60 protein-coding genes and 1 tRNA gene (1 of these 61 running past the window's edge) are annotated in these 55,454 nt (G+C 69.7%); 31 read left to right on the top strand and 30 right to left on the bottom strand.

All coding sequences use genetic code 11. From position 1 onward, the window contains the following. Positions 1–576, bottom strand: partial view of a S9 family peptidase gene (locus tag VM306_RS08615; RefSeq protein WP_325512780.1) — the beginning only. The gene continues 1,239 nt to the left of window position 1, outside the view; the window shows 576 of its 1,815 coding nt (coding positions 1–576); its start codon is at positions 574–576; its stop codon lies off the left edge, out of view. A 44-nt stretch (positions 577–620) separates the two neighbouring features. Between VM306_RS08615 and VM306_RS08610 the strand changes: the two genes are divergently transcribed. Next, entirely contained in the window at positions 621–1,094 is a 474-nt protein-coding gene (locus VM306_RS08610) for a DUF3291 domain-containing protein (RefSeq protein WP_325512778.1), read from the top strand. 73 nt (positions 1,095–1,167) lie between these two features. Continuing rightward, the gene (locus VM306_RS08605; protein ID WP_325512776.1) at positions 1,168–1,647 is read left to right on the top strand and encodes a GAF domain-containing protein; all 480 of its coding nucleotides are present in this window, start codon (positions 1,168–1,170) and stop codon (positions 1,645–1,647) included. Between the two features lie 17 nt (positions 1,648–1,664). Here the strand turns inward: VM306_RS08605 and VM306_RS08600 are convergent, their stop codons facing one another. Next, positions 1,665–1,892 carry a hypothetical protein gene (locus VM306_RS08600; RefSeq protein WP_325512774.1) on the bottom strand — a complete coding sequence of 76 codons (228 nt, stop codon included), beginning with the start codon at positions 1,890–1,892 and terminating at the stop codon, positions 1,665–1,667. Between the two features lie 465 nt (positions 1,893–2,357). On the opposite strand from VM306_RS08600, the gene VM306_RS08595 reads away from it, so the two are divergent. Continuing rightward, on the top strand, positions 2,358–3,257 hold the full coding sequence (locus VM306_RS08595) for an alpha/beta hydrolase (RefSeq protein WP_325512772.1): 900 nt from the start codon (positions 2,358–2,360) through the stop codon (positions 3,255–3,257). A gap of 64 nt (positions 3,258–3,321) precedes the next feature. Here VM306_RS08595 and VM306_RS08590 read toward each other — a convergent pair. Both VM306_RS08590 and VM306_RS08585 read right to left on the bottom strand, forming a co-directional pair. Further along, a tRNA-Pro gene (locus VM306_RS08590) sits at positions 3,322–3,395 on the bottom strand. Positions 3,396–3,414: 19 nt separating this feature from the next. Next, complete coding sequence (locus tag VM306_RS08585; protein ID WP_325512770.1) at positions 3,415–4,368, bottom strand: metallophosphoesterase; 954 nt, start codon at positions 4,366–4,368, stop codon at positions 3,415–3,417. A 68-nt stretch (positions 4,369–4,436) separates the two neighbouring features. Here VM306_RS08585 and VM306_RS08580 point away from each other — a divergent pair, with 68 nt between their 5' ends. Then, on the top strand, positions 4,437–4,907 hold the full coding sequence (locus VM306_RS08580) for a GatB/YqeY domain-containing protein (RefSeq protein ID WP_325512768.1): 471 nt from the start codon (positions 4,437–4,439) through the stop codon (positions 4,905–4,907). 46 nt (positions 4,908–4,953) lie between these two features. Here the strand turns inward: VM306_RS08580 and VM306_RS08575 are convergent, their stop codons facing one another. Beyond that, on the bottom strand, positions 4,954–5,670 hold the full coding sequence (locus VM306_RS08575; protein ID WP_325512766.1) for an HAD-IA family hydrolase: 717 nt from the start codon (positions 5,668–5,670) through the stop codon (positions 4,954–4,956). A gap of 53 nt (positions 5,671–5,723) precedes the next feature. Between VM306_RS08575 and VM306_RS08570 the strand changes: the two genes are divergently transcribed. After that, complete coding sequence (locus VM306_RS08570) at positions 5,724–6,371, top strand: GntR family transcriptional regulator (protein ID WP_325512764.1); 648 nt, start codon at positions 5,724–5,726, stop codon at positions 6,369–6,371. Between the two features lie 33 nt (positions 6,372–6,404). On the opposite strand, the gene VM306_RS08565 is transcribed toward VM306_RS08570, so the two are convergent. Next, on the bottom strand, positions 6,405–8,858 hold the full coding sequence (locus VM306_RS08565) for a transglycosylase domain-containing protein (protein WP_325512762.1): 2,454 nt from the start codon (positions 8,856–8,858) through the stop codon (positions 6,405–6,407). A 237-nt stretch (positions 8,859–9,095) separates the two neighbouring features. Here VM306_RS08565 and VM306_RS08560 point away from each other — a divergent pair, with 237 nt between their 5' ends. Beyond that, complete coding sequence (locus tag VM306_RS08560) at positions 9,096–9,386, top strand: WhiB family transcriptional regulator (RefSeq protein ID WP_325512760.1); 291 nt, start codon at positions 9,096–9,098, stop codon at positions 9,384–9,386. A 14-nt stretch (positions 9,387–9,400) separates the two neighbouring features. Here the strand turns inward: VM306_RS08560 and VM306_RS08555 are convergent, their stop codons facing one another. The 3 genes from VM306_RS08555 to VM306_RS08545 are packed head-to-tail and all read right to left on the bottom strand — an operon-like array spanning position 9,401 to position 11,810. Then, positions 9,401–10,525: an ArsA family ATPase gene (locus VM306_RS08555; protein ID WP_325512758.1), complete on the bottom strand. Its 1,125-nt coding sequence runs from the start codon at positions 10,523–10,525 to the stop codon at positions 9,401–9,403. Continuing rightward, a complete protein-coding gene (locus VM306_RS08550; protein WP_325512756.1) occupies positions 10,522–11,514 on the bottom strand; it encodes an ArsA-related P-loop ATPase in 993 nt (330 codons plus the stop codon). The genes VM306_RS08555 and VM306_RS08550 overlap by 4 nt, the downstream gene beginning before the upstream one ends. A 44-nt stretch (positions 11,515–11,558) precedes the next feature. After that, on the bottom strand, positions 11,559–11,810 hold the full coding sequence (locus VM306_RS08545; RefSeq protein ID WP_325512754.1) for a hypothetical protein: 252 nt from the start codon (positions 11,808–11,810) through the stop codon (positions 11,559–11,561). Positions 11,811–11,878: 68 nt separating this feature from the next. Between VM306_RS08545 and VM306_RS08540 the strand changes: the two genes are divergently transcribed. The 4 genes from VM306_RS08540 to VM306_RS08525 are packed head-to-tail and all read left to right on the top strand — an operon-like array spanning position 11,879 to position 14,226. Beyond that, positions 11,879–12,034: a DUF4177 domain-containing protein gene (locus VM306_RS08540; RefSeq protein WP_089950120.1), complete on the top strand. Its 156-nt coding sequence runs from the start codon at positions 11,879–11,881 to the stop codon at positions 12,032–12,034. Next, positions 12,031–12,486 (top strand): RidA family protein, encoded by a 456-nt coding sequence (locus VM306_RS08535; RefSeq protein ID WP_325512750.1) that lies wholly within the window; start codon positions 12,031–12,033, stop codon positions 12,484–12,486. The genes VM306_RS08540 and VM306_RS08535 overlap by 4 nt, the downstream gene beginning before the upstream one ends. Before the next feature lies 1 nt (position 12,487). Further along, a complete protein-coding gene (locus VM306_RS08530; protein ID WP_325512748.1) occupies positions 12,488–13,090 on the top strand; it encodes a hypothetical protein in 603 nt (200 codons plus the stop codon). An 11-nt stretch (positions 13,091–13,101) separates the two neighbouring features. Continuing rightward, the gene (locus VM306_RS08525; protein ID WP_325512746.1) at positions 13,102–14,226 is read left to right on the top strand and encodes a hypothetical protein; all 1,125 of its coding nucleotides are present in this window, start codon (positions 13,102–13,104) and stop codon (positions 14,224–14,226) included. Between the two features lie 26 nt (positions 14,227–14,252). Here VM306_RS08525 and VM306_RS08520 read toward each other — a convergent pair whose 3' ends face one another. Together VM306_RS08520 and VM306_RS08515 are read right to left on the bottom strand one after the other, a co-directional pair. Continuing rightward, positions 14,253–15,143 (bottom strand): Gfo/Idh/MocA family oxidoreductase, encoded by an 891-nt coding sequence (locus VM306_RS08520; RefSeq protein WP_325512744.1) that lies wholly within the window; start codon positions 15,141–15,143, stop codon positions 14,253–14,255. A gap of 14 nt (positions 15,144–15,157) precedes the next feature. Further along, the gene (locus VM306_RS08515; RefSeq protein WP_325512742.1) at positions 15,158–15,514 is read right to left on the bottom strand and encodes a hypothetical protein; all 357 of its coding nucleotides are present in this window, start codon (positions 15,512–15,514) and stop codon (positions 15,158–15,160) included. A gap of 39 nt (positions 15,515–15,553) precedes the next feature. Here VM306_RS08515 and VM306_RS08510 point away from each other — a divergent pair, with 39 nt between their 5' ends. The 3 genes from VM306_RS08510 to dnaN all read left to right on the top strand — a co-directional run bounded on the left by VM306_RS08510 (position 15,554) and on the right by dnaN (position 18,345). Next, a complete protein-coding gene (locus VM306_RS08510; protein ID WP_325512740.1) occupies positions 15,554–16,348 on the top strand; it encodes an NUDIX hydrolase in 795 nt (264 codons plus the stop codon). After that, positions 16,345–17,157: an MBL fold metallo-hydrolase gene (locus tag VM306_RS08505; protein ID WP_325512738.1), complete on the top strand. Its 813-nt coding sequence runs from the start codon at positions 16,345–16,347 to the stop codon at positions 17,155–17,157. Before VM306_RS08510 ends, VM306_RS08505 begins: the two co-directional genes overlap by 4 nt. Positions 17,158–17,253: 96 nt before the next feature. After that, positions 17,254–18,345 carry a DNA polymerase III subunit beta gene (dnaN, locus tag VM306_RS08500; RefSeq protein WP_325512736.1) on the top strand — a complete coding sequence of 364 codons (1,092 nt, stop codon included), beginning with the start codon at positions 17,254–17,256 and terminating at the stop codon, positions 18,343–18,345. A 140-nt stretch (positions 18,346–18,485) separates the two neighbouring features. Here the strand turns inward: dnaN and VM306_RS08495 are convergent, their stop codons facing one another. From VM306_RS08495 to VM306_RS08485, 3 genes are all read right to left on the bottom strand, one after another. Next, positions 18,486–19,736 (bottom strand): MFS transporter, encoded by a 1,251-nt coding sequence (locus VM306_RS08495; protein WP_325512734.1) that lies wholly within the window; start codon positions 19,734–19,736, stop codon positions 18,486–18,488. Between the two features lie 459 nt (positions 19,737–20,195). Further along, entirely contained in the window at positions 20,196–20,870 is a 675-nt protein-coding gene (locus VM306_RS08490; RefSeq protein ID WP_030469453.1) for a Crp/Fnr family transcriptional regulator, read from the bottom strand. 206 nt (positions 20,871–21,076) lie between these two features. Beyond that, positions 21,077–21,316: a hypothetical protein gene (locus VM306_RS08485; protein WP_325512731.1), complete on the bottom strand. Its 240-nt coding sequence runs from the start codon at positions 21,314–21,316 to the stop codon at positions 21,077–21,079. Between the two features lie 136 nt (positions 21,317–21,452). On the opposite strand from VM306_RS08485, the gene nth reads away from it, so the two are divergent. The 4 genes from nth (at position 21,453) to VM306_RS08465 (ending at position 24,754) form a co-directional block, all read left to right on the top strand. Further along, positions 21,453–22,160, top strand: coding sequence for an endonuclease III (gene nth / locus VM306_RS08480; protein WP_325512806.1), 708 nt, complete (start codon positions 21,453–21,455; stop codon positions 22,158–22,160). 174 nt (positions 22,161–22,334) lie between these two features. Continuing rightward, the gene (locus VM306_RS08475) at positions 22,335–22,895 is read left to right on the top strand and encodes a TlpA disulfide reductase family protein (RefSeq protein WP_325512729.1); all 561 of its coding nucleotides are present in this window, start codon (positions 22,335–22,337) and stop codon (positions 22,893–22,895) included. Next, positions 22,895–23,551 carry a CoA pyrophosphatase gene (locus tag VM306_RS08470; protein ID WP_325512727.1) on the top strand — a complete coding sequence of 219 codons (657 nt, stop codon included), beginning with the start codon at positions 22,895–22,897 and terminating at the stop codon, positions 23,549–23,551. Before VM306_RS08475 ends, VM306_RS08470 begins: the two co-directional genes overlap by 1 nt. Positions 23,552–23,566: 15 nt before the next feature. Continuing rightward, positions 23,567–24,754: a MarP family serine protease gene (locus tag VM306_RS08465; RefSeq protein WP_325512725.1), complete on the top strand. Its 1,188-nt coding sequence runs from the start codon at positions 23,567–23,569 to the stop codon at positions 24,752–24,754. Here the strand turns inward: VM306_RS08465 and VM306_RS08460 are convergent. Next, entirely contained in the window at positions 24,672–25,442 is a 771-nt protein-coding gene (locus VM306_RS08460; protein ID WP_325512723.1) for a TetR/AcrR family transcriptional regulator C-terminal domain-containing protein, read from the bottom strand. The two genes, VM306_RS08465 and VM306_RS08460, sit on opposite strands and share 83 nt — an antisense overlap. A gap of 73 nt (positions 25,443–25,515) precedes the next feature. On the opposite strand from VM306_RS08460, the gene VM306_RS08455 reads away from it, so the two are divergent. Further along, entirely contained in the window at positions 25,516–27,000 is a 1,485-nt protein-coding gene (locus VM306_RS08455; RefSeq protein WP_325512721.1) for an FAD-dependent oxidoreductase, read from the top strand. Here the strand turns inward: VM306_RS08455 and VM306_RS08450 are convergent. From VM306_RS08450 to acs, 4 genes are all read right to left on the bottom strand, one after another. Beyond that, positions 26,972–27,889, bottom strand: a complete 918-nt coding sequence (locus tag VM306_RS08450) for an alpha/beta hydrolase (RefSeq protein WP_325512805.1) — start codon at positions 27,887–27,889, stop codon at positions 26,972–26,974. The genes VM306_RS08455 and VM306_RS08450 overlap by 29 nt on opposite strands. Continuing rightward, positions 27,886–28,329 (bottom strand): phage holin family protein, encoded by a 444-nt coding sequence (locus VM306_RS08445; protein WP_325512719.1) that lies wholly within the window; start codon positions 28,327–28,329, stop codon positions 27,886–27,888. Before VM306_RS08445 ends, VM306_RS08450 begins: the two co-directional genes overlap by 4 nt. After that, positions 28,326–29,519: a Na+/H+ antiporter NhaA gene (nhaA, locus tag VM306_RS08440; protein WP_325512717.1), complete on the bottom strand. Its 1,194-nt coding sequence runs from the start codon at positions 29,517–29,519 to the stop codon at positions 28,326–28,328. The genes VM306_RS08445 and nhaA overlap by 4 nt, the downstream gene beginning before the upstream one ends. A 100-nt stretch (positions 29,520–29,619) precedes the next feature. After that, positions 29,620–31,602 carry an acetate--CoA ligase gene (acs, locus tag VM306_RS08435; RefSeq protein ID WP_325512715.1) on the bottom strand — a complete coding sequence of 661 codons (1,983 nt, stop codon included), beginning with the start codon at positions 31,600–31,602 and terminating at the stop codon, positions 29,620–29,622. Between the two features lie 259 nt (positions 31,603–31,861). Here acs and VM306_RS08430 point away from each other — a divergent pair, with 259 nt between their 5' ends. After that, the gene (locus tag VM306_RS08430) at positions 31,862–32,590 is read left to right on the top strand and encodes an oxidoreductase (protein WP_325512713.1); all 729 of its coding nucleotides are present in this window, start codon (positions 31,862–31,864) and stop codon (positions 32,588–32,590) included. Here VM306_RS08430 and kynU read toward each other — a convergent pair. Continuing rightward, the gene (gene kynU / locus VM306_RS08425; RefSeq protein WP_325512711.1) at positions 32,580–33,680 is read right to left on the bottom strand and encodes a kynureninase; all 1,101 of its coding nucleotides are present in this window, start codon (positions 33,678–33,680) and stop codon (positions 32,580–32,582) included. The genes VM306_RS08430 and kynU overlap by 11 nt on opposite strands. Next, positions 33,677–34,492, bottom strand: a complete 816-nt coding sequence (locus VM306_RS08420) for a tryptophan 2,3-dioxygenase (RefSeq protein WP_325512709.1) — start codon at positions 34,490–34,492, stop codon at positions 33,677–33,679. Before VM306_RS08420 ends, kynU begins: the two co-directional genes overlap by 4 nt. Positions 34,493–34,598: 106 nt before the next feature. On the opposite strand from VM306_RS08420, the gene VM306_RS08415 reads away from it, so the two are divergent. Genes VM306_RS08415 through VM306_RS08405 form a run of 3 tightly spaced genes read left to right on the top strand, consistent with a single transcriptional unit; the run spans position 34,599 to position 36,649 of the window. Continuing rightward, the gene (locus VM306_RS08415) at positions 34,599–35,039 is read left to right on the top strand and encodes an Lrp/AsnC family transcriptional regulator (protein ID WP_211257779.1); all 441 of its coding nucleotides are present in this window, start codon (positions 34,599–34,601) and stop codon (positions 35,037–35,039) included. Positions 35,040–35,078: 39 nt separating this feature from the next. Next, positions 35,079–35,513, top strand: a complete 435-nt coding sequence (locus VM306_RS08410) for an Rrf2 family transcriptional regulator (protein WP_325512704.1) — start codon at positions 35,079–35,081, stop codon at positions 35,511–35,513. Positions 35,514–35,524: 11 nt separating this feature from the next. Further along, the gene (locus tag VM306_RS08405) at positions 35,525–36,649 is read left to right on the top strand and encodes a globin domain-containing protein (RefSeq protein ID WP_325512702.1); all 1,125 of its coding nucleotides are present in this window, start codon (positions 35,525–35,527) and stop codon (positions 36,647–36,649) included. Here VM306_RS08405 and murQ read toward each other — a convergent pair. The 3 genes from murQ to VM306_RS08390 form a co-directional block, all read right to left on the bottom strand. Beyond that, positions 36,638–37,549, bottom strand: coding sequence for an N-acetylmuramic acid 6-phosphate etherase (gene murQ / locus VM306_RS08400; RefSeq protein WP_325512700.1), 912 nt, complete (start codon positions 37,547–37,549; stop codon positions 36,638–36,640). The two genes, VM306_RS08405 and murQ, sit on opposite strands and share 12 nt — an antisense overlap. Further along, positions 37,546–38,466, bottom strand: coding sequence for a MurR/RpiR family transcriptional regulator (locus VM306_RS08395; RefSeq protein WP_325512698.1), 921 nt, complete (start codon positions 38,464–38,466; stop codon positions 37,546–37,548). Before VM306_RS08395 ends, murQ begins: the two co-directional genes overlap by 4 nt. A 72-nt stretch (positions 38,467–38,538) precedes the next feature. Beyond that, entirely contained in the window at positions 38,539–38,985 is a 447-nt protein-coding gene (locus VM306_RS08390) for a carboxymuconolactone decarboxylase family protein (RefSeq protein ID WP_325512696.1), read from the bottom strand. Positions 38,986–39,034: 49 nt separating this feature from the next. Between VM306_RS08390 and VM306_RS08385 the strand changes: the two genes are divergently transcribed. After that, positions 39,035–40,372 carry a PLP-dependent aminotransferase family protein gene (locus tag VM306_RS08385; RefSeq protein ID WP_325512694.1) on the top strand — a complete coding sequence of 446 codons (1,338 nt, stop codon included), beginning with the start codon at positions 39,035–39,037 and terminating at the stop codon, positions 40,370–40,372. Here VM306_RS08385 and VM306_RS08380 read toward each other — a convergent pair. The 4 genes from VM306_RS08380 to VM306_RS08365 form a co-directional block, all read right to left on the bottom strand. Then, positions 40,355–41,878, bottom strand: a complete 1,524-nt coding sequence (locus VM306_RS08380) for a serine hydrolase domain-containing protein (protein ID WP_325512692.1) — start codon at positions 41,876–41,878, stop codon at positions 40,355–40,357. The two genes, VM306_RS08385 and VM306_RS08380, sit on opposite strands and share 18 nt — an antisense overlap. A gap of 7 nt (positions 41,879–41,885) precedes the next feature. Beyond that, positions 41,886–43,091, bottom strand: coding sequence for a DUF1343 domain-containing protein (locus VM306_RS08375; RefSeq protein WP_325512690.1), 1,206 nt, complete (start codon positions 43,089–43,091; stop codon positions 41,886–41,888). Next, positions 43,088–44,743, bottom strand: a complete 1,656-nt coding sequence (locus VM306_RS08370) for a glycoside hydrolase family 3 protein (protein WP_325512803.1) — start codon at positions 44,741–44,743, stop codon at positions 43,088–43,090. The genes VM306_RS08375 and VM306_RS08370 overlap by 4 nt, the downstream gene beginning before the upstream one ends. Before the next feature lie 628 nt (positions 44,744–45,371). After that, complete coding sequence (locus tag VM306_RS08365) at positions 45,372–46,166, bottom strand: HAD-IB family hydrolase (RefSeq protein WP_325512688.1); 795 nt, start codon at positions 46,164–46,166, stop codon at positions 45,372–45,374. 477 nt (positions 46,167–46,643) lie between these two features. Between VM306_RS08365 and ssd the strand changes: the two genes are divergently transcribed. From ssd to VM306_RS08325, 8 genes are all read left to right on the top strand, one after another. Beyond that, the gene (ssd, locus tag VM306_RS08360; RefSeq protein WP_325512686.1) at positions 46,644–47,678 is read left to right on the top strand and encodes a septum site-determining protein Ssd; all 1,035 of its coding nucleotides are present in this window, start codon (positions 46,644–46,646) and stop codon (positions 47,676–47,678) included. Between the two features lie 745 nt (positions 47,679–48,423). Continuing rightward, a complete protein-coding gene (locus VM306_RS08355) occupies positions 48,424–49,536 on the top strand; it encodes a TadA family conjugal transfer-associated ATPase (protein WP_325512684.1) in 1,113 nt (370 codons plus the stop codon). Next, positions 49,530–50,300 carry a type II secretion system F family protein gene (locus tag VM306_RS08350; protein ID WP_325512681.1) on the top strand — a complete coding sequence of 257 codons (771 nt, stop codon included), beginning with the start codon at positions 49,530–49,532 and terminating at the stop codon, positions 50,298–50,300. Before VM306_RS08355 ends, VM306_RS08350 begins: the two co-directional genes overlap by 7 nt. Further along, a complete protein-coding gene (locus VM306_RS08345) occupies positions 50,297–50,821 on the top strand; it encodes a type II secretion system F family protein (RefSeq protein WP_325512679.1) in 525 nt (174 codons plus the stop codon). The genes VM306_RS08350 and VM306_RS08345 overlap by 4 nt, the downstream gene beginning before the upstream one ends. 8 nt (positions 50,822–50,829) lie before the next feature. Beyond that, positions 50,830–50,991, top strand: coding sequence for a DUF4244 domain-containing protein (locus tag VM306_RS08340; protein WP_325512677.1), 162 nt, complete (start codon positions 50,830–50,832; stop codon positions 50,989–50,991). A gap of 10 nt (positions 50,992–51,001) precedes the next feature. Then, positions 51,002–51,301 carry a TadE family type IV pilus minor pilin gene (locus VM306_RS08335; RefSeq protein ID WP_325512675.1) on the top strand — a complete coding sequence of 100 codons (300 nt, stop codon included), beginning with the start codon at positions 51,002–51,004 and terminating at the stop codon, positions 51,299–51,301. Continuing rightward, entirely contained in the window at positions 51,298–51,723 is a 426-nt protein-coding gene (locus VM306_RS08330) for an Rv3654c family TadE-like protein (protein WP_325512673.1), read from the top strand. Before VM306_RS08335 ends, VM306_RS08330 begins: the two co-directional genes overlap by 4 nt. Positions 51,724–51,918: 195 nt before the next feature. After that, positions 51,919–52,539 carry a bifunctional DNA primase/polymerase gene (locus VM306_RS08325; RefSeq protein WP_325512671.1) on the top strand — a complete coding sequence of 207 codons (621 nt, stop codon included), beginning with the start codon at positions 51,919–51,921 and terminating at the stop codon, positions 52,537–52,539. 451 nt (positions 52,540–52,990) lie between these two features. On the opposite strand, the gene VM306_RS08320 is transcribed toward VM306_RS08325, so the two are convergent. Together VM306_RS08320 and VM306_RS08315 are read right to left on the bottom strand one after the other, a co-directional pair. Then, positions 52,991–53,764, bottom strand: coding sequence for an aminoglycoside adenylyltransferase domain-containing protein (locus tag VM306_RS08320; RefSeq protein ID WP_325512669.1), 774 nt, complete (start codon positions 53,762–53,764; stop codon positions 52,991–52,993). Between the two features lie 182 nt (positions 53,765–53,946). Beyond that, positions 53,947–55,454, bottom strand: a 1,508-nt coding sequence (locus VM306_RS08315; protein ID WP_325512667.1) for a Zn-binding domain-containing protein, incomplete at its 5' end; no start/stop codon positions are given.

Here is a 55,454-nt window from a genome sequence, read left to right as displayed (position 1 = left end):
CATGTGCCGGTTGTCGCCGTGCTCGGAGTGCGCGATCACGACCAGCGACTCGTCCTTCGACATCCCGGACACGCCGGCGTCGTTGACGTGCTGGTAGATCACCTCGGACTTCCCGTTGCGCGACAACCAGACCGTGGTGCCGTCGTCGGTGGACGCGGCCACGGCCGTGACGGTGGGCCCGATCTCCAGGCCCGCCGGATAACCGGGCGTCACGTCGGGAAGCGCGGGCTCGGCATTGCTGCCGTCGGCGGTGAACGGCTCGCGCACCCAGACGCCGAACTCGTCGCCGTCGTGGTCGTCGAACCACCAGATCTCGGTGCCGTCGGGGTTCAACGTGCCGTGCGACGTGCCGTTCGGACGGTCGGTGACCCGGCGGTGCTCGTCGGTCGCCCGGTCCCAGGCGTAGATCTCCCAGACCCCGCTCGCGTTGGAGACGTACAACGTGCGGTCCGGTGCGTCGTCGGCCCAGCCGGGCAGGCTCATCCGCGGTGCGGTGAACCGCTCGCGCCACCGGGTCTCGGCGGCCGGATCGTCGAAGAGCTGGTCCGGAACGGTGGGAGAAGGGTGCGTCGTCACCCTTCAACACTAGAGTCCGAAGTCTGACTGGGGGGATCCAAGAGATGACACAAGCATCACCACGCCAGGAGACGCCGGCCTTCGAGCTGGCCCAGGTCAACATCTCGCGGTTGCTGGCCCCGCTCGACAGCCCGGAGCTGAAGGACTTCGTCGACGCACTCGACCCGGTGAACGCCCTCGCGGACACCGCGCCCGGCTTCCGCTGGCGCCTGCAGAGCGAGGAGGGCAACGCGACAGCGCTGCGGGTCTTCGACGACGACTGGCTGATCGTGAACATGTCAGTCTGGGAGGCGCCTGAAGCGTTGCTGGCTTTCGTCTACGACGACGCCCATCGCGCCGTGCTGCGCGACCGCCGCAAGTGGTTCCACCACCCGTCCGAAGCGATGACCGCGCTGTGGTGGGTTCCGTCCGGCCACCGGCCGTCCGTGCAGGAGGCGGAGGAGCGCCTTACGCACCTGCGCGCGCACGGACCTTCATCTCACGTGTTCACGTTGAAACAGACCTACGCAGCTGTGTAGATCATTGATTGAATTGTTCTTTCCCGCCGTGGAATAACTAGGTGAAAAGCGTTCCGCGAGTTAACGTGGATAGATGTCGGAAACGATGGATCGCCTTGCCGGGGTCGCCACTGTGGAGGAAGTGCAACGGATCGTCCGCGCGACGGCCCGTTCCTCACTGGCCGCCCACGGTGCGACGTTGGTGCTGCTCGACGGCGATCTCTGCTACTACGCCGACGAGGACTCGATGAGCCCGCTGTGGAAGGGCCAACGCTTCCCCGCGGTGAACTGCATCAGCGGCTGGGCGATGCTGAACCGCCGGACCGTGGCGATCAGGGACATCCGCCTCGATTCGAGGATTCCCCAGGAAGCATATCGACCGACATTCGTGCGAAGCCTGGTGATGGCCCCGATCCTGCGCCCGGAAGCGATCGGCGCGATCGGCTGCTACTGGGCGGTCCCGCACAGCGCGACCCCGGCCGAGACCGAGACGCTGGAGTCGCTGGCCCAGGAGGCCGGCGAGGCGCTGGACCGCTTCCCGGAAGGCCTGCCCGCACGGGGCTTCGTCGGCTGACGTGCCAGAGCGCCTGGCTACGGCCGGTGCAGCTCTTCCTCGAAGATCTGGTCGACCTTGTTCGACGCGCGGGACAGCACCCGGACCGCGAGCACGACGACGGCGAACACGGCCGCGACGGCGACGGCCACCCAGACCGAGGTGAGCAGGTAGACGATCGCGAGCACCTGCAAGACCACCACGGTCTTGGCCGCGACGACTATCCATGACCTGTGAGCAGGACTAGCGGCGGGGGCGGAGTCCATCACGAGCTTCTCCCAGTTATTCAACGAGTGTCGAACCACTGCCTACGTCGTTTGGATCTAGACAGCCGTTACGCAACGTGAGTTGAAGCTTCAACCTTCACCCGTAAGGGTTAACGCTACGTAGTTGTATCGAATTGTTTGGCGTAGAACAATGCCCTACGTCCTGCAATCACGGTGGAGTCTTCGGCCGCTCGTGTCGAGACGTGTCACACGATCGGGTGGTATATCGGGAACGTTGATACCTTTCCGCGCGGCACTCAGGGACCTTCGACTCTGTGGCGCGAGTAGTCCGCTGGGTGAGTCACCGGCAACAAAGGTGGAGACAATTCACATATGAATGGAATTTGTTTCATCTTTGAGTGACGGATGTGATCTGCATCGCTCGGCTGGGTATGGCCAGCACCAGCGCGGATCGGCTGGTTCGCCCCATCGTCCAGCGGCCGGCGCATTCCTAGGGTTCTCGTCATGGTCAAACACTCGATTCACCTGCATCGCAAGGCGATCGCCGTAGTTTCCGCGGTTCTGGCCGCAGTCTCGCTCACAGCGGTCTCAGCGCCGGCCGCCACGAGCAGCCCATCGTCCGCGACGCGCAAGGTGACGAACGCCGAGCACGACCTGGTCTTCCACGTCATCGACGGCAAGCTGCCCGCCCTGGTCCTGGACGCGGGCGGCGGCCTGAGCTCGTCCTACTGGAAGGACCTGGCGCCGAGGCTGGCGAAGGCCACCGGGTCGAAGGTCATCACCTACGACCGGGCGGGCGAGGGCAAGAGCGACGAGGTCTCGGGCCCGTGGCGGGTGGAGAACGCGGTCTCGGACCTGGAAGCCGGACTGAGGGCGCTGGGAGTGACGAAGAAGGTCGTACTGGTCTCGCACTCGATCGCCGGCGAGGTCGCCACCACCTTCGTGAACAAGTACCCGGGCTGGGTCTCCGGCGCGGTCCTCGTCGACGCGAACGTGCCCGACTTCTTCACCGACGAGATGCTGACGGCGTTCGAGCCGGTCATCGAACAGCAGCGAGCGGCCCTGCTCGCGCAACCGTCGACCAAGAACAACCGCCAACTGCTCGCCGTCATGGTCGACTACGCCGCCACCCACCGCGCCTTCCACCGGCTGTCCTGGCCGCTCGACGTGCCGGTGACCGCGATCGTCACGTCCGAGACGCCCTTTGCCGACTCACCTGAGGCGGCACAGCTGTGGCGGGATGCTCAGGCGCGTTTCGCGCAGGCCGGTCCGGGCCGGAAGCACGTGGTGGCCGAGAACACCACGCACGAAGGAATCGCGACCGAGCGCCCGGACGTCATCGCCGGGGCGGTCGAGGACGTGCTGAAGACCATCCGTCAGTCGAAGAATCATCCGGCTGAATAGCCTGTTCCGGAGAAAAGGAAAGAGCCGGTCTCGCACGTGGCGAAACCGGCTCTTTCGTTCTTAATCGGGGTGACAGGATTTGAACCTGCGACCTCTTCGTCCCGAACGAAGCGCGCTACCAAGCTGCGCCACACCCCGGCTGGGAACGAGTAGAACTCTACATCATGTCCGCCCCAGCTCCGAATCGGACCCCCTCGTTCCGCCCCTGACCAGGCATGACAGGCCGTGGAACCAGAGTCAGCAGGGAAGCCTCCGGAGGGCAGCAGAACCGCACCGGCGCGTACGGAGAAGTGCCCATGCCCGCGGATACGTTCATCCACATGTGCGAGCCCCACCGCGATACGCCGCGTGCGCGCGAGCGGTCCAGTTCGCAGTTCGTCACGATGGCGCCGTAGAACGGCACGCGCAGCTGGCCGCCGTGGGTGTGGCCGGCCATCACGAAGTCGTAGCCGTCGGCGGCGAACGGGTCCAGCACGCGCGGTTCCGGGGAGTGCGTGACGCCCAGGCGCAGCGCTGCCGACGGGTCCGGGGTGCCGGCGATGTCGGCGTAGCGGTCGCGCTTCAGGTGCGGGTCGTCCAGGCCCGCGCAGAAGATGTCCTGACCGTTCACCTTGATGGTCTTCCGCAGGTGCGTCAGGTCTTCCCAGCCGCGCTCGATCATGCCCGCGCGGAGGTCTCGCCACGGCAGCGTCACGCCGTGGATGCGCTTGGTCTTGGACGACGGCAGCAGGTAGCGCACCGGGTTCTTGAGCCTCGGGGCGTAGTAGTCGTTGCTGCCGAACACGAACACGCCCGGCTTGTCGAGCAACGGGCCGAGCGCGCGCAGTACGCCCGGTACGGCGTCCTTGTGGGCGAGGTTGTCGCCCGTGTTGACGACGAAGTCGGGGTTCAGGTCGGCGAGGGAGGCCACCCAGCGCTGCTTCGACACCTGGTTGGGCGTCATGTGCAGGTCCGAGATGTGCAGCACGCGGATCGGCTTGGTGCCGGGGGACAGCACCGGCACCGTCGCTGTGCGCAGGGTCCAGTGCCTTCTCTCGATTCCCGCCGCGTACGCGATGGTCGCGGCACCGACTGCGGTCGTGGCGAGGAGGGCTCGGCCGAGCTTGTTCACGCGTCAAGGGTACGGAAGGGGGTTAACTCGATCGGCGCGGCATCCGGCGGGAGGTACCGTTCTGCGCCATGGCGGAGTTGAAGACGCGACTGCAGAACGACCTGACTGCGGCGATGAAGGCCCGGGAGACGGTCACGGCGGGTGCGCTGCGGATGGCGCTCACCGCTGTCACGAACGAGGAGGTCTCGGGCAAGCAGGCCCGCGAGCTCTCCGACGACGAGGTCGTGAAGGTCCTCTCGCGCGAGGCGAAGAAGCGCAAGGAGGCCGCCGAGGCGTTCGACGGCGCAGGCAGGGCCGAGAAGGCCGAGCTGGAGCGCCAGGAGCTCGCCGTGCTGGAGACCTACCTGCCGGCGCAGCTCGGTGACGCCGAACTCGCGTCCATTGTGGACAAGGCGGTCGAGGCCGTCGCCGCGCAGCTCGGTGAGACGCCGGGGCCCAAGCAGATGGGCCAGGTCATGAAGGCCGTCAACGCCGAGGTCGCCGGACGCGCCGAGGGCGGCCGTGTCGCGGCCGCCGTGAAGTCGAAGCTGACCAAGTAGGACGACGTGGCCGCAGCGGCTCGGAAACCGCTGCGGCACAACCGTTTCAGAACGCCTTGTCGACCGCGTCGGCGAACTCGCCCATCGACCCGAACTCCAGGTCGTAGCGGAACTCGCCGGACGGTTGCGGCGTCGCGCCCCAGCCCGGCCGGTCGTGCCTGCGGTTGATCCACACCGACGGCAGTCCCTCGCGCTTGGCCGGAACGTGGTCGTGGAACAGGCTTTGCGCCACGTGCAGCAGTCCCGACCGCTCCACGCCCAGCTCGCCGAGCTTCGCGTCGAGCGCGCGGAAGTGGTTCTCCGCCGGCTTGTACGCGCCGACGTCCTCCGCGGTGATGATCGCGGCGAAGTCCCCGCGCAGCCGGCGGTTGCTGCCCGCGAACCCCGCGCGGTGCACATTGGACAGAATGATCAGCTTGTAGTGGGCGGCCAGGCGCGCCAGCGCGTCGGCGGAGTCGGGGAACGCGGGCCAGTCCGGCACCGACGCGCCGAGTCGCCCGGCCCACTCGTCGCTCACCGGTCGTCCGAGCGCCTCCCCGGTCCGCCGGAACGCCTCCGCCAGCACGTCCGGGTACAGCGCGGTCGGCGTCGAGGACTGGACGGCCGCCTCCTGGTTCCCGTAGGCGAGCAGCAGCTCCTCGTCCGCGACCGGCAGCCCCTGTTCGCGTGCCCACGGTGAGAGCACCGCGGCGATACCGGTCTCCCAGTCGATGAGCGTGCCGTAGCAGTCGAAGCTGAGCGCCTGGAACTTCGTCAGGTCCATGCGGTGAACTGTAGTACAGTTCAACTGTAGGGCAACCCGTTAAGCTGGAGCGCATGTCCGCCCTCGAAGGCCTCGAAGTGCGCCGCACCACCACGGCCCAGCAGCTGGCCGACGGCCTGGCCGAACGGATCATGGCCGGCGCCTTCGGACCTGGTGACAGGCTCAGGGAAAGCGCGATCGCGGCCGAGCTCGGCGTCGCCCGCAACACCATCCGCGAGGCCGTGCGCATCCTGGAGCTGACCGGTCTCGTGCGCTACGAGGTCAACCGCGGCGCCGTCGTCATCGCCCCCACCCGCGAGAAGGTCGAGGCGCTCTACACCGCCCGCGAACGCCTGGAGACCGCCGCGATCGTCCGCACGCCGCGCCCCGAGCAGCTCGACGCGATCACGGACGCGTTCGCCGAGCTGGAACGAGCCGCGCGAACCGGTGATCCGGCGCAGATCGTCGACCGCGACCTCGCGTTCCATCAGGCCGTAGTCGCTCTGCTCGACAGCTCACGGCTCGACGAGTTCTTCGCCGCCCTGACCAAGGAGCTGCGCTTCTACCTCACGGTGCTGAGCAAGTCGGAGACGCCGGACGAGGTCGTCGCCGAGCACCGGCTCATCCTCGACGCCCTTCGCCTCGGCGACCGCGACAGGGCGGTCGCCGAGATCCGCAAGCACGTCGACGTGAGCGTCGAGCGCCTCAACGACATGCTTTAGCGGCGTGACCCGGCAACGTTCCGGGCCACCCCGCTAACGCGGCCTGCCCGGCTCGGTCGGCAGCGTGAACGGCGGACGGCCCGGGTTGCCCGGATCGCCTGGGGTGCCCGGCGGCGGGTTCGGGGTGCCGCCGGTCGGTTCCGCGGGCACCGGCGGCGGCACGTACCCCGAGCTGACCGACAGGGTGATCACCGTGCCGCGCAACGCGTTGCCGCGCGGGGTCTGGCTCACGACCCTGCCCTTGGGCTGGTCGGAGTTCACCGACTGCTGGCTCGCCCTGTAGCCGGCCTGGTCCAGGATCCGGATGGCGTCGTTGACCTGGCGGCCGACGACGTCGGGGATCTGGATCTCCTTGCCGCCCTTGAGGTAGCGCGGCTCCACCGCCGGCAGCTGCGACACCGGCGTCGAGGCGTGCACCTTCGTCATCGTCTCGAACCACGTCTTGGCGGGGATCGTGCCGCCGAAGATGTTGCCGTTGCCGCACAACCGCGGCGCTCCGGTCACGCAGATCGGGCGCGGCGAGGTGCCGTCGTTGAACGTCTGGACGGCGCCCGCGAAGTCCGGGGTCGCGCCGATGAACGCGGCCGACTTGTACTCCTCGGTGGTGCCCGTCTTGGCGATCATCGGGCGGGTCCACTTGGCGTTGCGGGCGGCCGCGGCGGCGGTGCCGTTGCCGACGTCGTCCTTGCTCATGCCGACGGCCAGACCGTTCGCGAGGCCCTCGGCCACGACCTGCTCGCACGGCGCCTCGTTGAGCGTGACGGCCTTGCCGTTGCGGTCCAGCACCCTCGCGATCGGGGTGGGCGGGCACCACTTGCCGCCGCTCACGATGGTCGCGGCGACGTTCGCCAGCTCCAGGGTGGACACCGGCGCCGGGGAGAGCGTGAACGACGCGTTGCCGCCGTTCTGCTTGTAGAACTCCGTCTGCGAGACGCGGTTCTGCTTGTCCTTGGCCTTCGGGTCCGGCCGGGTGCCCTCCAGGTTCGTCGCCATCGTCTCGCGCATCCCCAGCCGCGAGGCCATGTCGACCACCGGGTCCATGCCCGTCTGCTCCTCCAGGATCACGAAGCCGGTGTTCGGCGAGGTCGCGAGCGCCTGCTGCAGCGTCATCGACGACGGGTAGCTCGAGTCGAAGTTCGACAGGCAGTACCAGCGCGTGCCGGGCTCGCCGGTGCTCGGGCAGCGCTGGACGCCGCCCTTGAAGACCCGCGAGGTGTGGGATGTCGGCGTCTGGATGACGTTCTCGATGCCGAGACCCTTCTCCAGCGCCGCCGCGGCCGTGAAGACCTTGTAGACCGAGCCGGCGCCGAACTTGTTCTCCACACCGCTCGGCAGGTCGTACGTCGTCTGACGCAGGTCGGACTTCAGGCCGTAGTCGCGGTTCGCCACCAACGCCAGCACGTCGTGGCGTTCCTTGCCGGGCTTCACGACCGCCATCGTGTTCGCGATGCCGTCGACGTTCTTGCCGACGCCCGCCTCGGCCGCGGCCTTCGCCTGCTGGGTGACCGCGCGGTCCAAAGTGGTCTGGATGGTGTAGCCGCCGGTGCGCAGCTGCTCCTCGCTGAAACCGGCGCGCTGCAGGTAGTTCACGACGTACGAGCAGAAGAAGCCGTTCTCCGGACCGGCGCCGACGCAGCCGTTCGGGGGCGTGCGGACCGGGTTCGCCAGTCCGAGGCCTTCCTTCTTCGCCGCCTCACCCGCGTCGCGCGACAGCTTGTCGTTCTCGACCATCCTGTCGATCACTTTGTTCCGGCGTTCCATTGCTTTGTCCGGATACGCTTCGGGGTCGAGCGCTGACGGGCTGTTCACCATTCCGGCGAGCATCGCCGCTTGGGGAACCGTCAACTTGTCCGGCGTCGTGCCGAAGTAAGCCTGGGCGGCCGCCGCGATGCCGTAAATGGTCGAACCAAATGGGACGACGTTGAGGTAGCGGGCGAGGATCTCCTCCTTGCCGAGCTTGCGCTCGAGCTGCAGGGAGATGCGGGCCTCGCGCATCTTGCGCGCGATGGTCTGCTCCTGGGCCTTGGCCTGCTCCAGCTTGTTGTTCCGCGCCACGACGTGGACCAGGTAGTTCTTCACGTACTGCTGGGTCAGCGTGGAGGCACCCTGCGACACGGAGCCGCTGACCTGGTTCGTCAGACCGGCGCGGATCGTGCCCTTCCAGTCCACGCCCTGGTGCTCGTAGAACCGCCGGTCCTCGACCGAGATCAGCGCCGCCTTCATCGTCGGCGAGATCTTCTCGGGTGGCGTGAGCACTCTGTACTGGTCGAACAGGTAGGCGATCGGCGCGCCGTCCCTGTCGGTGACCGTGGTGATCAACGGGGGATCCGTCGTCACGAGGTCGGCGGAGATGCTGTCCACGGTGTCGCTGGCCCTGTTCGAGACGAGGCCGGTCGCGCCCACGACTGGGAACAGCATGCCGGCGAGGAGAACCCCAGCCAGCAGGCACAGGCCGAGCATCTTGAGCACGCCATTCCTGACTCGCACGCGGGTCAGCGTACGCCGTACACGAACGGGTGAGCGTGATCAGTAAGTGCCGTTACTCAGCATGAGTAGAGATACGCAAGACAGGTAACAGTCGGGTGACCCAGGGTTGGACGGGGAACCGAACGGCACTACAGTCCGTCAACGTCCAAGGAATGCAGTCGTAGCTCGAACGCTACGGCATCCGTGGCAGGGGTGTGGCGGATTTCCACATTTGGACAGCACTGAGGAGTGGGGGATATGAACCAGGGGGATTGGCGTATCAACGCTTCGTGCCGTGACGAGGAGCCGGATCAGCTCTTCGTCCGAGGTGCGGAGCAGCGCAAGGCGAAGCTCGTGTGCCTGGGTTGCCCGGTGCGCATGGAATGCCTGGCCGAAGCGCTGGACAACAGGATCGAGTTCGGGGTCTGGGGAGGCATGACCGAGCGCGAACGCCGTGCTCTGCTGCGCCGCCGCCCGGACGTCGAGTCGTGGTTCGAGCTGCTCAGCACCGCGCGTCAGGAGCACCTCGAGGACACGAGGGTCGGTTAAGAGCTCGTAACAGCTCATTCACCGGCGAGCCGGCGACCCATCTCCCGGAGACCGTCGAGGTCGTGCACGTCCGCGGGCAACGCGGGCACGCCGACCAGCGGAACACCGGGATGAGCACGTGTGAACCGGGCGAGCAGCCGCTTCTCTCGATCGGCGACTGCCACCCGGTCCGCGTGCAGCCGGAGCACCGCCGCGGCGAGCGGCGCGTCACCGGAGCGGTCGAGGTCGTCCGCTGCGGCGAGCGCCTTCGCCGCGGGCAGGTCCGTCGCGAGCACGGGGTGGGTCCTGTTCGCGACGAGGCCGCACAAAGGCATGCTCTCGGCGCTGAGGCGTTCCACGAAAAAGCTCGCTTCGCGCAAAGCGTCGGGTTCCGCCGCCGCCACCACCACGAAACCGGTTCCGGGCGAGCGGAGGAGTTCGTACGTGCGCTGGGCGCGCTCGCGGAATCCTCCGAACATGCTGTCGAAAGCCTGAACAAAAGTTGACGCGTCCTGTAACAGCTGGCCGCCGACGATCGTCGACACGGCGCGCGTGAAAAGGCTGAAGCCGGTTCCGACGATCTTCATCAGACCGCGCCCGCTCGCGCGCGCCGGTGCCGAGAGCATCCGGATGAACCGGCCGTCGAGCACCGTCGACAACCGCTGCGGCGCGTCCAGGAAGTCGAGCGCTGACCGGCTCGGCGGGGTGTCGACGACGATCAGGTCCCACTCGTCCTGCGCCACCAGCTGGCCCAGCTTCTCCATCGCCATGTACTCCTGCGTGCCGGAGAACGACGAGGAGATGGTCTGGTAGAAGGGGTTCGACAGGATCTGGTCCGCCCGGTCGCGGCCCGCGTGGGTCAGCACCATGTCGTCGAACGTGCGGCGCATGTCCAGCATCATCGCGAACAGCTCGCCCTTGGGCTCGAAGCCCTCGACGACGACCTCGCGCGGGTGGTTGTCCAGCTCCCGCAGGCCGAGCGACTGCGCCAGCCGCCGGGCGGGGTCGATCGTCAGCACGACGACGCGCCTGCCGCGTTCCGCCGCCCGCAACGCCAGCGCCGCCGCCGTCGTCGTCTTGCCGACACCGCCGGAGCCGCAGCACACCAGGACGCGGGTCGCCGGGTCGTCGATCAACGGGTCGAAGTCGAGCCTGTTCACCGCACACCCGCCGCGACCAGCACCTCGGCCAGCTCGTAGAGCGCGGCGACGTCCACCCCGTCGGTCAGTTCCGGCAGGTCGAGCGTCGGCAGGTCGGACTCGCGGAGCAGTTCCATCGCCTCCTGTTGAGACTGCACCCTGATGGCGTGTTCCACGGTCTCGTCGACCAGGCCCTCGAGAGTGAACTCGTCGAGGTCGAGACCGGCGGCGGCGAGGCCCGCGCGCACCCGCGACCCGTCGACCCTGCCCTCGGCGGCGACGGGGATCGAACGGGCGGGCAGCCGTTCCGGCTGGACCCTGTTGACCAGTACCGCGCCCGGTCGCAGGTCGGCGCCGTCGAGCTCGGCGACCGCGTCCAGGGTCTCGCGCACCGGCATCTCCTCCAGCAGCGCGACCAGGTGCACCGCGGTGTCACCGGAGTGCAGCAGCCGCACCACGCCCTCGCTCTGCCCCTTGATCGGCCCGACCTTGGCCAGGTCGGCCATGGCCTTCGTGACGTCCAGGAACTTGACCACCCGGCCCGTCGGCGGCGCGTCCAGCACGACGGCGTCGTAGAGGTGGCGGCCGTCGGGGCCGGTCCTGTTCACGCACTCCTTCACCTTGCCGGTCAGCAGCACGTCCCGCAGGCCGGGCGCGAGGGTGGTGGCGAACTCGATGGCGCCCATCTTGCGCAGCGTGCGGCCCGCGAACCCGAGGTTGTAGAACATCGCCAGGTACTCCAGCAGCGCGGCCTCGGCGTCGACGGCCAGCGCGTGCACCTCACCGCCGCCCGGCGCGGACGCGATCCGCTCCTCGGAGTACGGCAGCGGGGCGCGGTCGAAGAGCTGGGCGATGCCCTGCCTGCCCTCCACCTCGACCAGCAGCACCCGGCGGCCACCGGTGGCCAGCGCGAGGGCCAGCGCGGCCGCGACCGTGGTCTTCCCGGTGCCGCCCTTGCCGGAGACCACGTGCAGACGGGCTCGGGTCAGCTCCTCGGTCCACGACGTCACACGTCCAGACTAGGTGTGAAACCGGTCGAACGTGGACTGGTCGGTCAATCGACCAGGGTGAGGAAGAGAACGGTGAAGCCCGTCGCGGCGACCACGGCCCAGGCCACGACCGACGGCAGCCACAGCGCGATGCTCGCCGTGACGACGACCACGACCACGAGTCCGATGATCCCGGCCTGCCAGACCTGCGAGCGCCGGCTGTGCTTGCGGTCGCGCACCTGCGCCATCGCGACGAGCACCATCACCAGCCCCGCCACGGCGAACAGGCTGGTGGCGACGATCCGCCAGGTCTCCACGTGATCAACGTAGCCCGAAGGGCGGCAACCCCGCAGGCATCGATCGGGTGGCGCGTTAGGCTCCGCGCATGACGAAGTGGGAGTACGCGACCGTGCCGTTGTTGATCCACGCCACCAAGCAGATTCTCGACCAGTGGGGCGACGACGGCTGGGAGCTGGTCACGGTGCTGACGAACCCGACCGGTGAGCAGCACGTCGCGTACCTGAAGCGGGCGAAGGCGTGAGCACCTGGACCGCGCGCCTGGAGGAGCTCGGCATCGAGCTCCCCGGTGTGGCCGCCCCGCTCGCCGCGTACGTCCCCGCCACGCAGAGCGGGTCGTGGGTCTTCACCTCCGGCCAGCTGCCGTTCGTCGACGGCAAGCTCCCCGCCACCGGCAAGGTCGGCGCGGAGGTCTCCCCCGAGGAGGCCAAGCAGTACGCCGCGACCTGCATCCTCAACGCGCTGGCCGCCGTCCACGCGCTCGTGGGGATTGACTCGATCAAGAGAGTCGTGAAAGTTGTCGGGTTCGTGGCCTCCGCCGAGGGCTTCACGGGGCAGCCGGGTGTCGTGAACGGCGCCTCGGAGCTGCTCGGGGAGGTGTTCGGCGACGCGGGCAAGCACGCCCGGTCGGCCGTGGGGGTCGCAGAGCTGCCGATCGGCGCTCCGGTGGAGATCGAACTGATCGTCGAGGTGTGACATGTCGGACACGTGCCACGAACTGCTGCTGCGCCTCGCCGGGCGCCTGCCCGACGAGCTGCTGTGGCGGTACCGGGACTGGGCGGCTTCCGACGCGTATGCGGTGCTGGCGCGGTCTCTGCCGCGCACTCTGCTGCACGGGCGCATCCCTCTGACTGATCACGAGATGCGCCTTTTGCAGGACGCGCTCGTGCCCTACGGAGCAGAACCCGGTGCTGTCAGTTCCGTCAAAGGGCTGGACGAACTGCCTCCCACCGACTACACCTTTTCCCCGGAATCACCCGAACGGGTGTCCATGGGGGATTCCGCGACCGTCGTTCTCGGTGCCACGCTGCGGGGCCGTCACGGGGTCGGAGAGGTTCGCTCCTGCTGGCGCATCGGTCCCTCCGGGATCAACCGCGTCCTGCTGGTGGCGGCCACGACCGGCCACGCGAGGCTGACCGGCGAGTTGCAGCGCGTTCTGCGAGCGTTGGGCGAACACGACCCGTGTGTCGAGGTCGTGCCGTCCGGCCTGGACCTGCCGCCCTACCACCGGGCGGCGCTGGCGGCATCGGAGCTGGTGTGCGCCGGCGCCGAGTCCGAGGAGCACCTGGTGCTCAGCTAAGGAGAGTTGACGTGACGAACGACGGTGTCGGCCTGCCGGTCCGTCTGCACGATCTCCTGCTGTCGATGGCCGGGCGCGTCGACGACGCCGCCCTGTCACAGGCACGCGAGTTCCTCGCAGTCGGAGAGCTCGACCGCGCGGTCGAGATGCTGGTCGGCACGCTCGTCGCCGGCGGCATCCCGGTGCTGCCCGACGAACGGGCGGCCATCACGTGGGCACTGCACGAGGTCCGCTCGGACGCGTCGCTGACCGACCGCCTGCCGGTCGCCGAGATGCTCCCGTTCCTCCGCCACCGCTTCACCTCCGAGACCGACCCGGTCTCGGACATCGCCGACGCGCTGGCCCGCGCGGTGTCGGTGCTGCCGGACGTCCGCTCGGTGCGGGCGGTCTGGCGGTCCTCGCCGACCGGGTCCACACCCGGCCCGCTGCCGCAGCGCGTGGTGCTCGTGGACATCGGTCCGCAGGGCTTCGCGCCGGCGACGGCCTACCGGATCGACTCGGTGCTGCGCAAGGCGGGCATCCGGGCCGCGGTCGAGGTGCTGACCACCGGCACGCAGGTCAGCGAGTACCACGCCGCCGCGATGTCGTCCTCGCAGCCGGTACCGGTCACCGGTGCCGCCGCGACGAGGGTCGCCGAGCCGGTCTCACCACAGGGCGCCTGGTTCGACCAGTCAGAGGAACTTCCCGCTCCGGCGCCGGTGGCCGAGCCGACACCGGCGCCGGAGCCACTGGAAGAGACCGGCTCACGTCGCAGCAGAACACCCGTGCTGGAGGGGTCGCAGCCCTTCCCGCCCAAGCCCGTCAAGCGCATCCCGAAGGTGACCGCCGAGCCGGAGCCCGAGGCCGAGGTCCTGCCGGAGCCCACGCCGATCAACCGGGCCGAGGTGACCACCGAGATCACGGGCGACGACCTGGCGGCGCTGCAGGCGGCGTTGGCCGAGCCGCCCGCAGAACCGTCCTCCGTGGACGCCAACCTGAGTGAACGGGAACGCGCCCTGCTGCAGCAGCTCCACGAGGAGCTGGCGCAGCGGGAGCAGACCGGGTCGAAGGCGACCGACAGCGGTCGCTGGCAGATCGACCGCTCGTCACGTCCGACGGCGTTCGGTGCCACGAACAACGGGCACCAGTCCCAGTGAGTCAGGCGCAGTAGCGGGTTCGTCGATCAGGCCCCGGCCTTGCGCCGGGCCAGGTCGATGATCCGCTGCAGGTGCAGACCGCGCCGCACGTCGCACTCGTGGGTCGTGGTGCCGCTGTGCACCATGGCCACGAAGTCGTCGAGCAGGTTCGTGAAGCACTCGAGCGCGGGCGTGTCCCGGTTCGTCAGCGTGCGCGCGCCGTGCGTGCCGAACACCGTGAGGTCCGCGAACGGCGGCTGCAACGGCAACGACAGGCACAGCGAGACCGTGCTCGTGGTGCCGCCCGCGTGCTGCAGGATCAGCTGCCACAGACCCGTGTCCGTCACGTTCGCGGCGAGCACGTCGGTGATCTCGCCCAGCGCCGCGTCGAGCAGGTCGAACGCGTGCGGGCCCACGTCGTCGAGCGCGCCCCTGTCGTGCCGCCACGGTGAGTTCGAGAACGGGCCGCCGAGCAGCGCGCCGGAGATCCAGCGGCTGTCGGCGCCGGTCCAGCCGCCCGTGCGGTGCAGTTGGGCCAGCATCTCCTTGGTCTCGGGGGCGTAGCGGCGGGTCAGCACGACCAGCGACGCGACGCCGGCCGCCTCGACCGCCGCGACGAGCCGTTCCGCCACCTCGACCGTCTCGGCGACCGGCTTCTCGAGCACGACGTGCTTGCCCGCCTCGGCCGCCTCGATCGCCATGGGGCCCTGCACGCCCGGCGGCACGCAGAACGCGACGGCGTCCACAGTGGACAGCATCTCCGCGTAGTCACCGAACGGCTCGGCGCCGTGGGCCTGCGCGAGTTCCCGCGCGGCCTCCGGTCGCCGGGCCCACACGCCGGTCAGCGCGGTTCCGGGGTGGTTCGCGATGCCGGGGGCGTGGACCATCTCCGCCCACGGGCCCGCGCCGACGAGTCCTACGCGCAACTGTTCGTCCACTGGGACATCCTGCCTCAGGAGTAGCTGGCCTTGGGGACGAAGATCTCGCCGCCGTTGTCGAACTTCAGGCGCATGCCGTCGCCGGTCGTCTCGCGCTCGGGGTCGTGCTCCCAGCCGGCGGGAACGGTCACGACGTGGCCGCGGTCCGGCGTCGGCCCGAGCCAGATCTCGTAGTGGGTGCCGCCGACCAGTTGCTCGACCTTCTTCACGTACACGCCGGGTGCGGTGGAGGTCGGGTCCACGCTGACCACGGTCGTGCGGTCCGGCACGAACATCACCACACCCGCCACCGCGGTCAGGCCTGTGCCGATCACCGCACCGAGCAGGAAGAGCAGGATCTTCACCATGCAGCCGGAGACGTTCGTCGCCATCACACCATCCTCGAGTCAGCGCGGTCGTACGCTCGCAGGATGCCCGACGACATGACCTTGCCGGGGAACCTGGTACCCACCAGGCCCGCCGCCCAACCCGCTGAGGCCCGTGATGCCGTCACCGTCGTGCTGCTGCGCGACGGGTCCGAAGGCGTGGAGGCGTTCCTGCTGCGCCGCGTGAAGGGAATGGCGTTCGCGGGCGGCATGACCGTTTTTCCCGGTGGTGGCGTGGATCAGCGCGACGCGGACACGTCCGTCGCGTGGACCGGTCCGTCGCCGGAGTGGTGGGGTTCGGTGTTCGGGGTCGACCCGTTGACCGCGCGTGCGTTCGTGTGCGCCGCGGTCCGGGAGACCTTCGAGGAGTCGGGCGTGTTGCTCGCCGGTCCCGACCCCGTCTCGGTCGTCGCGGACACCTCTGCCTACGCGGGCGCCCGGCAGAAGCTCGTCGACCGCGAGATCTCGCTGGCGCAGTTCCTCGCGTCCGAAGGCCTCGTCCTGCGGGCGGACCTCCTGCGGCCGTGGGCGAACTGGGTGACCCCGCTCGAGGAGCCGCGCCGGTACGACACGCGGTTCTTCGTCGCCGCGCTGCCGTCCGGCCAGCGTGCCGACGGCGAGACGACCGAGGCCTCCGACGCGTCGTGGCAGACGCCGGCCGAGGCGATCCGGGACGCCGCCGAGGGCCGTCGCATGCTCATGCCGCCCACCTGGCGCACGCTCGACGAGGTGGGTGCGCTGGGCAGCGTCGAGAAGGTGATGGCGGAGGAGCGCAGCGTGGCGAAGATCATTCCCAAGCTGATCCGCGACGGTGACGTCGTGCGGGTGGTGCTGCCGTGAGCGGGTCTCCGCTGATCGGCGCCCGTGCCGCGCACCCGTTGTACGGCGAGCTGCGGCAGGTGACCGGGCACGCCGCCGTGCTGCTGGCCGGCAACCCGTCGCCGATGACGCTCGACGGCACGAACACGTGGCTGTTGAAGGCTCCGGACGCCTCGTCGTACGTCGTGGTCGATCCCGGTCCGCTGGATCCCGCCCACCTGGAGCGGATCGCGTCGGTCGGGCCGATCGCCGAGGTCCTGCTGACGCACGGACATCCCGACCACTCCGAGGGCGCGCGCTCGTTCGGTGAGCTGGTGGGCGCACCGGTGCGTGCTCTGGACCCGACGTTCACCTACGGCGCCGAAGGTCTGGTGAACGGCGACGTGATCACCAGCGCCGGTCTGGAGCTGCGCGTCCTGGGCACGCCCGGCCACACCAGCGACTCGCTGTGCTTCGTGATCGACGGCGAGGCGGTGCTGACCGGCGACACGGTGCTGGGCCGCGGCACGACGATCGTGGCGCACCCGGACGGCAAGCTCGGCGAGTACTTCGAGTCGTTGCGGCTGCTGGCGGAACTGCCTCCCGGCACCGCCGTCCTGCCCGGCCACGGCCCGGAGCTCGCGGACGCCGGCGAGGCGGCGCGGATGTACCTCGACCACCGCGCACAGCGCCTGGAACAGGTTCGCCGGGCTGTCGCCGCGCTGGGTGGTTCACCGACCCCGCGCCAGGTCGTCGAGGTGGTCTACGCCGACGTCGACCGCGTGCTGTGGCCGGCGGCGGAGTGGTCCGTGCGGGCCCAGCTGGAGTACCTGAGGGTCGTCACCGATTGAGACGGAGTGCTTCCGCTCCGTTGTGACGCCCGCTAGCGTTCCCCAGTCGCTCGAGGCACCCGAAATTGTCAGGGGTGCCCGCTAACGTCCCGAACCATGGACCTCACCGCCACGACAGCAGAGCTCGCGAGCGCCGCCGCAGAGGTGGCGCGGCTGCTGCCGACCCGCGTGCTCGACCCGGTGCTCGCCGGGCTCCGCCTGAAAGCCGGGATGGACGTCGAGATCGCGGGCAGCGACCAGGAGCACGGCGTGCGCCTGACCGTCGACGCCACGGTCCACACCGAAGGAGAGGTGCTCGTGCCCGCGAAGCCGCTGGCCGCCACCCTCCAGGCGCTGGACGACCCCCAGGTGAGGCTCAAGGTGGAGGGTCACCGCCTGGCCGTCCGCACCCCGACGTCGCGTTTCGCGCTGCCGTTGCTTTCGCTGGACGACCACCCCGGCGTTCCGGCGTTGCCGCCTCTGCAGGGTCGCATCGACGCGCCGAGGCTCCGCGCCATCGCCGCGGTGGCGGGCGCCGCCTCGAAGGACGACGCGCTGCCGATCTTCACCGGCATCCGCATCCAGTCCGACCCCGAGAAGCTGCACGTGATGGCCACCGACCGCTACCGCATGGCCTACGCCACACTGCCGTGGGAACAAGTGGGTCACGTGGACCTGTTGGTACCAGCGAAGCCCATCGCGGAAGCCGCACGCCAGGCCACCGGCCAGGTAGCGCTGCACGCGAACGAGGACCGCATCGGCCTCGCCTGGGGCAACAACTCGATCTCCACCGCACTCTTGGCCGCGCCGTTCCCGGACGACCGGGCGCGCCGACTACTGGAGGCAGTCATCGACAGCACGGTGCTAGTGGACGCGGACGCGCTCGCCCGCGCCGTCCGCAGAGCCACGCCCTACGGCGGCCCGCACCAGGCGGTCACCATCCAGGTCGAGGACTCGGAGATCCGGGTCAAGGGCAGCGACCCGCAGCAGGGCGAGTCCGAGGAGTTCGTCAAGGCGGACGTCGAAGGCGACAGGCTGACCAAGACCTTCCAGGCCCGCTACCTGGCCGACGCCCTGAAGGCCTTCGCGGGCCGCCGGATCGAGCTGAGGATCCAGGACGGCCTCCGCTCCACGGTCCTCACGTCGACGCCGGGCGAGGACGGCGTGGAACTCACCTACCTCGTGGTGCCGATGCGCTCGGTGGCGTAGCCGCCACGCGGGCCCGGACCGAAGCGGCGCCACCGACGAGGTGCTCGGTGCCCGATTCGCTCCGAGACCTTCCAGCAGTCTTGCGGAGCGGACTCGCGGGCCCGGTTCATCCCGGCCCGCGATTCCGCTCCGACCGCGGCTCAGCGGGCCGCGAGCTCCATTTCGGACCGCAGCGGCGCCTCGGCGGCAGGCACGCCCCGGCGCACCGTCTCACGCAGCAGCCACACCGCCAGCGCGATCAGCAGTCCCGCGACACCCGACGCGACGAACGCCGGACGAGTTCCGAAGTGCTCGATCAGCTGTCCGGACAGGCCCTGCCCGATGGCGAGCCCGACGGTCACCGACGTGATCACCCAGCCGAACGCTTCCGCGGCCATGCCGTTGGGTGTGACCTGCTCGATCGCCGCGGAGTGCGCGGTCGACTGCGGCGTGATCAGCGTGCCCACGAAGAACAGCGCCACGCCCAGGCCGATCAGCGTCGACGGGATGGCCAGCAGGAACGCCAGCAGGGCGAAGCCTCCCAGCAGCACCGGCAGGCGCAGGTGCATCGGGCGCGGCCACGGGCGCATGCCGTAGAGCACGCCGAAGATCACCGAGCTGATCGACCACAGCGACAGCATCAGGCCGCCCATCGACGCCTGGCCAGCGGCCTTCGCGAACGCCGGCACCGCCACCTCGACGAAGCCGATCGTCACACCGAAGCCGAGTGCGGCCAGAGCCACCGTGCGCATGCCGGGGTAGGCGAACGCGCCGAGCAACGGACGCGGTGCCTGCTTCACCGGGCCCCAGGCGCGCACGACCGGGTTGAACGCGAACCACAGCGCGCCCACGACCATCAGCACAGCACCGACCACGACACCGGTGCCCGCCCACGGCGCCGCCAGCAGCAGGCCGGCGAGCCCCGGTCCGAGGATGAAGAAGACCTCCATGCTGATGGCCTCGTAGGCGTACGCCGCCATCCGCGTCGCGCCCGTCGGGACCATCCGCTCCCACAGCGCACGCGACGCCGAGCCCACCATCGGCTCGGTCGCGCCGACGCCGAGAGCCAGCGGGGTCAGCACGAACACCGGGAGACCTGCCTCGACGGCGAGCACCGAGACCGTCACGAAGACGGTGAACAGCACGGTCGTGAAGGCCAGCGGACGGGTCGGGCCGAAGCGGTCCATCAACCGGCCCTGGATCACGGAACCGAGAGCGACGCCCACCAGTGCCGCCGCCGAGACCATGCCGGCGACCGCGAACGAACCCGTCGTGCGCTCGACGTAGAGCAGCAGCGAGAGCCCGACCATCGCGATGGGCAGGCGAGCGAGCAGCGACGCGACAACGGGGCCGCGCATGCCGGGGGTCGTCAGGGCAGCGCGGTAGTCGGAGAGGCGGGCAGAGTGGGACATGTGTACCAGTATGCCAAACTTGGTACGTGTGTACCAGATCGGGTGCCGAGAGTCACGACGGTTGCGATCGGGTCACGAGAATGCGGTGACCGGGTGAAACATGCAACGAAACAGCCACACCTGAGGTCCTTGAGGGTGAAAGGACTTGAGTGGTCAGGGTGGCGACATGCGAAAGTTGAGTCGTCGACCGAGACCAAACCTCCAGCGAGAGGGTCGGGGCCTGCGCGCCGGAGGGATGGAAGGCACGGTTCGTCGGGGGATGGGCCGTGCAACAAGAAGGACCGGTGCGCCACGTCGGGGGTGGCGCCCGGTCCTTCTTGTTTTTGGTCGCTGCTCCGCAGGCTCCGGCTCGTTCGCCGAGGACCAGCGCGAACTCGCCGACATGAGGCTGGTTCGCGCTGGTCGTCACTGTGACCAGATGAAGCGTGCGACGGGCTTTCGCCCTTGCGTGTTGTGGCCTTAGCGGGCGCGGCGCGCCAGGCGCTCCGGGTCCAGGATCAGCACGCTCTTGCCTTCCAGGCGCAGCCAGCCGCGGTGCGCGAAGTCGGCCAGCGCCTTGTTCACGGTCTCGCGGGACGCGCCGACGAACTGCGCGATCTCCTCCTGCGTCAGGTCGTGCGTGACGCGGAGCAGACCGGCCTCCTGCGAGCCGAAGCGCTGCGCGAGCTGCAGCAACGCCTTGGCGACGCGGCCGGGCACGTCCGTGAAGATCAGGTCGGCCAGCATGGAGTTCGTCCGGCGCAGCCTGCGGGCCAGGGCCCTCAGCAGCTGTTCGGCGATCTCCGGCCGGTTGGTGATCCACTGGCGGAGCGCGGGGCGGTCCATGGACACCGCGCGCACCTCGGTCACCGTCGTCGCGGTCGACGTGCGGGGGCCGGGATCGAAAATGGACAGTTCACCGAACATGTCGGAGGGCCCGAAGATCCCCAACAGGTTCTCGCGGCCGTCCGGCGACTTGCGGCCGATCTTCACCTTGCCGGACTGGATGATGTACAGGCGGTCGCCTGGTTCACCCTCCGCGAAGATCACATGGCCACGCGGGAACTCCACCGTCTCCAGGGTCTGCGCCAGCGCCTCTGCGGCTGCCGGGTCAACCCCTTGGAAGATGCCCGCTCGCGCCAGGGTCTCGTCCACCTCGTCCCTCCTAATCGACGCGACGGCACGCCTACCACCATCTTTGGTGGAGTCAGCGCCGTGCCGCCGATCACTGCGTTGCAGTCTAAGGGCTCGCTTGTGGATCGCCGTTCGGCTCGCCGTCTCAGTGGCGACAACAAGACTGACTCGATCCAGAGCCCAACGAGCCAGTCTACGCCATTCGGGTGTGCGTCAGCGTCCGGCCGTCACCGAACGCGCTTGCGCGCGGTGCCGCGGCCGCGGCGGCGGAGGCGGAACATGTCGAGTGCGCGACCGATGCCGTGTCCGTAGAGCGCCTTGACCTCTTCGGGCCTGGCGGACTCCAGGAACTCCTCGACCTCGTTCTCCTGCACGGCACCGTGCCGGAGACGCGCTTCCACGCGCTCCATGAAGAGCGCGAAGAACATGATCACGATCGGAACGACGATCACAAGCCAGGCAGTCATGATGCTCCGCAGTGTGGCGCATGTGGGATTCGAGTACGGATCTAGGGGTCGGTTCCGGCGTGTTGACTACTCTGGATCAGTGCCCGCAACCAAGAAGCCGGAAACCAAGCTCGGCCTGACCCGCAGGGCCCGCCGGATGGTGCGCGTGCTTGCCGAGGGATACCCCGACGCGCACTGCGAGCTGGACTTCACCACGCCGCTGGAGCTCGTCGTGGCGGTCGTCCTGTCCGCGCAGTGCACCGACAAGAAGGTCAACGAGGTCACTCCCGCGCTCTTCGCCAAGTACCCGACTGCCGCCGACTACGCCGGCGCTGATCGGGTCGAACTGGAGGAGATGATCCGCCCGACCGGTTTCTACCGGAACAAGGCGACATCTCTGCTGGGTCTCGGTGCTGCTCTTGTGGAGCAGTACGACGGTGTGGTGCCGGGCACTCTCGAAGAGCTGGTCAAGCTCCCCGGTGTAGGACGCAAGACCGCCAACGTGGTTCTCGGCAACGCGTTCGATGTGCCCGGCATCACAGTCGACACCCACTTCGGCCGGCTCGTCCGCCGCTGGGGCTGGACCGACCTCGAGGACGCCGTCAAGGTCGAGCACGCCGTCGGCGAGCTGATCGAGAAGCGCGACTGGACCATGGCCTCGCACTGGATCATCTTCCACGGCCGCCGCGTCTGCCACGCCAAAACGCCTGCGTGCGGGGCCTGCCTCCTGATGAAGGACTGCCCGTCGTACGGCCTGGGCCCCGAGGACCCTGACAAGGCGGCCAAGCTCGTGAAGGGCGACGAGAAACCGCACCTGATCGAGCTCGCCGAGCGGGTGCGGGCCGGTGAGAAGCTGGTGGGTTGACCTCGCTCGAGTGCTGGCATTCTTGGTGTGGTGGCGCTGCCGGACGTGCGGTTCGGCGCCGCTGCTCGTGCGGGAGCCGGTTGAGCCGGCACCCGCACGTCGTCCGCATACCAGGCAACGCACCGGGACCGCCATGAACACGAGGACGCCGGATCAACCCCGCCGGAGGCAGCGGTGAACAACCGCACGCGCTGGCTCGTCGTCGTGCTCGTCCTCGGCGTGGCGGGTGTCGTGGCGCTGTGGCCCCGTGACGACGCGCCGGAGCCGCCCACGCCCACCCGTCCGACGCAGGACGTGGCCGCGTTGCGCGCACAGGCCCAGCTCAGGGCGTGCCAACCGGCCGGTGAGGGTGGCGTCGACGTCACCTGCCTCGGCGACGGCACCCGGACGGCCCTCGCGCTGAAGGGACCGGTCCTGATCAACTTCTGGGCCACCTGGTGCCAGCCGTGCCAGGAGGAGCTGCCGGTGCTGGACGCGTACGCGAAGCAACCGGACGCCGTGCCGGTCGTCCCTGTTCTCGTGCAGAGCAGAGAGGCCGACGGGCTGGAGCTGCTCGCCCGGCTCGGCGTGCGGTTGCCGTCGGTGTACGACGGGCCGGACGAGCTGCGCAAGAAGGTCAAGGCGCCGATAACGCTGCCCGCCACGTATTACGTAGCAGCGGACGGTGCGGTCCGGCAGATCACGGACCCGCCGTACTTCACGGCGCCCGAGCAGGTGGAGAAGGCGGTTCGATGATGGAGGCAACAGAGCCACCCGACTGGATGCAGCGCCTGGCCAAGGCCACCGAGCAGATCGACGCGCGCACGTTCATGCGCGACCCCCGCACGCCGACGCGCGCCTACCGGGCCGCGGCCGTGCTGATGCTCTTCGGCGAGTCCGAGGAGCACGGGCCCGACATCCTGCTGCTGCGCCGGTCGGACACGCTCGGCTCGCACCCCGGCCAGGTCGCGTTCCCCGGTGGCGCGGCGGACGAGACCGACGACGGTCCGGTGGCCACCGCATTACGCGAGGCTTACGAGGAGACCGGTGTACTTGAGTCAGGAGTGAGACCGCTCGCCCTGCTGCCGGAGCTGTACGTGCCGGTGTCCGGGTTCGTGGTCACGCCCGTGCTCGCCTACTGGGAACAGCCGAGCCCCGTCGCGCCTGTCGACCCGGCGGAGACCGCCGCCGTCGCACGCGTGCCCGTGGCGCACCTCGCGGATCCCGCGAACAGGTTCCGCGTGCGCCACCCCGCGGGTTACGTCGGAGCTGCCTTCTCCGCGCCGGGCATGCTGGTGTGGGGCTTCACCGCGGGGTTGATCAACGGCCTGATCGCACTCGGCGGCTGGGAACAGCCGTGGGATGCGTCGGATGTGCGTGACCTTGAACTAGCGTTGCGCGCTACACAGTGAGGCGGAGGTTTCGGGTTGAACTGGGTTGACCTGCTCGTGCTGGGCCTCGCCGCGATAGCCGCGGTCTCCGGGGCCAGGCAGGGCATGGTCGTCGCGCTGCCCGCCTTCGTCGGTGTGCTCGTCGGCCTGATCCTCGGCACGCAGATCGCACCGCTGCTGGTGTCCCAGTTCGAGAACGTCGTCACCAAGGTCGTGTTCGCGGTCGGCATCGTCGTGCTGCTCGTGGCGCTGGGCGAGACGATCGGCGTCTACATCGGCAGGACGATCAAGGCGCGGGTCAACGCGTCGCCGTTGCGCGGGGCGGACAACGCCCTGGGCGCGATCGTGCAGGGCCTGGTCGTCTTCGTCGTGGCGTGGATGATCGCGCTGCCGCTGACCTCGGTCGTCGGCCTGCCGGACCTGACGTCGTCGCTCAAGCAGTCGGTGATCCTCGGCAAAGTCGACCAGACGATGCCGCAGGCCGCCCGCGTGCTCTCGGGTGACCTGCAGAAGCTCTTCGACGTCTCGGGCTTCCCGCAGGCGATGGACCCGTTCAACCGGACGCCGCTCAAGGCGGTCGAGCCTCCGGACAGCCAGCTCGCGAACGCGCCGGTCGTGAACAAGCTGAAGGCGAGCGTGCTCAAGGTCCGCGGTCGTGCGCCGTCGTGCTCGCGCGCCCTGGAGGGCACCGGGTTCGTGATCGCGCCGGAACGCGTCATGACGAACGCGCACGTCGTCGCCGGCACCAACGAGGTGACGGTCGAGGTCGGCCGCGGCCAGTTCGACGCCACCGTCGTCTCCTACGACCCGCGCACGGACATCGCCGTGCTCGCGGTGCCGGACCTGGAGGCCACGCCGTTGCAGTTCCGCTCGGACGAGGTGCAGGCGGGCGAGGACGGCATCGTGCTCGGCTACCCGCTCGACGGCCCGTACAAGGCGTCGTCGGCCCGTGTGCGCGAGCGGATCCCGCTGCTGCGCGGCCCGGACATCTACGACGCGCAGACGGTGACGCGCGACGTCTACACCGTTCGCGCGGAGGTCCGCTCCGGCAACTCGGGCGGCCCGCTGGTCGACCCGAACGGCCGCGTGATGGGCGTCGTGTTCGGTGCGGCCGTCGACGACCCGGAGACCGGGTTCGTGCTCACGGCCCAGCAGGTGCAGGCGATGGTGCAGAAGGCGCCGACGCTGACCCGCCGGGCGTCGACGCAGGGGTGTGCCTCGTAGCGATGCCGTCGAGCACGTAGCTCAGACCGGTGTCGAACCACGCCGCGGCGTTGGTGTGCTCGGCGTCGTACATGACCCTGGCGAGCGTCGGGAACTTCCCCGTGGCCAGCATCCGCTGCATGTACGGGCCGGACGCCGCCTGCCACTCCCGCTCGGTCATGCCGCTGGTCTGCTCGTCGCGGGCCTCGGTGATCTCGCCGCCGACCGCGCCGCGCACGAACGCCATGACCGTGCTGACCGCGCCGAGCACGTCGTCGATGGTCCGGAACCCCGGCTCGCCCTCGAGGGTCGCCAGTGACGCCTCGACGTACCCCAACGAGTTGGGTCCCCGGTGCGGCCTGCCGCCGAGCAGGTCGACGAACCACGGGTGCCGCTTCGCCGCCGCGCGGATGCCGTGCGCGATCTGCGTCAGGGCCACGCGCCACTCCGTGCCGGGCTCGGGCAGCGCGATCTCGCCGTAGACCTCGTCGATCATGAGGTCGAGCAGTTCGTCCTTGGTCTCTATGTAGCCGTAGAGGCGCATCGGGCCGGCGTTCAACGCGGCGGCGACCTTGCGCAGCGACACCGCGTCGAGCCCGCCCCCGTCGGCGAGCCCGATCGCGGCGTTCACGATCAGCTCCCTGCTCAACGGGGTCGGCGACGGCTTGCTGGGCGGCTCCGGGCGGTCCCACACGAGTTCGTTCGGCATCGGGCTGGACAATACACCGTCTATCAGCGATACAGTGTATTGAACGATACGCTGTATCGAGAGGGGATGGTTCGTGAAGACACAGGTGCTGGTGGTCGGGGGAGGCCTGGCGGGGACGTCGGCCGCCTTGTTCCTCGCGTGGCGCGGGGTGGACGTGACGTTGGTGGAGAAGCATCCGGGCAGCTCGGAGCATCCGCGAGCGGTCGGCTTCAACGCCCGCGTGGGCGAGTTGCTGCGTGCGGTCGGGCTGGAGGAGGAGCTGCCGAAGAGCAGGATGACCAAGGGCTTCGGCGTCCGGCGGGTCAGGGCGGAGAGCCTGGTCGGGAAGAAGTACGACGAGACCTTCTGGACGCCACCGGACAAGCTGTCGGACGTCGAGTACTCGCCGTCCAGGGGCGTCGGCGTGGCGCAGGACCGGATGGAGCCGATCCTGCGCGACAAGGCCCGCGAGCTCGGCGCGGACATCCGCATGAGCACCCGGATGCTGGAGTTCTCCCAGGACGACGACGGCGTCACGGCGGTCGTCCAGGGCGACGGCGAGCCCTACGAGATCCGCGCGGACTACCTGGTCGCGGCCGACGGCCACCGCAGCCCGATCCGGGAGCAGCTCGGCGTCACCCGCACCGGCCGCGGGTACATGCACACGTCCCGCAGCGTGCTGTTCCGCGCGCCGCTGCAGGAGTACCTGAAGGACGGGATCGGCCAGTTCGTCATCGACGGCGTCGGCTTCCTGACGACCTACGGCGACGGCCGCTGGGTCCTGATGCTCGACGACCGCGAGTACGACGAGCCCGAGCTGCGGCAGAAGATCGTCCAGGCCATCGGCCGCGACGACCTGGAGATCGAGATCATCACCACGGGCCGGTGGACGATCAGCGCGGCCGTCGCCGACCGGTTCTCCGAGGGCCGGGTCTTCCTGGCGGGCGACGCCGCGCACACGCTGCCGCCGAGCAGGGGCGGGTTCGGGGCGAACGTCGGCATCGAGGACGCCCACAACCTCGCCTGGAAGCTCGCCGCGGTGCTCGGCGGCGAGTCACGACCGTCCCTCCTGGACACCTACGACGCGGAACGCCGCCCCGTCGCGACCCTCTGCCACCAGCAGATCTTCGCGCGCGACGACGGCCACAACCGCGACGCCCGACCGGAGGACGCGCCGCTGTACGACAACAACGCCATGCACTTCGGCGTGCTCTACCGCTCGGACGCGGTGCTCGGCGCCGGTCAGGACCTGCCGCCCGCGCAGCTGCCCGAGCAGTGGAACGGCCAGCCCGGCACGCGCGCCCCGCACGTGTGGATCGAGCCCGGCAAGTCCACGGTGGACCTCTTCCAGCGCGGCTGGGTGCTCGTCGCGGACCACCCGCAGTGGGAGGAGGCGGCGGCAGGCGTGGGCGTCACGTACGAACGGGTCGAGCAACTGGACGCTTTCGGACTGTCCGGGAAGGGCGCCTCACTCGTCAGGCCCGACGGCTACATCGCGTGGCGCTCGGCCGACCTGCCCGGCGATCCGGCTACCGCCCTGAAGGACGCGTTCAGCGCGACTTCCGCAGGAACTCGGTGATCAGCCGGCTCGTGGTGTGGGGTGCTTCCTGGTTCGGGAAGTGCCCCACCTCCGGCAGGTAGCGGAACTCCGACTCCGGCCCGAGCCACGGCAGCGAGCCGCGCGCCGACGACTCCAGGGTGATCGGGTCCAGCGCGCCGTGGATCTGCAGCACCGGCACCTGCATCGGCTTGTCGACGGCCTCGGTGAACCGGCGGCCGTCGCTGCGGACCTGCGAGCGGACCGCCCAGCGGTAGTACTCCATCGCGCTGTGGGCGACGCCCGGCACCGTCATCGCCTGGCGGCAGCGGCGGATGACCTCGTCGAACTCCGGCGCCGACCGCCACTTCGGACCGGCCCACGCCGAGAGCAGCCGGGCGACCTGCTGGCCGTTGTGGCCGGTCAGCCAGCGTTCGGGGTAGATCGGCAGCTGGAAGCGCAGGACGTGCGAGTTCACGCGGGGGTGCCGGCGGAACGCGCGGCGCATCGCGAGCGGGTGCGGTGCGGACAGCACCGAGACCGACGAGACCAGACGGGGGTGCAACGCGCCGACCGTCCACGCCGTGGCGCCGCCCCAGGCGCTGCCGACGAGGTGCGCGCGCTGGGCGCCGAGTGCCTTGATCAACCCCGCGATGTCACCCGCGAGGGTGAATCCGTCGTAGCCGCGCGGGGGTTTGTCCGAGTCGCCGTAACCGCGCAGGTCGACGGCCACCGCGCGGTACCCCGCCTCGGCGAGTGCCGTCAGCTGGTGCCGCCACGACCACCAGAACTCGGGGAACCCGTGCAGCATCAGCACGAGAGGTCCCTCGCCGAGTTCGGCGACGTGCAGGCGGATGCCGTTGGCCGAGACGTCGCGGTGCGTCCACGGACCCGCGACCCGCACCACCGACGGATCGGGCTTGCGGCTCAGGCTGAGTCACCCCTGCGGTGGGTGAGAGCCGCGACGGTGTCCTTCGCGGCCGCGATCGACTTCTCCGGCGCCCTGAGCTTGCGCACCTTGCGGTAGCCGAGGAACGCGAACAGGCCGGCGGTCAGCAGCATGACGCCGAAGACGAGCCCGAAGCCCGCCCAGTAGCCCCAGCCGAACCACTCGGCGAAGCCGAACCCGAGCGCCATGAAGAGGAAGAACAGGCTGAAGCACAGCACCGTCAGCGCGACGATGAAGAAGACGCTGCCCTTCACGCCCTTCTTGATCTCGGCGGTGATCTCGCCCTTGGCGAGCTCGACCTCCGCTCTGACCAGAGTCGACACGTGCGCGGTCGCGTCGCGGACGAGGCCACCGATCGAGGCCTCGGCGGTCGGGTCGTCTGCGGTCAGCGGAATCGCCGCAATGTGTTCCCTGGTGGTCACCCGGACATCGTGCCATGCGCGCGGCTGCGGCGAATGAGCAACACCGCGGCGAGCAGCGACGAGATCATCGAGGCGATCAGCACAGCGGCCTTCGCGGTGTCCGGGTCGGCCAGCGAGAGGTCCGCGATCAGCAGGCTCACGGTGAACCCGACCCCTCCCAGCACCGCCACCGCGACGATGTCCCGCGGCCCGGCACCGGACGGCCAGACCGCCGCCTTGAACCACACCGCGAGCGCCGACGCGCCGACGATCCCGATCACCTTGCCGACGACGAGACCGGCGATCACGCCGATCGCGATCTTGTCGGAGAAGAGCTTCCCGAACGCCTCGGCGCCCACCGGCACACCCGCCGCGAACAGCGCGAACACCGGCACCGCCACCCCGGCCGAGAACGGCTGCAGGCGGTGTTCGAGCCGGACCGCCGGCGCTTCCCGCTCGTACGGGTCCCGCCTCACCCGCGTGAGCAACGCCAGCGCGACGCCCGCGATCGTGGCGTGGATGCCCGACTCGTGCATGAACCACCAGGTGGCGAGTGCGATCGGCACGTGCAGCCAGGCGCTGGTGATCCTCTTGTGCTGCAGGAACCAGTACAGCGCCAGCAGCAGCACGACGGCACCGGCCGCGAGCAGGTCGAACTTCGCGGTGAACAGGACCGCGATCACGACGATCGCGCCGAGGTCGTCCACGACCGCCAACGACAGCAGGAACACCCGGATGCTCGACGGCAGCCCGGACGCCGTCAGCGCGAGCACCCCGAGCGCGAACGCGATGTCGGTGGCGACCGGGATCGCCCACGCCTTCTCGATCCCCGGCTGCCCCCACCCGATCGTCAGCGCGATCAGCGCGGGAGCGATCATCCCGCCGACCGCCGCGATCACCGGCAGGGTCGCGGCCTTGAGGTTCGACAGCTCACCGACGACGAGCTCGCGCTTCAGCTCCAGCCCGGCGACGAAGAAGAAGATCGCGAGCAGCCCGTCCTTGGCCCAGTCGCCGACGGACAACGGTCCGAGGTGCAGGTCGCGCAGGCCGAAGTAGGCGGGCGAGAGCGGCGAGTTGGCCCAGATCAGGGCGACAGCGGTGGCGATGAGCAGCACCGTGCCACCGACGGTCTCGGTGCGGAGGTAACGGGCGAACTCGGCGACGACGTCCTTCTTGCGCGACACAGTGCTCCCAGGGCGGTCGGCGGGCATGACAGATCGGCGCCGACCAGACTTCCCGGCTCACCCTGACGCGACCCTAACGGCAACGGGCGCCCTCCGCAGAGGACGCCCGTCACGGTTCGGAGCGAGATCAGTCCTCGGACTTGCCCGACTGCAGACCGGCCGAGATCAGGTCCATCACCGACGAGTCGGCCAGCGTCGTCACGTCGCCGACCGCGCGGTTCTCCGCCACGTCGCGCAGCAGGCGGCGCATGATCTTGCCCGAGCGCGTCTTCGGCAGCTCCGGCACGACCATGATCTGGCGCGGCTTCGCGATCGGGCCGATCTCCTTGGCCACGTGGTCGCGCAGCGCCTTGATCGCCTCGGCGCCGCTCGCGTCCGCACCAGCGCCACCGCGCAGGATCACGAACGCCACGATGCCCTGGCCGGTCGTGTCGTCGGACGCGCCGACGACGGCCGCCTCGGCCACGGTCGGGTGCGACACGAGCGCCGACTCGACCTCGGTGGTCGAGATGCGGTGACCGGACACGTTCATCACGTCGTCGACGCGGCCGAGCAGCCAGATGTCGCCGTCGGCGTCGTACTTCGCACCGTCGCCCGCGAAGTAGAAGCCCTGCTCGCCGAAGCGCGACCAGTACGTGTCGCGGTAGCGCTCCTCGTCGCCCCAGATGCCGCGCAGCATCGACGGCCACGGCTCGTCGAGCACCAGGTAGCCACCGCCGCCGGCCGGGACCTCGACGCCCTCGTCGTTCACGACCTTCGCGCCGATGCCGGGCAGCGGGCGCTGCGCCGAACCGGGCTTGGTCGCCACGACGCCGGGCAGCGGCGAGATCATGATCGCGCCGGTCTCGGTCTGCCACCACGTGTCGACGATCGGCGCGGAACCGCCGCCGACGTTCTCGCGGTACCAGATCCACGCCTCGGGGTTGATCGGCTCGCCGACCGAACCCAGCACGCGCAGCGAGGACAGGTCGAACCTCGCCGGGATGTCCGCGCCCCACTTCATGAAGGTGCGGATCAACGTCGGCGCCGTGTAGTAGATCGAGACGCCGTACTTCTGCACGATCTCCCAGTGGCGGCCCTCGTGCGGGGTGTTCGGCGTGCCCTCGTAGACGACCTGCGTCACGCGGTTCGACAGCGGGCCGTAGACGATGTAGCTGTGGCCGGTGACCCAGCCGATGTCCGCGGTGCACCAGTACACGTCGGTGTCCGGCTTGAGGTCGAACACGTTGTGGTGCGTGTACGACGCCTGCGTGAGGTAGCCGCCGGACGTGTGCAGGATGCCCTTCGGCTTCCCCGTGGTGCCCGAGGTGTAGAGGATGAAGAGCGGGTGCTCCGAGTCGAACGCCTCGGGGGTGTGCTGGTCGGACTGCGAGTCCACCAGCTCGTGCCACCAGACGTCCTTGTCGGTCCACGCGACCTCGGTGTCGGTGCGCTTGACGACGATGACCTTCTCCACCGACGGCGCGTCCGCGACGGCCTCGTCGACGGCGGGCTTCAGCGGAGCGGGGTTGCCGCGGCGGTACTGGCCGTCGGTCGTGATCACGAGCCGGCACGCGGAGTCCTGGATGCGGGTGCGCAGCGCCTCGGCGGAGAAGCCGCCGAACACGACGTTGTGCAACGCGCCGACGCGGGCGCACGCGAGCATCGCGAAGATCGCCTCGGGCACCATCGGCATGTAGATCGCGACGCGGTCCTCGGCGCCGATCCCCAGCGACGTCAACGCGTTCGCGGCCTTCGAGACCTCGCGCTGCAGCTCGGCGTAGGTGATGGCGCGGGAGTCGCCGGGCTCGCCCTCCCAGTGGATCGCGACCTGGTCGCCGTGGCCGGACTCGACGTGGCGGTCGACGCAGTTGTACGCGACGTTGAGCTTGCCGCCCACGAACCACTTCGCGAACGGGGCGTCCGACCAGTCGAGGATCTGGTCCCACCTGGTCTCCCAGTGCAGCCGTTCCGCCTGCTTCGCCCAGAACGCCTCGCGGTCGGCCTTCGCCTCCTCGTACAGCGCGGGCTGGGCGTTCGCCTGTGCCGCGAACTCGTCGGAAGGCGGGAACGTCCTGCTCTCCGTGAGCAGGTTGTCCAGAGCGTTGCCCTGGCCTGGCGACTGCGTCATGGTGCGAGACCTCCTGGAAAGTCCAGACCGGTTGGGGATGGGGGCACTCACCGTAGTGCGAGCCACTTCACTTCCAACAGGCTCCTCCCCCAAAAGGTTCAGACCAATTTGGGGAGGTCGGTTACACGGCTGTCATTGTGTAACCCGTTTTGTCTGCTTGAGGCACGTGTGGCGCGTTGAACGGGCGCACTTGCGCGCTCAGCGGTCCCCCCAGTGAGCTGGATCACCCGTTTCACCTGGTCAGGTACTCTGCGCGACCGTGACCGATCCTCTCGCTCCGCTGCTTTCCTTGCCGGGCGTGGCCGACGCCGCGAACGCCGCCAAGGACGCCGTCTTCCAGGTGCACCGCCATCGGGTGAACCTGCGCGGCTGGGCCACGACGGCGGCGGAGGCGTCCGTCCGCGCCGCCCGGGCGTCCGCGGCGCTGGAGGGCGGGCCGACCGAGATCCCGGAGTCCGGCGAGGTCTCGGACCCGGTGCTCGCGGGGTCGTTGCGCGTCGCCGAGGCGTTGGGCGGTCTCGTCGCGACATGGCAGCGCGCGCCGTTGCAGGCTCTCGCGCGGTTGCACGTCCTCGCCGCCGCAGACCTCACGACTGATGTCGGACGCCCGCGCGTTTCCGAGGACGTGTCGCAGCGGCTCGACCTGATCGGCTCGCTGGTCACCGGCGGCACGTCCGTGCCGGCACCGGTGCTCGTCGCCGTCGTGCACGGCGAGCTCCTCGGGCTGGCGCCGTTCGGCGTCGCCAACGGCGTGGTGGCCCGTGCCGCGGCCCGGATGACGTCGATCTCCAGCGGGCTCGACCCCAAGGGCCTCGGCGTGCCCGAGGTGGCGTGCCTGCGCCGGTCGGCCGAGTACGAGGCCGCGTCCGTGGCGTTCGCGTCGGGGGAGATCGAGGGCCTGGCCCAGTGGATCCTGTTCGTCTGCTCCGCGCTGGAGGCGGGCGCCCGCGAGGCGAAGAGCATCGCGGACGCCGCGCTCACCGGGTGATCTCGGCCAGGATCTCGGCGGCCCTGATCGCGTCCTCGTCGGTCACGTAGAGCGGCGCGAACCCGAACCGCAGGATGTCCGGCGGCCGGTGGTCGCCGATGACGCCGCGTGCGATCAGCTCGTCCATGACGGCCCTGGCATCGGGGCAGCGGACGGAGATCTGGTTGCCGCGGTTCTCCGGGGTGATCACTTCCAGGCTCGTGAGCTTCTGGACGTGCTCGCGGAACAACGCCGTCAACGCCAGGCCACGCTCGCGCAGCTCGGCGAGGTCGACGTCGTCCCACACGTCCAGGGCCGCGTCGAGCGCCAGCATCGACAGGATGTCCGGCGTGCCGACCCGTGCGCGGGCGATGCCGGGATCCGGCTCGTAGGAGGGGTTCATGCCGAACGGCTCGCGGTGGCCGTTCCAGCCCGACAGCGGGTTCTCGAACGTCGCCTGCCTCGCGTGCGGCACGTAGATGAACGCCGGTGAGCCCGGCCCGCCGTTGAGGAACTTGTAGGTGCAGCCGACCGCGAAGTCGACTTGGAGCGCGTCCAACTCGATCGGCAGCACGCCCGCGCTGTGGCAGAGGTCCCAGACGACCTGCGCGCCGACGCCGTGGGCCTGCTCGGTCAGCGCCTTCATGTCGTGGAGCTCGCCGGTCCGGTAGTCGACCTGGTTGAGCAGCACCACGGCGGTGTCCTCCGACAGGTCCGAAGAGGACGGATGAGCCGCCCGGATCTTCAGGCCCGTCAACGACGCCACGGACTGCGCGATGTAGCCGTCGGTCGGGAACGTCGACTCGTCGCACACGATCTCGCCGCGGCCGGTGCCCTTCACGGCGCCCATCAACGCCTTGAAGACGTTGACCGACGTCGAGTCGCCGACCACGACCTGGCCGGGAGCCGCACCGATCAGCCGGCCGACGCGGTCGCCGACCCGTTGCGGCGTCTCCCACCAGCCCTCGGACCACGACCTGATCAGCCGCTCACCCCACTGGTGCCGCACGACCTCCTGCATGCGCGCGGCGACGTGCTTCGGCGGTGCGCCGAGGGAGTTGCCGTCCAGGTAGATGACACCTTCGGGGATGTCGAACAGCTCCCGCCTCACACGTAGCTCCTCGCCGTCCACAGTTCCGGGAACACCGCGCGCTGGGTGCGCTTCTCCAGCCAGGCGACACCGGCGGAACCACCCGTGCCGACCTTCGAACCCATCGAACGGCGGGTCGCGAGCAGGTGGTCGTAGCGCCACCGCGCGAACTCCTCCGCGATGTCGGTCAGCGCCTCGCCCAGCTCCAGCAGATCGCGGTCGTCGCCGCGGTAGATCGTGGCCCACACCTGCTCGACCTCGGCGGACGGCTCGTACGCCTGGGTCAGGTCGCGGTCCAGCACGGACTGGGGGATGTCGAAACCGCGACGCTTCAACGCCGCCAGCACGTCGTCGTAGAGCGACGGCTCACCGAGCGACTTCTCCAACTGGTCGTGCATCGCCGGCACCGCGCGGTGCGGCACGAGCATCGACCTGGACTTCTCGCCGAGCAGGAACTCCATCTCGCGGTACATGCCCGACTGGAAGCCCGAGCCCTCGCCGAGCGCGTCGCGGAACGAGTTGAACTCGGTCGGCGTCATCCGCGCGATCGGCCGCCAGGCGGCGGACAGCGCCTGGAGGTGCAGGTCGGAGCGCCGCAGGGTGCGGATCGCCGCGCGCAGGTCGTCGGCGCGCAGCTCGGTCTGGGCCTGCCTCCACTCGAAGCAGAGCAGGCCGAAGTACAGCTCCATCACCTGCGTGATGACCAGGAACGACATCTCACGCGGATCTTTGGACCACTGCTGTTGAAGGGTGTGCAGCACCGACGCGTGCACGTAGTCCTCGTACGGCGTGGTGCCGCCGAAATCCAGCTTGGGGGATACGGGGCAGCTCATGCGTTCAATCCTCGCCGGAACCGCCCGCCACCTGAATGGATGACGAAAGGCGTTCGCGCGAAACTTCTTCCGAACGCAAAACAAGTCGCCGAGTAGCTTTGCGTTCATGTTGGACGAGGTGGACAAGGCCCTGTTGGAGGCCCTCCAAGAGGATGCGCGGCTGTCGTACAACGAACTCGCGCGCCGGGTGCACGTCTCACCGCCGACGGTCGCGCAACGCGTGCGGCGGTTGGAGAACATGGGTGCGATTACCGGCTATCGCGCCGTGGTGGACCCGACCGTCGTCGGACGTCCAGTCGTCGCGTTGGTGCGCATGAAGTGCTACGGCCCGAGGTGCATCACAGTCCATCCGGAGTTGCTCGACGACCTCCCCGAGGTGGTCGAGGTCGTGCGGCTGACCGGGGACATCTGCTCGGTGGTGAAGGTCGTCACCACGTCGATCGTCGAGTTGGAGCGGCTGCTGGTCCGGCTGGCCGCACACGGGGAGACGTCCAGCGCAATGGTGCTGTCCACGCCGATCCCGTGGCGTCCGGTGTTGCCCGGATAACACGCATCCAAGATTCCAATTAAGCTAGCCTCCGATCTTGTGAGGCTGACCAAGAGCACCGACATCGCTCTGCGGATCGTGATGCGGCTGGCCGTCGTCGACAGGACGGCGAACCCGACCACGCGCGAGGTCGCCGAGGTCATGGGCGTCCAGTACACGCACGCGGCGAAGGTCGTGTCCCAGCTCCAGCACCTCGGTGTCGTCGAGGCGCGGCGCGGCCGTGGCGGTGGGCTCGCGCTCACCGCCACAGGTCGTGCCGGCTCGATCGGCCACCTGGTCCGCGAGCTGGAGGGCGTGGGCGACGTCGTCGACTGCGAGGGCGAGGTGGCGTGCCCGTTGAGCTCCGCCTGCCGGTTGCGCCGTGCGTTGCGCCTGGCCCAGGAAGCCTTCTACGCCTCACTCGATCCGTTGCGCGTCGATGACCTCGTCGCTGATCCCACCGGTCCCGTTCTGCTCACCCTGCAGCCGAAGTGAGGAACTCGTCGATGCTCTCCCCGAAGTCCACCGAGCTGGTCGAAGCCACCCTGCCCGCCGTCGGCGCCGCCATCGCCGAGATCAGCGCCCTGTTCTACGAACGCATGTTCGCCGAGCACCCGATCCTGTTGCGCGACATGTTCAACCGCGGCAACCAGGCCAACGGCACCCAGGCCCAGGCGTTGGCCGGGTCCATCGCCGCCTTCGCCTCCGGCCTGCTCGCCGGGCGGACGCCCGACGGGATGCTCAGGCGCATCGCCCACAAGCACGTGTCCGTCGGCGTGACGCCCGGCCAGTACGCCGTCGTCCACAAGCACCTGCTCGGCGCCATCGCCGAGGTCCTGGACGTGACGGACGAGGTCGCGGCGGCCTGGAGCGAGGTCTACTGGCTGATGGCCGACACGCTGATCGGCATCGAGCGGTTCCTGCCGCAGGGGCAGCAGGAGCACCGGGTGATCGCCCGGTTCCAGGAGACAGAGGACGTGGTGACGTTCGTCGTCAGGCCGATCGACGGTCCCGTGCGGGCGGGTGAGCCGGGCCAGTACGTGTCGGTGCAGGTCCCGCTGCCCGACGGCGCCCGGCAGATCCGCCAGTACAGCCTGTCCGGGCGGTCCGACGACGCGCTGCAGTTCTCGGTGAAGCGCGACGGCGAGGTGTCGAACCACCTGCACGACCACGCGCCGGTCGGGAGCACCGTGACGGTCAGCCAGCCGGCGGGGGACGTGACGCTGCGGCCGGGCGACGGCCCGGTGCTGCTCGCGTCGGCGGGCATCGGCTGCACGCCGATGATCGCCATGCTCGCCGAGCTGGCGGCCACCGGCTCGGCGCGGCAGGTCATCGCGGTGCACGGCGACCGCGACCAGCTCACGCACCCGTTCCGCGCCGAGCTCGCGCAGCTCGTGGCCAAGATCGAGGACGCGCAGGCGCACGTCTTCTACGAGCGGCCGATCGGCGAGTGGCCGGCCGTCCGGACCGGGTTCGTCGACCTCGCGTCGGTGCCCGTGCCGGCCGACGCCACCGCCTACCTGTGCGGGCCGCTGCCGTTCCTGCGCGCGATGCGGGCGCAGCTGCTCGGAGCGGGCGTCACCGACATCCACTACGAGGTCTTCGGGCCCGACGTGATCTCAGCCGGCTAGCCGGTCCAGGGCGTTGCGGACATGACCCTGCGTGTCCTCCAGCGCCGCCGCCGCACGGTCGGTCGGCACGCCGGAGAGCAGGTGGACCAGCGCCACCTTGAGGTCACCGGACGCCTCCGCCAGCGCCTGCTCGCAGTCGGCCGCGGGCAGGCCGGTGGCCTCGTGCAGGATCCGGATCGTGCGGCCGCGCAGCTTCGCGTTGGTGGCGCGCATGCTGACCATCAGGTTCGAGTAGGTGCGGCCGAGCTTCACCATCACCGCGGTGGAGAACGACGTCAGGACCAGCTTCTGGGCCGATCCCGCCTTCATCCGGGTGGACCCGGCGATGGCCTCGGGACCGGTGTCCAGCGCGATCAGGACGTCCGGCGTGAACGGCACCGAGGCGTTGTTCGACACCAGCACGGTGCGGGCGCCCAGCGCACGGGCCTCTTGCAGCGCACCGATCACGAACGGCGTGCGTCCCGACGCCGTCACGCCCACGACCAGGTCGTTCCCGGTCGCGAACCGGCGGATCTGGGCGGCGCCCGAGTGGTCCTCGACCTCCTCGACGGCGCGGACGAGGGCTTCCGGGCCGCCGGCGTGGTGGGCGACGAACCAGTCGGGCGGGGTGTTGAACGTGGGCACCAGCTCGGCGGCGTCCAGCGTCGCGAGACGGCCGGACGTGCCCGCGCCGACGTAGTGGACGCGGCCGCCGGAGGAGATCGCCGCGACGCCGAGGTCGACCGCGCGGGCCAGCTCCGGCAGCGCCTCCGCGACCGCAGCCGGGACCCTGCGGTCCTCTTCGTTGATCATGCGCAGCACGTCGGCGGTGGAGACCCGGTCGATGTCCGCGGTGCGGGGGTTCCGCCCCTCGGTCGGAGATTCCACGCGCACCGCCACACCGTTCCGGGGGGAGGTCATTTAGACGTCTCCCGCGGTCGTCGCCGGCCGTCTGGCCGCGCTCCCAGCCGGTGGCCGGACACCGCTTCGTACGTCGCCTCCAGCGCCGTCTTCGCGGTGTCGACGTGGTGCTGGGCGACGCCGATGAACAGGCAGTCGATCACCGTGAGCTGCGCGATGCGGCTCGCCATCGCGCCGGAGCGGAAGGTGGTCTCGCGCGCGGCCGTGGTCAGCACGTGGTCGGCGATCTCGGTGATCGGCGAGCGCGGGAAGTTCGTGAGGGCGACGGTGGTGGCGCCGGTCTCGCGGGCGACGCGCAGGGCCTCGACGGTCTCCGAGGTCGAGCCGGTGTGCGAGATGCCGACGGCGACGTCCGCGGCGGTCAGCACGGCCGCCGACGTCAGCGCGATGTGCGTGTCGTTCCAGGCGAAGCAGGTCAGGCCGATGCGGTGCAGCTTCTGCTGCATGTCGAACGCGACGAACGCGCTCGCGCCGAAGCCGTAGACGTCGACGCGGCGTGCGCCCGCGACGGCCTCGACGACCTTGCCGAGAGCCTCGACGTCGAGCTGCTCGGCGGTCTCCTCGACGGCGCGGGCGTCGGCGAACGCGACCTTGCCGACGACCTGGGCGAGGTCGTCACCGGGACCGATGTCGCCGCCCATGTCGTGGTTGGCCCTGGCCTGGCTGCGGGCGGTGTCGGCGGCGAGCGCGATGCGCAGCTCCGGGTATCCGCCGACACCGATGGCCTTGCAGAACCGCGTCACCGTCGTCTCGCTGGTGCCCGCCTGCTCGGCGACCTCGGTGATGCTGCGGTGCGCGACAGTCCCGGGGTTCTCCAGCACCACCTTCGCGACGCGCTGCTCGGCGCGCGCGAGACCCGGCAGCAACGACCGGATCTTCACCAGCGGACTGGACTCGGCAGTGCTTTCAGTGGACACGTGGGAAACTTACTAACCGCCACTGCGAGGGTCAACGAGGTGTGTCCGAAAGTCACTCTCTCGGCGCGGCCGTCACCCCACATCGGGGATCTTCCTGGTGGACACGGCGATCCGGTTCCACGAGTTGATGGTGAAGATCAACGCGATGAGCTGCGCGAGCTCGTCCTCGCCGAAGTGCTCCGCTGCCCGCTCGTAGACCTCGTCGCTCACGTACTCGTGGCTGTTCAGGACGGTGATGGCCTCGGTCAGCAGCAGCGCCGCCTTCTCCTTCTCCGTGTAGAGGTCGCCTGCTTCCTGCCACGCGTTGAGCAGGTAGATGCGGGCCTCGGTCTCGCCTCCCTTCCGGGCGTCGACCGTGTGCATGTTGAGGCAGTAGGCGCAGTGGTTGAGCTGGGAGGCGCGGATGCGGACGAGCTCGGCGAGCTGCTCGTCGAGACCTTCACGGGCGGCGGCGTCGAGGGCGATCATGGCGCGGTAGACCTTCGGCGCCTTCTTGGCGAGGTCGATGCGGTTCGTCATGAGTAGAACCTATGGCGATCATTGGCCCTGGACGTGGTGCAATCTGATCGTGGAATCGTGGGCCAATCTGGACTTCCACCTCGACCTGTCCGGTCCGGGTGGGCTGAGGCACCGGTTGACGGCGTCGCTGCGAGAAGCGGTGCGGTCGGCGCGGTTGCCTCCCGGCACGCGGCTGCCGGCGTCGCGGTCGCTCGCACTCGACCTCGGGATCGCGCGCAACACCGTCGCGGAGGCGTACGCGGAACTTGTGGCGGAGGGGTGGCTGACCGCGCGTCAGGGGTCGGGAACCGTTGTCGCGCAACGGGTCGCGCCGCCTCCTCCGGTGCAGCGCCGTGCCGCGGAACCGGACGTCCGGTTCGACCTCATGGTCTCGACGCCGGACATCACCGAGTTCCCGCGTGCGGAATGGGTCCGTTCGACGCGGCGGGCGGTGATGGCGGCGCCGTCGGAGGCGTTCGGGCCGGGGGATCCGCAGGGCCGCATCGAACTGCGGACGGCGCTGGCCGAGTACCTGGCGCGGGCGCGGGGTGTGCGGGCCGATCCCGAGCGGATCGTGGTGTGCTCGGGGTTCGGGGGCGCCGTCCAGATGTTCGACCGGCTGCTCGAGCCGCCGGTCGTCGTCGAGGAGTACGGGCTCGGCTTCCACCGGTCGTTGTGGAAGTCGACGGTGCCGCTGGCGGTGGACGACCACGGCGCGAACACCGAACAACTGCCCGACAATCTGCGTGCCTGCGTGCTGACGCCGGCGCACCAGTTCCCGTTGGGCGGTCCTCTACACCCGCGGCGGCGCGCTTCGGCCGTGGAGTGGGCACGGCGCGTTGGTGGCGTTGTGCTGGAAGACGACTACGACGGCGAGTTCCGCTACGACCGGCAGCCCGTCGGGGCGGTGCAGGGGCTCGATCCGGAGCACGTCGTGTACCTGGGGACGTCGAGCAAGGCGTTGTCGCCGGCGTTGCGGATCGCGTGGATGGTGCTGCCGGACCGGTTCGTGGACCCGGTCCTGGAGTTGAAGACCGACCGCGAGCAGTACATCAGCATGCTCGACCAGCTGACGTTGGCCGATTTCCTGTCGTCGGGTGCGTACGACAGCCATGTGCGGCGCATGCGGCTGAAGTACCAACGGCGACGCGACCGGCTCGTCGAAGCTGTTTCGCCGTACGCGTCCGTGTCCGGAATTGCGGCCGGAATGCATGCGGTGCTCGAGACTCCGCACGAAACGGCGGTTGTCGAGAGCGCGCGTGAACGCGGGATCGCGGTCAGCCCTCTGTCGTGGTTCCGGCACGAGCTGAGCGACGACGACCGTTCCGGAGTGGTGGTGAGCTTTGGAGCGCCCGCGTTTCCACGGGCGCTCCCACTGCTCGCCGAAGCGCTAGCGGCGTGCCACTGACCAGCCTTCGGCCGTGACGTCGCCGCGTGCGTGCACGTACACACCACGGCCGTTGTACTGGCCGGCTTTGGTGTAGATGAAACGGGACTTCTTCTGTTCCGTGGCGACCCACCGGCGTTGAGTGGTGGTGATCGTGCGGACGTCCTGCCATTGGGTGCCGTCCCAGTGCTGGATCGTCAGCTTGTCGCCCTTGTCGACGTCGACGAAGACCTCGACCGGGCGCTCGGCGGTGAGGGTGCCGCCGGAAGTCGTGGCACGCCACTGCTTTCCGTTCGACTTCACCGCCAGCGCGTTCGCCAGGCCGTCGGCGACCACCCGCCGTGCGGGGTTGACGCTGCCCCAGTCGCGGCTCGGGTGGACGCGGTTGGTCAGCAGGATCGCGATCGACCGCGAGGCTTTGTCGATCACGAACGACGTGCCGGTGTAGCCGGTGTGGCCCGCGGTTCCCGGCCCGCTCAGCGCGCCCATGTACCAGCGCTGGTCGAGCTCGAAGCCCAGGCCGTGGGCGTTGTCCGGGAACTGCTGGTTGAAGTTCGTCAGCATCAGCTCGACCGAGTGCTCGGTCAGGATCCTGCGGCCCTGGTACGTGCCGCCGTTGAGAATCGTCTGGCCGAGGATGGCGAGGTCTCGCGCCGTGCCGAACACACCGGCGTGTCCGGCCACTCCTCCGAAGGACCACGCGTTCTCGTCGTGCACCTCACCGCGGATCATGCCGCGTGGCGGTGTCGTCTGGAACTCCGTCGCGGCCGTGCGGTCCCTGGCCGTCGGGTTGTAGCCGGTGTCCTTCATGCCGAGCGGCCTGGTGATGCCGTCCTTCACGGCCTGGTCGAGCTTCTTGCCGCTCACCTTGAAGACCAGCTCACCGAGCGTGATCAGGTTCAGGTCGGAGTAGACGTACGTGGTGCCGGGCGTGGACTTCGGCGTCACGTCCATCACGGCTTTGACGCGTGACGGGATGTCCGGGTACTTCTGCCACAAGGGGATGAACGGTTCGAGACCGCTCGTGTGGGTCAGAAGCTGTTTGACGGTGATGTTCTCCTTGCCGTTCACGCCGAACTCGGGCAGGTAGGTGGCGACCTTGGCGTCGATGTCCACCCGGCCACGCTCGACCTGCTGGATCACCGCGATCGACGTGAAGAGCTTGGAGATGGAAGCGAAGTCGAAGATCGTGTCCTTGCGCATGGGGACGCGTTCTTCTTCTGGCAGCTGGGTTTGCTGGTCCTCGTAGAGAACCGCGTAGCCCGTGCGGTCGTGCGTGACGATCTTGCCGTCGTGCACGTACATCGTGACGGCGCCGGCGTAGAGCGGTTTGCCGTTCGCCTGCGGCTTGGTGAAGTCGCGGACTTGGCGCAGTGCCGCGTTGATCGGTTCGGGGTCGAGGCCGGCCCAGTACGGGTTGGACTCGCGCAGGGTGGTCCACGCAGGCGCGAAGCCGTCCTGGGGCTGGTCGAAGTGGCCGGGGATCGCTGCCGTCACGACCGCGACGGCCAGTGCGGGGATGAGCATGGCGTCCTCACCGATAGCGCAGGTAGGGCTGGCGGGTGCGGCGGAACTGCTGGAGCTCCCCCTGCCACGCGCCGACGACCTCGTTCAGCGGAGCGTTCGCGTCGATCATCTTGCGCAGCCTGTCGGAGCCGCTGAGCTTGTCGATCCAGTTGTCCGGCCGCCACGCGAACACGTCCGGGTACGACGACTTCGCGGTGATCAGCATGGCGACGGCGGCCCTGATGGCGTCGAACCTGCCCGCGTCGGTGACGTGCAGGGTGACGCCGCCGCAGGTCTTGCCCTGGAACTTGGTGGACGTCGGCGAGAAGTAGGTCTCGCGGAACCTGACACCCTCGAGGCCCAGTGCGTTGAGCTCCTCCGCCCAGCGCCAGTCGATGCCCGGTGCGCCGACGGTCTCGAACGGTCGGGTGGTGCCGCGGCCCTCCGAGAGGACCGTGCCCTCGAACAGACACGTGCCGGGGTAGACGAACGCGGTGTCCTGGGTGGGCATGTTCGGGCTCGGCGGGACCCACGGCAGGCCGGTGTCGAGCTGGTTGCGGCGCCAGCCCCTGACGTCGACGACCTCGAGGCTCGTCTTGACGCCGAACTCGCCCACGTAGAAGCGGGCGAGCTCACCGACCGTCATGCCGTGCTGCTGGACGATCGGCTTCAGGCCGACGAAGGTCGCGTAGGCGGGGTCGAGCTGCGGGCCGGCCGCGTCGCCGCCGATGGGGTTCGGGCGGTCGAGCACGAGGAACTCGACGTTCGACGCGGCCTGCATCGCCGTGTACAGCGTCCAGATGTAGGTGTAGAAGCGTGCGCCCACGTCCGCGATGTCGAACACGACCGTGTCGACGCCCGCTTTCGCGAACATAGCTTGGATCTTCGTCGCGTCGGCGCCGTACGTGTCGTACACCGGGATGCCGGTGCGTGGGTCCTGATAGTCGCCCTCGGAACCGCCGGCCTGTGCCGTGCCGCGGAAGCCGTGTTCCGGGCCGAACACCGCAGCCGGCTTGGCACCGTGGGCGACCATCGAGTCGACGATGTGCGTCTGGTCCGTGAGGATGCCCGTCGGGTTCGTCAGCACACCGACCTTGCGGCCCTTGAGCTTGCGCCAGCCGTCGTCCGCGAGTTGCTGGGCGGCGGTGGTGAGCCTCGGGGCCGCGGTGGCGGACGCTGTGCTGACCAGGGGGACGGACAGGGCGCCCGCCGCGAGGAAGCTCCGCCTTCTCACCAGGTCACCCCGTGCCCGAACGGGTAGGGCGTCGGGCCGGGGACGTCGACGGGGAGCTTGCCCTGCGGCTTGGCCTCGCCGAGCAGGATCCTGGCCAGCGCCTCCATGGAGACCGTGGTGGTCGAGTAGGTGGCCAGCCACGTCTTGGCGTTGCTGTACGCGACGTCGTACGGGTTGCCCGTGGCGGCCGCGATGACCGGCTTGCCCGTGGCGACCAGCTGGTTGATCAAGTCGACCTGGGCGGGCCTGGTGCTCGCGTTGTTGGTCAGCACGACGATCTTGTCCGCGTTGGCCGCCGCCACCACCGCCTGCTGGATCTGCGCAGGGGTGGGGCTGGTCGCCGTGACGACCTTGGTGCCCTTGAGCCTGGTCGCGAGGGCCGTCGCCGGGGCGTCGCCGGTGCCGACGACCAGGGGAGCGGAGGCGTTGAGCGGGATCGCCTGGGCGTCGTTGCGGACGGCCGTGACGGTGCGGTCGGCGATCTTCTGCGCCGCCTCGGTGTTGGAGCCGACTACCTGGTCGACCTTGTTCTCGTCGACCTCGGTGGAGAGCATGACGCCGCGCAGGAGCTTCATCTTGAGGATGCGCTGGACGCTCTGGTCGATGCGCCGCTCGGAGATCTCACCGCCGCGCACGGCCTTGACGACGCTGTCGATCGCGACGCCGAGGTTCGGCGGCATCAGCAGCTGGTCGACGCCCGCCTTGATGGCCAGCACCGGGATCTCGGCGTCGGAGTGGAGCTTGCGGACACCCTCCATCTCCAGCGAGTCGGTGACCACGACGCCGTCGTACTTCAGCTCCTCGCGCAGCAGGCCCGTGATGATCTTCGGGCTCAGCGTCGCCGGCTCACCGGACGGGTCGATCTGCGGCACCTGGATGTGCGCGGTCATGATCGAGTCGATCTTCGCGGCGACAGCGGCCCTGAACGGCGGCGCGTCGATCTGGCGCCACTGGTCGAGGCTGCGGTTGGAGACCGGCAGGGCGGTGTGGCTGTCCTCGGACGTGTCGCCGTGGCCGGGGAAGTGCTTGGCGGTCGAGGTGACCGACGCCGGGTCGAACATGCGGCGGCCCTCGTAGCCACGGACCTGGGCCTTGACCATGTCGGCCGCGAGCTTCGGGTCGCTCGAGAAGCTGCGCACGCCGATGATCGGGTTCGCCGGGTTGGAGTTGACGTCCGCGTCCGGGGCGAAGTTCTGGTTGATGCCCATCGCCCGGAGCTCCTGGGCGTTGATGCGGGCGGCCTCCTCGGCGTCCCGCGTGCTGCGGCCCGCGCCCAGGGCCATGTTGCCCGGCAGCTGCGTGGCCGGCGGGCCGATGCGCGTGACGAGGCCCATCTCCTGGTCGGTGGAGATGAGCAACGGGACGCGGCTGGCCTTCTGCAGGGCGTTGGAGAACCGCGCGATCTGCTTGGGCGTGTCGATGTTGTCGCGGCTCGAGTTGTTGAAGTAGATGACCCCGCCGGGCTGGTACTTGCGCACCATCTCCACGGCGGTGGCCACCCCGAAGTCCGTCTGGTTCTTGGGGAGCGGGACGTCGGCGGCCTGGCCGTTGACGTACGTGACGAAGAGCTGGCCGACCTTCTGTTCCAGCGACATCCCGCGCAGTGTGGTCACGGAGGTGTCCGCTCTCGCCACCGGCGTGAGGGTGACCATGGCTGTGACCAGCGTCAACGCGGCGAACTTCCGCACTTGTCCGTGCCTCCCGGTGATGTTCCCACAGGTAACTGGCGTATTTCGCAAGTTACTCACAGGTGCGTGGTGGGTCAACGGAAGGACATTGTGCCGTTCGGTGGCATTTTTGCCGGACACGCAAACGGGGCACCCTCGAAAGGGCGCCCCGTCAGACAGCGCGGGCTAGCGGGTTACCAAGCGTGCAACTCGTGTCGTACAACCCTGGCCTCGGCGTCCGGCGTCCCGATACGCAGGCCCTAGACGACAAGCCTCCCGCGGCGTGCTGCGCGTGGGTACTCGAAGTCCGCGCACGGAGCCCTGCCGGGGTGGAGTCTGGCTTCTCTTCGCCAGGTCCCTGGCCGACCCGAGGTCCGCACCACCTATTTAAGTGCGTGGGGCGGGTCACAGCAAGGCCTCGGAAGGGTGCACCGTTCAAGCCACGTTCAGTAAGGAAAGTACTGGGGTTTCAGCGTTTGCGAGGTTCTCTTCGCGTTCCGGTACCGCTGACGGGGCAGTGTCGTGCACCCACGCGGACACCACGTGCGCGGGCCGTCGCCGCTACTCGCCGGTACCGGCCTCCATCGGGTTTCCGTCGTCCGCGGGCCTTGACTCAGTCGCGGCCGCGCTTGCGCCGGAGGCCGTACCAGGCGGCGCCGGCCGCCGCGACCGCGCCGAGGCTGATGGCCGTGACCGCGACCGCCCTGCCCGACGGGGTGGGGAAGCGGCCGCGCAGGCTCACCGGGTCGACGAACTGCAGCACCGGCCAGTCCTTCTCGGTGGCGGTGCGGCGCAGGCCGCGGTCCGGGTTCACGGCCGTCGGGTGACCGACGACCTCCAGCATCGGCAGGTCCGTGATGCTGTCGGAGTAGGCGTAGCTCTTGGTGAGGTCGTAGCCGTGCTCGGCGGCGAGCTGCTTGATGGCGACGGCCTTGTTGTCGGAGGCGCAGTAGAAGTCGACCTCGCCGCTGTAGCGACCGCCCTGCACGACCATCCTCGTGCCGACGCTGTAGTCCGCGCCGATCATCTGGGCGATGGGCGCCACGAGCTCCTCGCCGGACGCGCTCACGATGACGACGTCGTGCCCCTCCGCCTTGTGGTCGGCGATCAACTGCGTCGCCTCCTTGTACACAAGGGGGTCGACGATGTCGTGCAACGTCTCGCTGACGATGCTGCGGATCTGCTCCACGTCCCAGCCCGAGGCCAACGCCGTGATGTGCGCGCGCATGCGGTCCATTTGGTCCGCGTCCGCTCCGGCGAGCATGAACACGAACTGGGCATAGGCGCTCTTCAGCACAGCACGGCGGTTGATCAGCCCTTCCTGGAAGAAGGGGCGGCTGAACGCCAGCGTGCTCGACTTCGCGATCACGGTCTTGTCGAGGTCGAAGAAGGCGGCGATCCGGCTCATGGACGTCAGCTTAGGTGTACTGGTCAGTAGGCCGTTCGGGCGGCATTTCGGTGGTGTACGAAACCGTTGTGCTGCACGGTTACCGAAACTTGGCCCGCGGCTGTTGCCGAAGTTGCGCGCGGCACTGGCGCATGGGGATACAGTAGGAGAGTCCGGTTCGACGGACGGGTTCAGTCCGACCCCCCGGGACTGAACCATTGACGACCCCCGTCCCTCCCCCCTGGCGGGGGTCGTCCCATATCCGGACCCCGTTTCCACACGGCCGCGACTGGACCTCTGCCGCTTCTGCCGCCCGTTCCGGGCCTTTCCCGGCCGTCCTCCGGCTTTCCGGTGCTCAACCCTCCAGGCTCGCACACAGGACCGACAGTCCCGGCCGTCCAAGGCCTTCAAGATCGCGACTTGTCCACATCCGCGAATCTGTCCACATCTGGATCTTCGCGCGTTGTGTCGTTCCTCACGAAGAACGACGGTGGACCCATGACCAACCCCATCGCCCTGCTCACCGACCAGGACCTCCTCGACGAGGTCCTCCGGGTGGCCGCCGCGGCCGACTGCCCGCTGAACTGCGCCCCGGACGTCACCTCCCTGCGCGCCCAATGGCACACGGCACCCCTGGTCCTGCTCGACCCCGCCGCCGTCTCCGCCTGCCTGGACGCGGGCTTCCCCCGCCGCACCGGCGTCCTGGTGGTCCACGGAGGCGACCCGCCCTGGGCACCCGCGGTAGCCCTGGGCGCGGACGGCGTCCTGGAGCTCCCGGTGGAGGGCCGCACTTTGGTGGGCGCCCTGAGCGACCTGGGCGAGGGCCCACCCTCGGACCGAGGCCGGGTGGTGTCCTTCGTGGGCGGCCGGGGCGGCGCCGGCGCCTCGATCCTCGCCATAGCCTGCGGCCGCGAGGCAGTGGCGGACGGCGGCGAAGCGATGCTCGTCGACTGCGACCCCCTGGGCGGCGGCATAGACCTGGCCCTGGGCACCGAGTCCGACGAGGGCGCCCGCTGGCCGGGCGTGCACTGCAGCGGCGGCAAGGTCCCGATGTCGGCCCTGCGAGCCGCCCTCCCCACCGCCGGCAGCCTGAGCGTCCTGGCCTGCGACCGATCAGGCCCGGACCCGGAACCAGCAGCGGTGGCAGCAGTCCTGGACGCAGGCCGCCGAGCGGGCAACACCGTGGTCTGCGACCTCCCCCGCCACCCGACCGCCGCAGCCTCAGCAGCCCTGGACCGCACAGACCTGACCATCCTGGTGGTCCCAGCCGAAGTACGGGCCACAGCAGCGGCCAGCAGAGTCGCCTCCCGCCTCCTGACCCAGGGCCGCACCATCCGCCTGGTGGTGCGAGGCCCGTCGCCGGGCAACCTCCAGGCCGCCGAGATGGCCGAGGTGATCGGCATCCCGCTGCTGACCCAGATGCGCCCGGAACCGGGCCTGGCCGAGGTGCTGGAACGGGGCCGCTTCCCGCGCAACGCCAAGGGCCCGCTGGCAACAGCAGCCCGCCGGGTGCTGAAGGAGCTCCGCCCGTGACGCGCCCTCCCGTCCCGCGCGGGACACCGAGTGTTTGCGGCGGCTCCTGCGCTCACCCCGCAACCCAACCGGCGGCCCAAGCCGAACCGGCGGCCCAAGCCGAACCGGCGGCCCAAGCCGAACCGGCGGCCCAAGCCGAACCGGCGGCCCAAGCCCGATCCGCGGCCTGGCACCACTCCGCGCCGCGACCCGATCCCGTGCCGCAATCCCGCCCCGCGCCGCAATCCCAACCCGTCGCCCAGCCGCACCCCGCGCCGCGTTCCCAACCCCCAGCGAGGCCCAGCCCCCGCCCCACAGTCCGGCGCCGGCTGGACGTGTGGCCCACCCGAGTCGAGATCCCCTTCCCGCGAAAGGCCCCGTGCCCGTGACCAGCTCTCCCGGCCGAGACCCCAGGCAACCGAAGGAGAACCCACCCGTCACCCGCCTCCGCGTCTGGTGCCGGATGGTCCGCAACCTCTTCGTCTACGGCCGCCCCATCCCACCCCGCTACATCTTCCGGGAGGAACCGAAGTGAACCGCTTCCTCATCTGGTGCACCGAAACCTGGCGCCGCCTCACCGGCCGCGAGATCACCCACGGCCGCCACGCCCACCGCCCGGAGACGGCCACATGACCGCCACCGCACGCCGCTCCGAGCCCACCACCCGCCGCGCGAAGACCACCGCCATCCGGCACCCAAGCACCGCCGCCGCCCACTACCCGGCACCCGCCGCCCACCCGGGCACCACACGCCCGAGGTGCGCGACATGACCGCCGCCCTCATCGACCGGGTCCGCCACCGCCTGGCCGGCACGGACAGGGAGATGACCGCGGCCGTGGTGGCGCACGCCGTCCGCTCCGAAGCCGGAGGCGTCCTGGCCGACGGAGACGTCTTGGAGGCCCTCCAAGTCCTCCGCCAGGAGTTCAGCGGCACCGGCCCGCTCGACCCGCTGCTCGACGACCCCGGCACCACCGACGTCCTCGTCACCGCGCCGGACCAGGTCTGGGTCGACGGCACGACAGGCCTGCGCCGCACCACGATCACGTTCCCCGACGAAGCCGCTGTCCGCCGCCTCGCCCAACGCTTGGCGGTGGCCGCGGGCCGACGCCTCGACGATGCTTCGCCGTGCGTCGACGGTTGGTTGCCGGGCAGTGGCGTCCGGCTGCACGCCGTGCTGCCACCGATCGCGGACAGCACCTGCCTGTCGCTCCGGGTCCTCCGGCCGGCGACCCACGACCTCGGCGCGCTTCACCGGCTCGGCACGTTCGACGCCGAGATCGCCGATGTGCTCCGCGCGATCGTGCGCGAGCGCAAGGCTTTCCTGGTCATCGGTGGCACCGGGTCGGGCAAGACGTCGTTGCTGTCCGCGCTTCTGGGTTGTGTCCCGCCGACCGAACGCATCGTGTGCGTGGAAGACGCCGGCGAGCTGCAACCCGATCACCCGCAGTTCGTGCGACTGGTGGCGAGGCCCGCGAACGTCGAGGGCGCGGGTGAGATCACCGTCAGGGAACTGGTGCGGGAGGCGTTGCGCATGCGGCCCGACCGGATCGTCGTCGGCGAGGTCAGGGGCGCTGAGGTGCGGGAGTTGCTCACGTCGTTGAACACCGGGCACGAGGGTGGCGCCGGAACGCTGCATGCCAACTCGCCCAACGAAGTCCCGGCCAGGCTCGAGGCGTTGGGCGCCCTGGGCGGCCTCAGCCCCCGAGCCCTGCGCAGCCAGGTGGCGGCAGCGGTCCAGCTGGTCCTGCACATGCGGCGCGACGACAACACCAGGTACCTCAACGAGATCGGCGCGTTCGAGCGCACCGAGTCCGGGCTGGAGGTTCGTCCGGTCTGGACGCGAGAACAAGGCTGGCGAGAGAAGGGGTTGCTGTGCTGAGCCTTCTGCTCCTGGCGACGGCGCTGCTCGTGTGGCCGCAGCTCAAGCAGATCCGCCGCCTCAGACCCAAGGACAAGCGGGAAGTCGTTGTGCCGCAGTACGTCTGGTTCGTGGCGGCGGCAATCATCACCTGTCTGGCGGCGGGTATTGGAGGACTGGTCGCCGGAGCGGTCCTGACAGCGGTGATCTACCGGAGCGTCAAGCAGAACAAGCGTGCCAAGGCCCTCAAAGCCGCGACCGAGGCGCTCAGCAACGGGCTGGGCGGCGTGGTCGACGAGCTGCGAGCGGGCGCCCACCCCGCCGCCGCAGCCGAAGGAGCGGCACAGGACACCCCGGCGCCGGCCAGCGAAGTGCTGAAAGCCGCGGCGGCGACCGCGCGGATGGGCGGTGATGTCGAACGAACGCTGCGCGAGCTGCGCCAGCCGCTGCTGGAGACAGCGACAGACCAGTTGGCCAGAGCGTGGCACGTGTCGGCGAAGCACGGTGTCGCGTTGGCGGATGTTCTGGACGCCACGAGACGTGACCTCGACGAGCAGGCGGCGTTCGCGCGGCAGGTCAACGCGCGCATGGCGGGGCCCCGGGCGAGTGCGGCGGTGCTGGCGGCATTGCCGGTCTTGGGTCTTCTGCTCGGTGAGCTCAGCGGTGCGAGACCGCTCCACGTCCTGACGGGCACCCCGGCCGGTCAGGTGCTCCTGGTCCTGGGCGCGGTGTTCCTGGCGGCCGGGCTGTGGTGGACGCGGCGGATCACCGAGGTGGGGCCGTGACGTTCCTGCTGCTGGCGTTGGCAGTGCTTGTCGTGCCGACGCCACGGGCTATCGACAGGCTCCGGCCCCGAGCCCACGATCCGCCGCGACGAGCGACGAGGGCCGGTGGCCCGTTCGAACGGGCCGCGGCCTGGGACCTGCTGGCCGCCTGCCTCAGGGCGGGGCTACCGGTGCCCACGGCCGTCCAGGCGGTCGGCGTCCCGGAGCTGAGCCGGGTCGCCGAGCTGCTCCGGCTCGGGGCCGACCCGGTCACGGCGTGGGCGTCCGCGCTCGACCACCCCGCCACCGCACCGCTGGCCAGAGCCGCGCGGCGGACGGCGCGGTCCGGTGCCGCGCTGGCCGGGCAGGCCGCGGAGCTCGCGGGCAGGACCAGGGCCGAGGCGATGAACGACGCCGAGGCGAAGGCGCAAAGGGCCGCGGTGGCCGTGGCGGTGCCGCTCGCGCTGTGTTTCCTGCCGGCGTTCCTGTGCCTCGGCGTGATGCCGGTGGTGCTGGGGCTGGCCGGTCGATTCCTCGTCTAAGGAGAGAGATGGAACTGCTGAAGGACGACAGCGGGATGAGCACTGTGGAGTACGCGATCGGGACGTTGGCCGTGGCTGCGCTGGCCGGGTCGTTCTACGTGTTGCTGACCAGTGACTTCGTGCAGAACCTGTTGCAAGGGCTGATACAGCGTGCGCTGTCTTCGGTCTGATGACCGGGGGATGGTCACGGTGGAGGCGGCCGTCGCCGTGTGTGCGTTGCTCGCCTTCATGGCGTTGGCGGCGGCTGGGCTCACTGCGGTCATCGAGCAGATGCGGTGCACCGACGCCGCGAGAGAGTCCGCCCGGCTTGTCGCCCGCGGTGAACGGCAGCGCGGTGAGCAGGCCGCAGGAGAGATCGCGGCCGGTGCGAGCGTCGTGATCCACAGCGAGGCGGATGCCGTGCGGGTCGTCGTGAGCAAGCGGGGGCCGTTGGGCTTACCGCTCACCGCGGAGGCGTTCGCCGCGCTGGAGCCGCGATGAACGGTGACGTGGACGACTGCGAGCGGGGTTCGGCCGCGGTGAGCGGTGTGGTGGCGATGTTGTTGCTGATCACCGTGACAGTCGTCGGTGCGCAGGTCGGTTCGGCGGTCGTCGTGCGGCACCGGGTGATCGGTGCCGCCGATCTGGCGGCGCTGGCGGCTGCCGCTCGTCTCGCGGAAGGTGACAGAAGTGCTTGTGAGCAGGCGGAACTCGTGGCCGAGGCGAACAGGGCGGTGTTGCTGAGCTGCGCGGTGAGCGGATGGGAGGTGGTCGTCGAGGTCTCGGGGGTCACGCCGTTCGGCCCGGTGAACGCCCGTGCCAGGGCAGGTCCGGCTGAAGATCGGAGCGTTCGGAGCACGATGAGCGGTCGGCTCGCTGCGGTGAGCGGACTCACACCGGGGTTCGGACATGCTGAACGGTGATCGAACCAACGCGCGGCGTTCGGTGGCTCGTCTTGTCATAGCGCGTTCGCCGTCCCATACCTACCAGTTGTCGCGGCGGGGGTTACCAAGGGCGGGGCCGGTGTCGTTAGTTGTAGTGGCGGCACCGACGCGGTGTCCTGCGAACACCGGCACCACGTCGATGTCGAGTCAGAGCTAGGAAGAAGGCGACGGAAGATGGATTGGTCGGACAGCTGGCGCGGGGCCTTCCGCATCGAACTGCGTGCCGAGGCCGTGAGCCTCGCGTACCGCGGCTGGCCTGTCCTGCCCGGCACCTACCCGGCCGGTTCGGAGAACGGTGTCACCCAGTGGGCCGGTCGCAGCGGCCTCGAGCTCCACGGGCCCATCCCGGTGCACCGCGACTGGGTTGACCGCATCGGTACGCGTCCCGACCAGGTCGCCACCTGGTGGGCGGGTGCCTCCTACAGCCTTCTCGTCGCCACCGGCCACGTGGTGGACGCGATCGAGGTCGGCACCGACCTCGGCCGCCGCGCGGCCGTCGCACTGCGCTCGATCGGTGTTCCCGTGCCGATCGCCGCGACCCCGTCCGGCCGCTGGATGTTCCTCGTGAAGTCCGGTTCGAAGCTCACCGCCGAGCTGGCCGGCAACCCGGACGTGCACCACTACGCCCAGGGCGAGTACATCCCGCTGCCCCCCACCACCATGGCGCACGGTGTCGTGCACTGGCGGGTCAAGCCGCAGGTCTGCGGCTGGAACCTGCCGGACGCGCACGTCGTGCAGGACGCGCTCGTCGAGGCGCTGCACGCCCCGGCGCGCTACCAGCTCGAAACCGTCTGACACAACTACAAGCCCGGCCGCGCTGGGTGTCGTCGTGGACTCTCCCCGACAACCCCGAAGGCGATGCCCTGCGCAGCCGTTCCACCTCAGCCCGGTCCGATGATCGGTTCCCGCACCCCGCACGTCGGGGACCGCGCAGGAACGGGCGAAAAGCCGAACACGCACCCCGAAGGACAGCCTCCCGCACCAGTGACCGGACCGAGGAACGTTAGTGGCAGGGCACCCGCTCTGCCGCGGTCGGCGAAGCCGGCTCCTCCCCGGAGTTCGTCAGCGGACAGTGGACACCGTCGCCTCCCCGCGTGTCCTGTCGAGACGAACGAACCAGATTCCGCCGATGTTCCAAGGGATCCGGTCGCGAAGCGGTAGCAGGCGGGAAAACAGTGTTCGGCACGTGGAGAGCGCGGCGGGGGTACCCGTGAAACCCCCGCCGCGCCCACGAAAACCGGAGAACCTAGAGCCCGAGAGCTTCCGCGTGGGAAGCGAAGGCCAGGGTCTCCTCCCAGGATCCGGGCCGTGGGACCGCGTCGGCGTGCCAGCCGAGGTCCCTGTCCCGCAAGACCTGCTCGATCAGCGGGTGCCAACGCTGATCGAGCATTTTCTTCGCCCAGAGCAGGGCGCCGCGTTTCGACTCCACCTCTCCCGTGTGGATGGTGTAGAGCGTGCGGCAGTACGCCGAGACGACGTAGCGCTGCGTCCAGGCGTTGCCTGTCGGCGCCCACTCCCGGATGCCCTCCAGGACGTGCGGCAACTCGGCGCGCATCGAGGACCGCAGCACCGAAGCCGGCACCTCGTCGACCAGCGAGGTGATCGGCGGGCCGTCCAGCACGATGCCGTGATTCCGCAGGATCCACCGGGCGTGCGGGCTGTTGCAGTGGGTGTCCCACGCCAGGGTCCGCTTGCCGTGGTCGTTGAACAGCCACGGAACCCCGAGGCCCGCGACGGACCGCAGTGACGAGACGTCGGCGTACGAGCCCTCGATCTCCGTCGACCAGTGGCCCGGCCGCAGCGGGATGTCGTCGTGCAGAGCGCGCAGTCCCGCCTCACGTGAGCCGGACGGCAGTTCGGTGCAGGCGACGATGAAGTCGCAGTCGCTGTGGATGTCGCCGGCTCCCAGGGCGAACGAGCCCTGGACGTACGTGCCGACGTAGGTGGGGCCGAGGATCTCGCGCACGGACGAGACGAGGTCGGTGAGCAGTGCGTCGAGATCGGTGAAAGGTGTGAACAAAACAGACTCCTGTGAACCCGTGACCGGTGATGGGGACGGGCGCGGCGGAGCGTTCGGCTCCCGCGCTGAAGCGCGTCGGGAGAGCGGTCGGACCGGCCGCGCCTAGGCGCGACGGGTGCGTTCAGTGGCGTTGCAGCCGCATGCGTTCACATCGACACCGTAACCGGGCGGCCGGCCCGCGGTCAGGCGATTTTGCCCAGCACGACATCGAGGACCTGCACGGCACCGGCCTTGTCCAGCGGGTCGTTGCCGTTGCCGCACTTGGGCGACTGCACGCACGACGGGCAGCCCCTCGGGCACGAGCACGCGCTGATCGCCGACCGCGTCGCCGAGAGCCACGCCCGCAGCGCCTCGAAGCCCCTGTCCGCGAAGCCCGCGCCGCCGGGGTGGCCGTCGTGCACGAACACCGTCGGCATCCCCGTGTCCGGATGAACGGCCGTCGAGACGCCGCCGATGTCCCACCTGTCGCACGTCGCGAACAGCGGCAGCAGGCCGATCGCCGCGTGCTCGGCGGCGTGCAGCGCACCGGGGATCCGTTTGCCCTCGACACCCGCCGAGGCCAGCAGCGACTCGTCGACGGTGTACCAGACGGCACGGGTCCGCAGTGTCTGCTCCGGCAGGTCGAGCGGGATCTGGTCCAGCACCACGCCGGACGGCAGCCGGCGCAGGTAGCCGACGACCTGCGTGGTCACCTCCACCTCGCCCAGGCACATCGACACACCGCCGAAATCGGCGCGCTCGACCTCGCGTACCACCGTGATGTCCACGCAGTCACGCGGCTGCGTCGTCCACTCCGGGTCCTCGCGGTGCACCATCGCGAGGCCGCTCTCCAGGTCGAGCTCGTCGACCACGTACGCGCGCCCCTGATGCAGGTAGACGGCACCGGGATGCACCTGCCAGCAGGCGGATCCCGGGTCGACCGTGCCGAGCATCCGGCCAGAGTCCGCCTCCACGACGGCGACCTGGTCACCGCCGGAGCCACGGATGTCCACCCCGGCGTGCGGCCGGTCGTGCGACGCCCAGTACCACCCGGCCGGACGCTTCCGCAGCAGCTTCTCCGCCACCAGCTCGGCCAGTACGGCCTCGGCGAGCGGTCCGCCGAAGTCGTCCAGGCAGGCAGGGGTCAACGGCATCTCGGACGCGGCACACGCCAGCTGCGGCCCCAGCACATAGGGGTTCAACGGATCCAGCACCGTCGCCTCGACCGGCCGGTCCAGCACGGCGGCCGGGTTGTGCACCAGGTACGTGTCCAACGGGTCGTCGCGCGCCACGAACACGACGAGAGCACTGTCCCCGGACCGTCCGGCCCGGCCCGCCTGCTGCCAGAACGACGCCAAAGTGCCGGGAAAACCGGCCACCACCACGGCGTCCAGCCCGGCGATGTCGACGCCCAGCTCCAGCGCGTTCGTGGTCGCGACGCCGAGCAGATCGCCCGTGGACAGGGACTTCTCCAACGCCCGCCGCTCCTCCGGCAGGAACCCGCCCCGGTAGGCGGCCACCCTGACCGGCAACTCACTGTCCACTTCGGACAGAATCCGCTGGGCGCCGAGAGCTGTCAGCTCGGCACCGCGGCGGGAGCGCACGAAGGCGAGCGAACGGGCGCCCTCGACCACGAGATCAGCGAGGATCCGCGCCGTCTCCGCACCGGCCGAACGCCGTGCGGGAGCGCCGTTCTCACCCTCCAGGGACG

It is taken from the genome of Lentzea sp., from assembly GCF_035525475.1.
Lineage (GTDB): Bacteria > Actinomycetota > Actinomycetes > Mycobacteriales > Pseudonocardiaceae > Lentzea.
This window is presented reverse-complemented; position numbering and strand designations above follow the sequence as displayed.

Coding starts and splice junctions, on each gene's coding strand:
- VM306_RS08560 (WP_325512760.1), top strand. CDS start 9,096: ATGAACCAGGGGGATTGGCGTATCAACGCTTCGTGCCGTGACGAGGAG.
- VM306_RS08575 (WP_325512766.1), bottom strand. CDS start 5,670: ATGGACCTGACGAAGTTCCAGGCGCTCAGCTTCGACTGCTACGGCACG.
- VM306_RS08355 (WP_325512684.1), top strand. CDS start 48,424: ATGACCGCCGCCCTCATCGACCGGGTCCGCCACCGCCTGGCCGGCACG.
- VM306_RS08330 (WP_325512673.1), top strand. CDS start 51,298: ATGAACGGTGACGTGGACGACTGCGAGCGGGGTTCGGCCGCGGTGAGC.
- VM306_RS08415 (WP_211257779.1), top strand. CDS start 34,599: ATGTTGGACGAGGTGGACAAGGCCCTGTTGGAGGCCCTCCAAGAGGAT.
- VM306_RS08570 (WP_325512764.1), top strand. CDS start 5,724: ATGTCCGCCCTCGAAGGCCTCGAAGTGCGCCGCACCACCACGGCCCAG.
- VM306_RS08420 (WP_325512709.1), bottom strand. CDS start 34,492: ATGAGCTGCCCCGTATCCCCCAAGCTGGATTTCGGCGGCACCACGCCG.
- VM306_RS08485 (WP_325512731.1), bottom strand. CDS start 21,316: ATGACTGCCTGGCTTGTGATCGTCGTTCCGATCGTGATCATGTTCTTC.
- VM306_RS08580 (WP_325512768.1), top strand. CDS start 4,437: ATGGCGGAGTTGAAGACGCGACTGCAGAACGACCTGACTGCGGCGATG.
- VM306_RS08325 (WP_325512671.1), top strand. CDS start 51,919: ATGGATTGGTCGGACAGCTGGCGCGGGGCCTTCCGCATCGAACTGCGT.
- VM306_RS08540 (WP_089950120.1), top strand. CDS start 11,879: ATGACGAAGTGGGAGTACGCGACCGTGCCGTTGTTGATCCACGCCACC.
- VM306_RS08610 (WP_325512778.1), top strand. CDS start 621: ATGACACAAGCATCACCACGCCAGGAGACGCCGGCCTTCGAGCTGGCC.
- VM306_RS08365 (WP_325512688.1), bottom strand. CDS start 46,166: ATGAGCCGGATCGCCGCCTTCTTCGACCTCGACAAGACCGTGATCGCG.
- VM306_RS08370 (WP_325512803.1), bottom strand. CDS start 44,743: ATGGTCACCCTCACGCCGGTGGCGAGAGCGGACACCTCCGTGACCACA.
- VM306_RS08380 (WP_325512692.1), bottom strand. CDS start 41,878: ATGCTCATCCCCGCACTGGCCGTCGCGGTCGTGACGGCAGCGATCCCC.
- nhaA (WP_325512717.1), bottom strand. CDS start 29,519: ATGCCCGCCGACCGCCCTGGGAGCACTGTGTCGCGCAAGAAGGACGTC.
- acs (WP_325512715.1), bottom strand. CDS start 31,602: ATGACGCAGTCGCCAGGCCAGGGCAACGCTCTGGACAACCTGCTCACG.
- VM306_RS08530 (WP_325512748.1), top strand. CDS start 12,488: ATGTCGGACACGTGCCACGAACTGCTGCTGCGCCTCGCCGGGCGCCTG.
- VM306_RS08510 (WP_325512740.1), top strand. CDS start 15,554: ATGCCCGACGACATGACCTTGCCGGGGAACCTGGTACCCACCAGGCCC.
- VM306_RS08390 (WP_325512696.1), bottom strand. CDS start 38,985: ATGACGAACCGCATCGACCTCGCCAAGAAGGCGCCGAAGGTCTACCGC.
- ssd (WP_325512686.1), top strand. CDS start 46,644: ATGACCAACCCCATCGCCCTGCTCACCGACCAGGACCTCCTCGACGAG.
- murQ (WP_325512700.1), bottom strand. CDS start 37,549: ATGACCTCCCCCCGGAACGGTGTGGCGGTGCGCGTGGAATCTCCGACC.
- VM306_RS08495 (WP_325512734.1), bottom strand. CDS start 19,736: ATGTCCCACTCTGCCCGCCTCTCCGACTACCGCGCTGCCCTGACGACC.
- nth (WP_325512806.1), top strand. CDS start 21,453: ATGGTGCGCGTGCTTGCCGAGGGATACCCCGACGCGCACTGCGAGCTG.
- VM306_RS08600 (WP_325512774.1), bottom strand. CDS start 1,892: ATGGACTCCGCCCCCGCCGCTAGTCCTGCTCACAGGTCATGGATAGTC.
- VM306_RS08340 (WP_325512677.1), top strand. CDS start 50,830: ATGGAACTGCTGAAGGACGACAGCGGGATGAGCACTGTGGAGTACGCG.
- VM306_RS08470 (WP_325512727.1), top strand. CDS start 22,895: ATGGAGGCAACAGAGCCACCCGACTGGATGCAGCGCCTGGCCAAGGCC.
- VM306_RS08335 (WP_325512675.1), top strand. CDS start 51,002: ATGGTCACGGTGGAGGCGGCCGTCGCCGTGTGTGCGTTGCTCGCCTTC.
- VM306_RS08405 (WP_325512702.1), top strand. CDS start 35,525: ATGCTCTCCCCGAAGTCCACCGAGCTGGTCGAAGCCACCCTGCCCGCC.
- VM306_RS08595 (WP_325512772.1), top strand. CDS start 2,358: ATGGTCAAACACTCGATTCACCTGCATCGCAAGGCGATCGCCGTAGTT.
- VM306_RS08460 (WP_325512723.1), bottom strand. CDS start 25,442: ATGCCGAACGAACTCGTGTGGGACCGCCCGGAGCCGCCCAGCAAGCCG.
- dnaN (WP_325512736.1), top strand. CDS start 17,254: ATGGACCTCACCGCCACGACAGCAGAGCTCGCGAGCGCCGCCGCAGAG.
- VM306_RS08605 (WP_325512776.1), top strand. CDS start 1,168: ATGTCGGAAACGATGGATCGCCTTGCCGGGGTCGCCACTGTGGAGGAA.
- VM306_RS08515 (WP_325512742.1), bottom strand. CDS start 15,514: ATGGCGACGAACGTCTCCGGCTGCATGGTGAAGATCCTGCTCTTCCTG.